This is a genomic window from Paenibacillus sp. FSL R5-0749 (assembly GCF_038595085.1).
In the GTDB taxonomy this organism is placed as follows: Bacteria; Bacillota; Bacilli; order Paenibacillales; family Paenibacillaceae; genus Paenibacillus.
Genome location: NZ_CP152005.1, coordinates 288,357 through 346,027 on the forward strand (window position 1 = coordinate 288,357; position 57,671 = coordinate 346,027).

The following is a 57,671-nucleotide window of genomic DNA, read 5'->3' on the forward strand; positions in this document are numbered from 1 at the left end:
AGGAAGCGCCATGTTTCTGGTTATACTGGTTTCCTTTCCATTGGGGATGCTGTCGGCTGTCTATCGTAACCAATGGCTTGATCACGTCATTCGTCTGTTCTCTTTTGCCGGATTATCGATGCCCAGCTTCTGGTTGGGTATGTTGCTCATGTTGGTCTTCGGCGTACAGCTGAAGCTGCTGCCGGTGATGGGCAATTCCGGATGGTACAGCCTGATTCTACCTGCATGTACACTCGCGATTCCACTTGTTGCCCAGTACAGCAGACAGATTCGTGCGATCCTGCTTGAGGAGACAAGCCAGAACTATGTGATCGGAGCCAGATCCAGAGGTGTGAAGGAATCGATCATTATTTTTCGTCATATTCTTCCCAATGCCCTGCTGCCGATCGTTACCCTTATGGGTATGACAACAGGTGCTTTGTTAGGTGGTGCAGCGATTGTGGAAAGTTTATTTGTGTGGCCGGGTGTTGGACAGATGGCTGTAGATGCGATTTTCACAAGGGATTATCCGCTGATTCAGGGATATGTCATCTGGATGGCGATCATATATGTCGCCCTGAATCTGCTGGTTGATATATGGACTCATCTTCGTGATCCCCGAATCCGACTGGATGTGGATATATAGATGAGAGCCTTCAGACTGGTATTACTGCAGAATCGCTGGTTCACCTTCCTGCTGTCTCTGACCGCCTTCTGGATTATTCTTGCCATGGTTGCACCGCTGCTTGCACCACACGACCCACTTGCAACGAACTTTGCCAAAGTGTTGCAGCCATCCAGCGCCGAGTATCCTCTTGGAACCGATCAACTGGGCCGCTGTGTATTATCTCGTCTTCTGTACGGTGCACGTACCTCGCTGCTGCTCACCTTTATGATGATTGGCATCGTGTTTGTGTTAGGTGTAACGATTGGAGTCATCGCCGGTTTCGCTCGGGGGGTGACGGATATGGTGCTCATGCGCCTGTCTGATACATTAATGGCATTTCCGGGGCTTATTTTTGCGATCGCTGTGGTGGGGATGCTTGGGCCGGGATTGTTCAATACGGTTCTGGCACTGTCGGTTGTCTGGTGGGCGAAGTATGCAAGGATGGCCAGAAGCCTGGTGATTTCCCTTCAGCAAAAGGAGTATGTCGCTGCCGCTGCTTTCAGCGGAGCACGTAAAATACAGATCATCGGCAGGACGATCCTGCCCAATATGATGTCTCCAATCATCGTCATGGCGATGATGGATGTGGGAGGCATGATGCTGTCCATCTCGGGGTTGTCCTTTCTTGGGCTTGGCGCGCAGCCACCGAACCCCGAGTGGGGGGCCATGTTAAATGAAGGCAGAAGATATCTGCAGACTGCACCATGGCTGTTGGTTTATCCAGGTCTGGCGATATTCAGCACCGTCATTATTTTTAATTTACTGGGAGACAGTCTGCGAGATGTGCTTGATCCCAAGAAAAATACTGCTTAACTGGAGGAACCAGAATGAAGAGGAATTTTCAAAAATCAATGTTGCTCACCCTCATATCCATGTTGGTTGTGTTCTTGCTTGCAGCTTGTGGCACCGCCAATAATCCATCGACCTCGTCTGGTGCAATGGAGAAGTCGGCGGGTACGGACAAGGGTTCGACAAGTACACCAACTCATTTGAATGTGGCTCTGTTCTGGCTTGGCAGCAGTCTGGACCCGGCAGAAGAATGGAATGGCTGGACGCTGACGCGTGCAGCGATTGGGGAGACACTGATCCAGTTTGACGAGAATATGAAGCTGGTCCCTAAAATTGCAGATTCTTGGGAACGAGTGGATGACATGACTTGGCACTTTCATATTCGAGAAGGTGTAACTTTTCATAACGGAAATAAGGTAACTGCCGACGCGGTGAAAAAATCGATAGAACGTTCCATCGCGTTAAATGAAAGAGGACAAGCAACTGTGCCCGTAGCCTCAATGACTGCTGAAGGACAAGATCTGACGATTAGAACGAAAGAGCCTTATGCGTCCCTGCTTGGTAATATTGCCGAGCCACTGTTTGTCATTGTGGATACGAGTGCAGATACATCCAAATTCAAGATCAAGCCTATCGCCACGGGGCCATTTATGGTGACAGGTTATACGCCGGATCAGGAGATCCAGGTGAAAAAGTATGACGGGTACTGGGGCGGTGCGGCAGATGTAGACACATTGACGTTGAAATATATTAAGGATGATAGCACACGTGCCCTTGCCCTGCAGTCTGGAGAGATTGATGTAGCCAGTAACGTGGGACGTAGCAATTTGACGTTATTCCAGGACAAGAGTCAATACACCATTGATGAAATTCCTAGCCTGCGTACCCAGTTTGTATGGTTTAACACAACCAAACCGCTACTGAGTGATCCGGAGGTTCGCCGAGCGATTTCTTATGGTGTAGACCGGGAGATGTATGCCAATACGCTGGTGGGAGGTCAGGCGGCTAAAGGTCCATTTACCTCGGCGCTGCCTTTTGGATATGACAAGATCAAAGGGTATGGTTACGAACCGGAGAAAGCCAAACAGTTGCTGGATGGGGCTGGCTACAGGGATGCAGATGGCGATGGCATTCGTGAAAAAGATGGCAAGAAGCTGTCGCTACAGCTGATTCTGAACTCCGCTTACGAGTCTGATTCGATTGTGGCTGCTGCAATGCAGTCCCAGCTTAAAGAGATTGGCGTTCAAGTGGAGATGACCTCCTATGAGGATCTAACCGATCATCAGAAGAGCGGAAATTACGACCTCGCTTTGACCAGTATTAATACAGGCATCACGGGTGACCCGCAGTATATTCTGGATTTCTACTTCATGACGGGTGCGGAATGGAATGTGGGCGGATATAGCAATCCGAAGCTGGATGAGGTAATTACTCGTCTTCATTCCGAGTTTGACGTGGAGAAAAGGTATGCCCTTGCAGCAGAGGCACAGCAGATGATTCTGGATGATGCAGCCTATATGTTTTTGACCTATACCCCGATTAATATTGTAAGTAAAAGTACCGTGCAAGGCGCGACGATGTATCCCATCGACTTCTACCTGCTGGATCGTAATATTAAGGTTGGGCAGTAATGGAGCCCTTGCTTAGTGTCAATCATCTGTCCATAACCTACAAGGGGGATTCTCTGGCTCTACGGGACCTGTCCTTCTCCATGAATAAGGGAGAGATTATCGGGATTGTAGGTGAAAGTGGTAGCGGAAAGTCGACCCTTATTCGGGCTTTGCTTGGCTTGTTACCTGAAGGTGGTCAATACACCGGGGGAGTGATCTCTTTTCAGGATAAAGTGCTATTGCGTGATTCACAGTCTGATTGGGGCGGAGTACGCGGAAAGCGGATTGCTATGGTGTTTCAGGACAGTGGTTCCTATCTTAATCCCATTCGCAGCATCGGCAGTCAGTATATTGAAGCGATTCGAACTCATTTTACCTTGTCCAAAAAAGCAGCTTATACTCTGGCTGAGAGTATGCTCGCGGACATGGGACTGGATGATCCCGAACGGATTATGCGTTCCTACCCTTCGCAGCTTAGTGGAGGCATGAAACAGCGCACAGCGATTGCCATGGCGGTTACGATGGAACCAGAGCTTCTGCTTGCGGACGAGCCGACGAGTTCGCTGGATGTGACGACACAGAATGAAGTGATGAACCGATTGAGCGAACTTCGTTCCCGTCAAGGGACAGGCATGATTATCGTAACACATAACATTGCCGTTGCAGCGCATATGGCAGACCGAATTGGTGTGATGCAGGACGGTATATTGGTTGAGATGGGAGATACTTTCCGCGTCATATCCGATCCTCAGCATGAATACACTCGCAAGCTGCTGAGTGCTGTACCTGAATTGGAGGGAAATGTTCATGGCTCATAAGGGGTTACCGATTCTGGAACTGAGAAATCTGTGCAAAACCTATGAGTTAAAGGGACACAGGGCAGTGGATGCACTGAAATCTGTTCATTTGCAGCTGTATCCCGGGGAATGTCTGGGGATTGTCGGGGAGAGTGGTAGCGGGAAGAGCACACTGGCGAGATGTGTAACCCATTTGGAGCGAGTGACTTCAGGGCAGATTCAATATCGTCAACAGGATATTACTCGATTGAATGGGAATGTGTTACGCCAGCAACGAAAGCAGATTCAGATGGTCTTTCAGGAGCCTTCGGCTATCTTTAATCCGCGAATGAAGATTGGAGCTTTTATTCGGGAGCCACTCATTAATTATAAAGTAATGAAGGGCCAACAAGCGGATCGGGAAGTGTTCAGGCTGTTGGAACGGGTAGGATTATCTGCCGCTACGGCGGATAAATATCCGCATGAACTGAGCGGGGGAGAGCAGCAAAGAGCAGTCATTGCTCGTGCGATTGGAGTAGAGCCGGACATCATCCTGTTCGATGAAGCCACCTCGGCACTGGATGTTTCCATTCAGCAGCAGATCCTGGATTTGTTGGTGGAGTTGAGAAAAGAAACAGGAATCTCATCTATTTTCATATCGCATGATCTTGCAGTGGTCCAGCAAGTGAGCGACCGAATTGCCGTCATGTACCAGGGTGAGGTGGTCGAAGTTGTAGAGAGTTCACAGCTGGCTAGTTCAACGAATCATCCCTATACCCAGAGCCTGATGGCCTCGGTGTTGTCCGTGAGAGAAATGAAGTATAAGATGCAGGAGCGGGACGAGGAACGGGAGCAAGAACAAGAGCAGGAGCAGGAGAAGGTGGAGGTTTTTCAGAAGGTTCTTTCAGGATAATACCAATGGCGGCTTTTCGTCATGGTCTGATTAGATTATATCAATAGAATGATGCGAAAAGGGTTACCCCAGAAGTTCACAGATGACTTTTAGGGTAACCCTTTTGTGGTATAACAGGAACGTTGTGTGTAGTTGGGACGTGATTGTTTTTTATTGGGTGATCCCGAACTAGTGTGGTACCTGGGATTGGAAATCATTCCGGCTGGACTGATCAGCATGGTAAAAGACAATATCACCATCCTTCAGAGGCCAGGTTCTGCCTTGGACGTCTGATGGCGTTTTGTTGAAACCTTCCATCTGCCACTGATTCATCAATGGTGCATGAATGTATTGCAGATGGGGTGTCTCTGTAGTTCCATTCCGCAAGCTCTCCATATTGAAGTTCACCACGATATAACCATTCTTCAGAAAAATATTCGATTTCTCATCCAGCTGATTCTGTCGGGCGAGGGGCTCCAGATCAATACCTTTTGGTACGGCATATACATCCGCAGGCAAGCTGTACTCCCCGTACCAGCGCTGGATTGCTGCATTAGCCCGGTCTACATTGACCCCGGAAGGAATGTCCGTTTTGGGTCCAATGAGTGTCCGAATTGGAGCAGACAGGATCATCCAGTCATAACGACCCACCCATGTTTTTTGATGGGAAGTCTGATCGACCAGTTGAACCATATGTTCCGCCAACGTACGCTGGTTGCGTTCTTCCGCTGACAGTTCATAAGTATACTGATAACGTGCGGTATCGCCTAACTCTGTGCCGGGAACATTCCGAAGACGTGAGTTCAGGACAACAAATCGTTTCTCCAGATCCTGTGCCGATCCAATGCGAATCAGGCGTTCCTGGCCTCGATGATAGTACAGATCTACTTCTTGCCGGGAAGAACCGTCTTTACTCACAAAAGCAAAAGTGGGTGTAATTCGAATACCATCCTGTTTGCCAAACATATTGCCCTTGGTCTTCAGATCGAACTTGAAATGGTACCCTGTCTTTACAGTTGCGTTAGCGAATCCCTGCACTGGATGGATTCCTGGTCGAATGGGTAATACAAATGGAGCCAGGTTACCCCGCGGATCACCATCGATGCTATTCATTCCAGCCCAGTAGCTAAGGCCCGTTGATTCGGGACTGCCCAGTCGCTTGCGAAATACATTTTCCCAGTTGTAATCAGAGATATCCGTGACGTGAAAATCATATAACCTTCCGATGACATCTACCGGCACGGTGTCTGCTGCAACATGATGCGCCAGATTAGTATTGGCATCCTGTTGCTCGGTAAAGTTTGCAGGCGCATTCTCTGCAATATTGCGGAATGTAATATGATATTTCCCTTCGTCTACCCACACAGGGAGATAGAATGTGGTATCCAGTTGATTGACCGGAATATCGACCCATGTCTTGGCGGGAATAAACTGACTCCGGTCTGCGTTGTAGACATCAAACGGGAATTGCACCTGTTTAATTCGAAAATATTTGGCATAGTCCCGATTCCCATAACCGGGATAACTTGCTGCATCCAAGTGCTGTCCTGATGTAGGGATTCGCACAATGAATGGACGTTCCAAAATGAGTGCGGCGCTGGTTGCGTCCGGTATCGTTTTCTGATTATGTGGCTGATCATCCGACACCCAGGCGTAGTTAACAACAGGGGTGTGAACTGTAACGGTGTTGATACCATTAATCGGCAATATTTTATTGGCACCACCGTTCACGTTACCGGGTAGCAAATCATAATAGATCTCGCCCGAACTCGTTGTGCTGGCTTTATTCAACAGGGAATTGCTGATCATGTTCCCCGGTTTGTACAAGACATCGCGACCAATCGTCGTTGGATTGGGAATGTTGGATGGCGTTGGTCCATCCTTGGTTGCTTCTACATCATTCATAATGGTTGTGTTGTTGAACTTCACCAAATCATTATTCACTTTACTTTGAGGTGTGTTTGTTTCAGCCATCCCTTTTAACCGTGATGTATCATCAGGTACACTGGGTGGAGAGTTCAAGCCTCCTGTAAGTTTGGGTGGAGCATATGAGATTGAAGTGGTTTGCCCTGGTCGTACATGGCTTTCTACGGATTCATCATTTTTAGACTCCAGTGTTGGTGGTGTGTAACCTGATGGATTCATCGTAACGGTCTCACCGGGCAAAGCGTAATTGTTCATGGTTGCTTTAGCGATCTTGTATACTTCCAAGTTATTAATTTTCCAGTAGGAGTAGTCTCTTGTGATTTGGAAGTTGTATGGCTTGGGTACCGTGTCGTTCGCAGGTACAGGTGTCCCTGGTCTACAACCATCATCATCACATTCCTCTGGTCCAGGTACTGTCCACTCTCTGTCGTACGAGATGGTGACATTACAGTTGTATGTAACTTTACCGCTCATTTTCGCCCAGGCATGTTTAAATAGATAATTGTCAGCAAAGGCATTTGTGTAGAGTGATTCGGAAGTAGGGATTCCTTTTAATACATTGAATGTCTCATTATCTCTGTTATCTGACTTAATAACTCCGTTGGCATTTGGATCGAGATCATTCATGCTCATGATGGTTCCACCTGAAGGTGGTCCAATCGTTGGTGTGCAACCTCCACCACCGCCCCCGTTACCGTCACCATCACCTCCAGGGCCCGGATCTTCTTCAACGCCAATGTTGGTTGTGGTAGTTAGCTCAAAATCATCCTTCTTCCACAATACGGTGATAGTTGTTGTTCCTCTGCTGACGGCTTGAACTAATCCGGAGTTACTAACCGTAGCGACACCAGGATTGGAAGATTCCCAAGTCGTTGTACCACCGCTGCCGGTATTCACATTGGTCTCTGCTCCAAAGTTTCCATCTCCATTTTTGGTTTTGACGGTTGCATTCAATTGTTTGGACTGGTTCAAGCTAAGTTGACCTCCAGCGGAGAGGTTGATCTCTTTGGTTATTTCAGCTAAAGCACTCCAGTATATATCGGTATTAAATACATAGTCAGCAGAGTATTTAGGTGGATTATAGGGTCTGTGACCTATTGGTTCAATAGCGCCTCCGATTTGAGTTGTGAATTTAACCGTATCTCCGTCAAATGATTCCACACTAACCAAGATTGGTTTGCCTGGTGAGTAATATTGTGTGTTATCCATATACATGGGCTTTAACGAGATGGAAGTTAATTCATTTCTAGAATATCTCTGGCCTGAACGATCAAAGTACTCAGAGGGTTTGTAGCTTGGTGCATCTAGCGGAAGGTTTACGCAAACTAATGATGAGTTTGGTTTGTTGGTATCGGGGTTATTGCTCAATGTTTGGCCGTTGCATTCTCCATCTACACTCCATCTTAAATTATCCAGCTGGTAAACATAAACACCGATATTAGACATTCCACTACCCTCAACGGGTATTACTTTTTTCTGTGACTTTGCAGGTGATGAAGGTACTATATGTGAGGCTTCTAAAACAGGTTTTGTTCCAGGCCCCCCTCCAGCCAGAACTACTGAAGGGGTTGGGAACATTAAGCAAAGTATTGTAAATCCTATCAATAACTTCTTTGATAATTTATAGGAACGCACATTGGAACACCCTTTTCATAGTTTAATTTGGAACTACAGTATAGATTGTTCCATCTTTGAGCGTCAGGCGTACTCCAGGATTTAGTGACTTGTCAAAATGTAAGAGACCATCAGCCCAATAGACAGATTTTTTTTCGATAAACACGCCTTTGGGTCCGAGTAAGTCATTTATATGTTTGAGTCCATACTCTTTAAAACCTTTGGTGCTTGGAGAAGTTAGGGCATTAATACTTGGTGAATTGATAAGACTCCCAGCTTGCAGTTGGTTCATAGAATTTTTAATACTAATATCAAACTCTGTAAAAGAATAATAAGCGCCTCTGAGTAATCTATCTTTTTCATCAACAAAAACAGGATAGTAGATACTTCTCTCAGTTTCTTTCACATATGGATTCACAATGATCCAATTCTTGACCTTTAGATCTGCATAATTCGTTACTGTAACTAATTCTTGATTACGAACTTTCGCAAAATCGCCAGTAACTTTGCTGTAATCATACGATTCGGAAAATTTTCCTGGTCCTGCTTTCTGATACTTAGGCGCAATAATACTCAAATTCGTCCCCGTCAAACCCACGGCTCGCAGCTCATTCAGCCCCTGAAAATCAGCAGGTTTTGTCTTCGCAACTGCTGCATAACGTGCGATCAATACAGCTACTTCAGCTCGTGTTGTCGTACGATCGACGCCAAATGTTTTATCGTTGGCTACACTCATCAGTCCTGTTCCCAGAGCAACGGCAACTGCATTTTTTTGAGCGCTTGCGAGTTTGCCTGTGAAATATTCCTTTGCAGGCACAACGGTGTTGGTCACATCAGAGAGTGCTTGCTCGTACTCGGGATCAACCACCGTTAGCCCTTGTGTCAGCCAAGTTGCCATCTCGCCTCGTTGAAGAGCGCCCTGTGCATCCAGTTTTCCCTTGTAACTGGAAGGGTTGATAAAGCCTTTCGCGATAGCCGTAGAGACACCACTTTTTGCCCACTCGGGTATATCTGTAAAATTGTTTGATTCTTGTGTCGATGCATTAGGCTGATCGGATAAACGGCCCAGGATACTTGCCATTTCAGCTTTGGTAACCGGTGAACTTGGTTTAAATGTCCCGTCAGCATACCCCTTGAAATAACCTTGTTCCACGGCCAAATTAATCGCTGACGATGCCCAGTGTGTAGCCGGAACGTCTTTGAATGTAGTTGTAGCTTGTGCAGCTTCTACAGGATTGCCAATGGCTCCAAAACCTACGATCCCCCCTGTTAATATAGCCAATGCCGTTGCGCCGGAAATCATCATTTTTTTCATGAATCTTACTCCTCTCCATTGTCGTTTGTTGTATTTGGTATGTACGATTTAGGTTACTAGATACTAAATTTGTGATATTAATGAATATTCTACCATGTAATACTAGGCTGTTGGTATGATTTATCAATATGTTTTCTCCCCTCCACACCACTCTTACTAATTCTCCAGACCTATATTCCCTCAAAAAAACACAAAAAAAGGCCACGAATCCGCAGATTCATAGCCTTATGCTTTAAGGTCTTTAACATATGTAGTTCCTTCATAAACCATCAATACATCAAGAATACTCGATTTCCAAACATTTGAAAAGCCCATATCTTCTTATTCAATATAAAGTCAGGCTATCGGTGTTCCATTAGGCAATGTGCTATCTGGTGTGAGCAAGACTACATCGCCTTCACCCGGCACGCCGCCCAGCACAAGTACTTCAGAGACAAAACCCGCAATCCGGCGAGGTGGGAAATTAACTACAGCAACAACTTGTTTGCCGATGATCATGTCAGGCGTATATCGTTGGGTAATCTGAGCACTGGAGCGTTTAAGACCAAGTGGTCCGAAGTCAATTGTCATTTTAATAGCGGGTATGCGAGCTTTGGGGAAGGGTTCGGCTTCCACCACTGTACCAACCCGGATGTCATGCTGCATGAACTCTTCAAAAGTAGCCATAGGGAGAGATCTCCTTTCAATTATGGGATTATTATAAATGAATAATTAACAAAAAATCCAGATTACGCGGTATCGTAACCTGGATTTCTGTTGTGCTGCTTTGCAGCAAATTAAGCGCCGTTCCAATTTTCCCCGGTGAGATATTTCTCGGTGAGGATGGATAACATCTGAATACCTACTTCATTATGTCCGCCTTCTGGAATAATGATATCGGCATACTTTTTGGATGGCTCGATAAAAGCATCGTGCATCGGTTTTACCGTTTCGAGATATTGTTTGTACACGGATTGGATCGTGCGTCCGCGCTCTTCAATGTCCCGCAGTACTCTGCGCAGGATGCGCACATCGGAGTCGGTATCAACAAATACTTTGATGTCCATCAGACTGCGAAGATGTTCGTCAATCAGCACATGCAATCCTTCTACAATGACAATATGGTTCGGTGCCAGTTCAACCGTCTCATTGGCAGCACGATTATCTATGGTGAAGTCATATACGGGAGCATACGCCGCTTGGCCTTTTTTCAACAAAGTGAGATGCTCAATCAACAGATCATTATCGAATGCAAATGGGTGATCGTAATTGGTGAGTCGGCGTTGCTCAGGTGTGAGCTGCGACTGGTCTTTGTAATAATTGTCTTGGGATATAAACGTGACTTTACCTGATCCCAGACGGTCGATGACGGAGCGAGCTACCGTCGTTTTACCGGAGCCGGTTCCTCCGGCGATACCAATAATGAGCATGGTTGTTCCATAAGCCTCCCTAAAATGGCAGCATGATGAATGGATAAAAGCGCATCAGAAATCCTTCGTTCATGGCCTTTATCCACATGTCTGTCTCTGAATACACAATTCCTTCATTGTACCATAGCAGACGGCTTTTTTCATCTTGGTGCATGGACCATGTTTTGCCTTCAGGGGCTTTATGCTTGTTCATATTCATTTTACTGCATATCTTTGGATGATACTCCCCGTGGTGACTCCCATAGGGCCAGCAGGCGCTGTCCGATGGAACTTTTTGTGAACATATTCAGGATGACATAACCAAGAACACATCCTGTTGTATTGGCTATCAAATCGTTCAGATCGGTGCTGCGACCGTTGCCTAAGGTTGCTCGGAGCAGCAACTGTGTTATTTCGATGAGGAAACTTACGCTCAATCCTGCGAATGCTGCTGTTCGTATCGAGTGAATCCAAGGCTTGATGAAAGGAAGCATGAACCCCAGTGGCATAAACAGCACAATGTTGAGGAGAAAGCTTGGTGCATCTGCAGTCAGAAGCGGAATCCATTGAATGCTTTGATACCATGGGGTCTGATTGGCATAGATTCCGATGTTCACGTCGATAGGGAAAAATACAAAGTGCATAACGCTCAACATATATATGGAAAATGTGAGCATCGACACATATTGTCTGACCGTATATCTGGTTTTGCTCACCCTGGCATGGAGCATCAGGGCGAGCAGGACCAGAACGAATAATGGACCAAGTACGATGGGAGATGAGATTGAATATTGGATGGACATGCGATGGCTCCTTCACCAGGAAATGAGATCAGGCTATTGAAGCTGAATCTTCATTTCCATTCCCTTGATGAATTGAGTGTCTTTAACCTCTTCCGTAAAATCATCCTTGATCTTGAAAGGTTTCACTATCAGATATTTTACATCCTTGGCAGTTGTGGCATATATGCGTTCCGATTTCAGTTGGTTCCCCTCGTATAGACCTTCGCCGCTGAGAGCGGTTAGCTGCCGCCCCTGATCATCATAGACGGCGAATCCGATGTGACGCAGCTGTTCTTCCTCTTTTGCCGTAAGTGTACTCTTATCGTTCAACCCAATCACGGTAGTTAAGCGGGTGGTGACAGGGGTAACCTCCGCTTCCGTAACAGCGGCTGTATACACATCGTTGGTCATGGCTGTGTTAGGCAGAACCTGATGAACGTTTTCTGTTGATTTGGCAAAAGGAACCGTCAACTCGAACTCATGATCGATGCCTTGCAACGTCAATTGAACCTTCGCCTCGAACTGATCCGGCAATTGTGCCGTTCCCTGATCGGAGGAAATGACCTGCTCAAAGAGCAGTGTATTCGGCTGCGTTTCTCCTACCGAACTATAGAACATACCGCTATCCGAGAGGGACCCGTCGACTTTGAAAAAGACATTCTCAATACCACTGCTCAGTTTCACAATGTCCTTGCCATTGTCATATTCACCCTGATTCAGATTCGGCGCAGTGAAATGAACCAGGAATGCAGCACGGGTACCATCATAAACCGTTTCAAGGACTTCCAGCTTCACATCCTGGTAAGCGACCTTGCTGTTAACAGGGGTAGTCAAGCCGTCGTTGCCCGCCGTTCGCAGACCCATATCGGCTTCGATTGAGCTGAAGAGGCTTCCTACAAGTGGGATGTTGCGCAAGGAGGCGGCCATGGCCGGTGACACAAAGCCGGATGCAAATACGGTCACGCCCAATACTCCGGCTGCGATCGTCGCAGCTGCAGCCTTGTTCCATCGCTTGTTCCGGCGACTGGAGCGCAAATTTTGTTCGGTTTTTAATGTGTTTGGGGAAGCCGGCAGAGAGTCCAGTGTGGCATCAATCCGGTTACGCACAAGTTCAGACATCAGAGGACGCTCCTTCGCTTGGTTCTTTAATTCCTGATCGATATTAAACGGGTTTGACATGTAAGTTTACCTCCCGAAAATTTTTGAATTTTTGATATAACTCCTGCCTTGCCCGAGTAAGTCTCATTTTCACTGCACTTTCGGAAATATTCAGCGCATCGGCGACTTGACGCAGGGATAGGTCCTCAAAATAATGCAAAACGACTACAATTCGTTTCGATTCCTCCAGTCGGTCTACTGCTTCTCGCATATCGACCTCATCGTAGGGACTAGAATGCTCCCGCTTTTCTGAAGGTACCTCCGCATAAGCGGTGGATAGAGAGCGGCGGGACAGGATCGTGTTGCATTCATTGATGAGGATCCGAAACAGCCAGGTTTTGAAATACCGGGGTTCCCGGAGCGTGGGCACCGATTTATATGCGTTCAGAATGGTCTCCTGAATGGCATCGGCCACGTCCTCCTCTTTTCGCAGCATGGATTTTGCTGTATTGTACAAAGCGTTCTCAATGTCTCGAATAAGCCGGATAAAGGCTTCACGATCTCCTTGGATGGCCTGGTTAACGAGATCGGTTGAATCCATGGATAACAGCTCCTTTCGTATTGGGAGGAATGAAGTCAGCACTTGGCTGGTTTTGATATGAATTAGACTGGCGGGCGGGGCATATGGTCACATTTTCTTTTTATAATTTTTAAAAAAGAGCGTTGTTATATATGACGTATCGGTTCTCTACGATCCCTTCAATGCTAAGAAAGGTTGATTTATCCTGAAGATTGCATGATTGACTTTTTCAAAAACAGCACTATAATAAACTTATATTCATAACACGGACTGTTACTGGGGAAACCAGGCATGACCGAATTCGATTGCTTAACTGTAATCGCTTTCGGTCTTTTTTTATTTTTGTTGGGGGGTGAGAACATTGAAGGTTATCAAGAAAGTAAACAATAACGTGGCCATTGCTATTAATGAACATAACGAAGAGGTATTTGTTGTAGGTAAGGGTGTAGGATTTCTGAAAACGCCTTATGAGCTGACGGAGACGGACTTGGTGGAAAAAATATTCGTAGCTCCGAAGAACATTCGGATGTATGATCTGCTGAACAGTATTCCAATTGAGGATATTTATCTCGCGGAGGAAGTCATCAAGCTGGGCAGTCAGATCCTGAATAAAACATTTAACCCGAATCTGCTTCTCACCCTGTCTGACCATATCAGTTTTGCATTAACCCGAACCAAAGAAGGCATCCGTATCAAAAATCCGCTGGAATGGGAAGTGCGGACACTCTATCCGGACGAGACCCGGGTGGGGGAGGCTGCGCTGAAGCTGATTCAGGAAAAAACGGATATCGCTCTGCCGACAGCCGAAACAACACTGATTGCTCTGCATTTTGTTAATGCCCAGGTGGGCTCTGGAGAGATGAGTGATACCACCAAGGTAACCACAGTTACGGGCGAGATCCTGTCCGTGATCAAGTATGCGCTCAAAATTGACTTTCAAGAGGATTCCATCCATTTCATGCGTTTTGCCACACATATTCGGTATTTCATTCTGAGGCAGATGAGCGGTAAATCGCTCAAAGACGAGAATGAATCGCTTTTCCTGATGGTGAAGGAGAAGTTTCCGAAGGAACTCGCTTGTGTGGAGAAGATTGCGGATTTCCTGAAAAATAACTATGGCTGGACCTGTTCGGATGATGAAAAATTATATTTGATTTTGCATATTCAACGATTGATCTCAAATGAACCAACGGAATGAACTAGTGAAGGAACTAACCGAATAATCCATATTGGACTGTTACTGATTCGATCAGGCATGACCAAGCGTAGGGAATGACGATTCCCCGGCTTGGTCATTTTTTATATATCCAATTTATTGATGTAGAGGAGAAGAGTCATGAACAACAAAGAATTGGCTAAAAACGTACTTGATCTCGTTGGCGGCGAGCAAAATATATCGGGTCTGACACACTGTGCAACCCGTTTGAGATTTGTACTGAAGGATGATCACAAAGCAGACCTCAAGGCGCTGGATCAGCTCGAAGGCGTGCTTAAGGCACAGAATTCCGGGGGGCAGATTCAGGTTGTCATCGGTGCCAGGGTAGATGCAGTCTACAGTGAAATGAAAAATCTTACCTCTGACCATATTGGCGAACTTATGGAGTCTGCAGATAGTGGACCGAAAAAGAGACGTAACCCCGTCAATGTCGTGCTTGAAACCATTGCAGGTATCTTCACGCCTGTTCTGCCAGCACTCGTTGGTTGCGGGATGATCAAATGTTTAGCCACCGTTATAACTGCCATGGGTTACTTGGAAGGCTCTGGATTCCTAACGATCATTAACATGATCGGGGACTGTATTTTCTACTTCATGCCATTCTTCCTGGCAGTTAGTGCAGCAAACCGTTTCAAAACGAATCCCTATTTGGCGGTAGCTCTCGCTGCGGGACTCATGCATCCAACCATTTTGAACGCTGCGGCTCAGATTGCTGAGACGGGTGTAAACCGTATTGATTTTCTCGGCTTGCCGATTCTGTTGATGAAATATTCCTCTTCCGTCATTCCAATCATTTTGGCGGTATGGATTATGAGTTATGTGTATCCAATCGTCAATCGAGTGATTCCCAAGTTTCTACAGGTCCTGCTTACCCCAATGATTGTTTTGTTCATTATGATTCCAGTGGAACTAATCGTGCTTGGTCCAGTAGGTTCATATATCGGTGACTGGTTGACCAATGGCATTAATTCATTGTTCTCAACCGCAGGTGTCCTTGCTGGTGCGATTCTTGGATTTTTCAAACCGATTATGGTCATGTTCGGTATGCACTATGCCATCATGCCTATTCAGGTTCAACAAGTGGCTACACTGGGTGCAACCGTGCTGTTACCAACGGCACTGGCAGCGAATTTGGCTCAGGCTGGAGCAGCCTTCGGTGTGTTTGTACTGACAAAGAGCAAAACGATGAAATCAGCGGCTGCTTCGAGTGGATTCACCGCGTTGTTCGGGATCACCGAGCCGGCGATCTATGGTGTAACACTCAAATATAAACGTCCTTTTTTCGCAGGTTGTCTTGCAGGTGGATTAGTCGGTGGATTCTACAGCTTGGTGCATACCACAGCGAACGCTATTTCACTTCCAGGTGTATTGGCAATTGGTACGTATTCATCTGATCGTTACATGTATGTTGTTATTGGTTGTATTGCCGCCGTTGTACTCGGTTTTGTCTTCACGCTGATGGCAGGCATCAAGGAAGATGCAGAAGGAGCCAAGTTGAAGCAGCAAACCACTGGTGGAGTAAATAGCAATCCAACCGTTGCTGCCACAGAGGTAACTCCAGCATCCGCATCAACACAGACATCCACATCTGCTGACATGCTTATCGTTAGTCCGATGACAGGGGAGATCAAACCGATCTCTGAAGTGGAAGATCAGGCATTTGCCCAAGAGTTAATGGGTAAAGGTATTGCGATTGTTCCGACAGATGGCAAGGTATATGCTCCATTTGACGGAGTAGTCGAGGCCCTTTATCGTACCAAACATGCCATCGGATTGAAGGCGGCGAATGGTGTCGAGATCCTCATTCATATCGGGGTAGACACCGTCAGCCTCAAAGGCAAATATTTTACCGCCCATATCGAACAGGGACAGACCATCAAGGCTGGCGATTTATTGGTAGAGTTTGATCCAGAGGGCATTACGACAGCAGGTTATAACACCATTACATCCATTGTGGTGACCAACATGCAACAGTATGGGGACGTGCTGACTACAGCGACCAGCGGCCCGATCCGGGAGAGTGAGGCGCTGATCAAGCTAATCCCCTAGAACGTTAAATAAACCATTTAAACAACACGTAATAACAGGAGGAAACTAAAATGACTCATTCTAATTTTCCAAAAGATTTTTTGTGGGGCGGGGCGCTTTCTGCCTGTCAGGCTGAAGGTGCTTATAATGTTGATGGCAAGAGCCTAACCATTCCAGAAGTGATGAAGTTTAATGAGAAGAACGACCGCAAGGTGACCAAGCAGATCAGGGTGAATTGGGAGATGATTGAAGAGGCCAGGAATGACCCGGATACGATTAAATATCCAAAGCGCCGGGGGATTGATTTCTATCATTCTTTCCGTGAAGATATCGCCTTGTTCGCCGAGATGGGCTTCAAAGTATTCCGTTATTCCATTTCATGGGCCAGAGTATTTCCAGGTGGCGACGATGCTGCTCCGAATGAAAAGGCACTGGAGTTCTATGATCAGGTTATTGATGAATGTCTAAAACAGGGCATGGAGCCCCTGATTACCATCAGCCACTTTGATACACCGATTGTACTGATGGACAAGTTCGGAGGATGGTACAACCGCAAGTTGATTGATCTATATGTAAACTATTGTGATGTGCTGTTCAAGCGCTACAAGGGCAAAGTGAAATATTGGGTGACGTTCAACGAGATCAACATGAGCGTGAAGGCATCGGCCAAGACGCTGGGAATCATTGATTATGATGCGCCGAATTATGAGGAAATGCTGTTCCAAGGGCTGCACCATCAATTTGTAGCAGCGTCCAGAGCAACCAAGATGGCTCATGAGATTGATCCGAATAACCAGATCGGAAGTATGGTGGCTTATTTTACAACGTACCCGTACACATGCAAGCCGGAGGATGCACTTCAGATGCAGCAGGATGATCAGATGAAAAATCAATTCTATCTGGATGTGCTCAATAAAGGCGAGTATCCTTATTATAGTAAAACGTATTTCAAAAATAAGCAGATCCAGTTGAACATCGAGGACGGTGATCTGGATAATATTCGCGCACATACAGCTGACTTCGTGGGGATGTCGTATTACAACTCCATGATATCCAGTAGTGATACCGAACAACTTGAATTAACAGCCGGGAACGTACACAGTGTCTACAAAAACCCGCATTTGCCTGCAAACGAGTGGGGTTGGCAGATTGATCCCATTGGCCTGCGGTATACGTTGAATCTCGTCTATGATCGATATCAAAAACCGGTCTTCATTCTGGAGAACAGCTCAGGCTTCTACGACAAGCTGAATGAGGACGGAACGATCAACGACCCCTACCGAATTGATTTTCTGAGCAAACATATTGAACAGATGGGACTCGCCATTGCGGATGGGGTCGAAGTATTGGGTTACACGATGTGGGGACCCATTGACATGATCAGTTCAGGGACTTCCGAGATGAGCAAACGGTACGGATTTATCTACGTGGATCAGGATGATTACGGTAATGGTACGCTGCAAAGATATCGGAAGGATTCGTTCTTCTGGTATCAGAATGTGATCCGTACCAACGGAGCAGAACTGTAACAGGTCATGAATATTCTGGGCCGAATCAAAAAAATTCCCGGCGGCTTGCTGATTGTTCCCATGCTTGCCGCCGCGGTCGTCAACACGGTGTTTCCATCGTTGTTTCAGATCGGAGATCCAACGACAGCACTATTCACATCGAAAGGTACCATGGTGCTGATTGGCATGATTTTGCTCGTGTCCGGAACACAGCTCAATCTGTCACAGCTTCTGGTGACCTTGAAAAGAGCAGGGGTACTTTGTATTTCACGTATTCTTATCAGCTGTCTGTTCGGCTGGGCGTTTGTACACTTTTTTGGCATTAGTGGGGTTGGAGGCGTGTCTGCGGTAGCTTTCATTGCTGTTCTGACCAGTTGTAATCCGGGTTTATATCTGGCCTTGATGAATACGTATGGAGATGATGTGGATCGTGCCGCGTTTGGCATTCTGAATCTGATTGCCGTACCGGTTATTCCGGTTATGATATTGAATTCGGCAAGTGGGGTCGGTATCGATTACCTCAGTGTCCTTGCTACCCTGGTGCCTTTCTTCATCGGCATATTGCTTGGCAATCTGGACAGTAATATACAGAAGATGTTCGCTCCGGGAACACTGATTCTGCTGCCTTTCCTGGGCACAAGCTTTGGGTCCAATATTGATCTGCGCATTGCATTTCAATCCAGTCTATCCGGTTTGCTGGTCACGGTGTTATTTTTGCTGATCTGCATGCTGCCGCTCATTGGAATCGATCGTGCGTTATTAAGGCGGCCCGGTTATGCAGCAGCTGCGACATGTTCGGTTGCTGGATTGTCTAGAGTGGTACCTTCAATGGCTGCCGGGTTCAATCCGGCATATGCGCCCTATGTGGACACAGCCATCGCTCAGATTGCGTTTGCCGTGATCCTGACATCGGTGACCGTGCCTTATATCGTGAAGCGACTGGCTACAGGAACAGTGACGGAAGCTTCGACAAAAGCAAATCATTAAAAAACAGCATGTGTTCTGTCAGGTCATGACGGATCACATGCTGTTTTGCTTTTACATCTATATGATCTCCTGGGGGGAGGAGAGGGATCGATCGGTTTATTTTACAGACCCAGCAATTGTTTAACACTTTCAGCTACTGCTTTGCTAGATTGCGGATTCTGTCCTGTGACCACGCGGCCATCTGTTGTGACATAAGAGCTGAAGGCAGCAGCTTTATCGTACTGTGCGGCACGTTCTCTCAAAGCATCTTCCAGCAGGAAAGGAACATATTCGGTTTGTTGTGCCAATGCTTCCTCTTCATTCGTGAAGCCGGAGACGGTTTTGTCTTTGATCAAGAGCAAGCCGTTGGACAACTTCACGTTCAGCAGGGCTGTAACCCCGTGGCACACACCGGACACAACGCCACCTTTTTCATAGATTTCACGAGAAAGCTCTTGAAGTTCCGCATTGTCCGGGAAATCCCACATTGTACCGTGACCCCCTGTGAAGTAGATCGCATCATAATCACTTGCATTCACTTCGCCAGGTTTCAACGTGTTCTTCAATTGGTTCATGAATGTTTCGTTCTCGAAATAGGCTTTGGTGCTCTCATCCAGGGAGTCACCGAGACTTTTCGGATCAAGAGGTACGTTACCCCCTTTAGGGCTAACCAGATCGATCTGAACATTGTCATTATGGTCAAACTCTTCAATAAAGTGAGTTGCTTCGCTCAGCCACAAGCCGGTAGGTTCGTCCTTCGTTGCGTATTTATCTACGTTTGTTAGTACAACCAGTATCTTTTTCATATAAAAACCTCCCGTAAAGTGTATAACATCATTTATATTAAATATCACAAAATTAAATTGTGTAAAATATATTATTAAACATAACATAATCATGTTCTAAAGTAAAATCATGAACGTATCTTCGATCTCCATTGTTACTTTCAAGCGTAGGCGTAAAGAACAATCTAGTCGTAGTTAATATGCTCTCAAGAATGCACGTTTACTTATAATGTTCTTTTTAATTTACTCAATTTGTAAGCGGAGGTAGGCATGTGTAAGGGTTATCAAAATTAATTCAAATTTGATGATAATTTGATTGAACAACTAGTTCTTTTGATTTAGAATGGCGGAAGATACCAACAAAAAACTGGTACATATTACATAGGGACTCGGAGGAACACAAATGAAACGTTCAGGTAAATTTTTCGCTTCAACAGCAGTTGCTGTTGTCGCTGCAGTCTCCATCGTCTCTTCAGCCTCGGCAAGCACAATCTCTAATTCGAATATCTCTAGTATTTCTATGGCTAATATTCAAAGTATGGATATCGAAACTGCTTTGATGTTGGTTCAACAAGAACGCACCAAATTATTGGATGCCCAATTGCAGACACAAATTCAGGAAGTACAGAACCGTAACAATTATATTGCAGATTTGAATGCACAATTGTCGATAGCTCAACAAAACGGGGATGAAGCAGCTATTCAGAAGCTGAAAGGCCAAATTGATGCTGCAAGCAATTCCCAACAGATGGACATGCTTCGTCTGCAGTCCCTGTCCAACAAGCGTAATGAAGCATTTGACGTAATGACTAACTTTATCAAAAAAATGCAGGATTCAAGATCATCCATCATCGGTAACATGCGTTAAGAACGGATGATTAACTGCAACAATACAAAAAGAGCGGAGCCGGAATTTTAATTCCGAAACTTCGCTCTTTTTGTGTTTTTTATTTGTTTTATCTCTCTGAAATCCGGGTTTGGCCTGTACTATAAATCTTCTGCCAGGTTACCCCGACCAGTCACGACGCCGAGTGAACAGATCCTTCAGCTCGTCCGTCGACAGTTCCGTAATCCAGTTCTCGGAGCTTGTGATGATGTTATCGCTAAGTTGTTGTTTGCTCTCCAACATCTCGTCGATCCGCTCCTCCAATGTACCGAGAGAGATGAACTTATGCACCTGTACATCTTTGGTCTGACCCATCCGATAAGCCCGGTCGGTGGCTTGATTCTCCACAGCAGGGTTCCACCAGCGGTCAAAGTGGAAGACATGATTGGCTGCGGTCAGATTCAATCCCACGCCGCCTGCCTTGATGGACAGAATGAAGACGGACGGCTGCTTGTCCTCAGGCAGTGTTCGGGATTGGAATTCCTCAATCATGCGGTCCCTTGCCGTCTTAGAGGTGCCCCCGTGCAGATACAGCACAGGTTCCTGCAACTCCTGACGCAGTACCTGTTGCAGCATCTGTCCCATACCGATGTATTGGGTGAAGATCAGGCATCGCTCGCCCTCATCCCGCAATTCACGGACAAGCTCCATCAGTCGTTCCAGCTTCGCGGAACGGCTGATCAGCATCGCCATATCCTGCGGGCTGTACACATCATAAGAAGATGTTAATGTGCCGTCCTCGGGCAGTTCCTCCGGCAAAGCTTCTTTTGTCAGCAGCAGAGGGTGGTCACACAATTGTTTAAGCTGAGTTAGTGCCGACAGAATCGCACCTTTGCGTTTGATACCTTCCAGCTCTTTCATTTTATCCATCAGGGCTTGCACGGACTGGTCATATAATGCACTCTGCTCACCCGTAAGGTGAATGTATGTCTTCATCTCGTTTTTGTCTGGCAGATCAAGCTGGATATTCGGATCTTTTTTCTTGCGGCGCAGCATGAACGGTTTCACGAGCTGTTGAAGATCTTGCATCCGCTGCTCATCCTTGTCTTTCTCGATGGCACTGATAAAGCGAGTCTGGAATGCTCGGGCACTGCCCAGATATCCTGGATTCGTAAAATCATAGATTGACCACAGCTCGGACAACCGATTCTCGATTGGTGTGCCTGTCATGGCAATGCGGTGTTTTGCCGGGAAGCTGCGGACGGCCAGGGACTGTTTGGTCTGGGCGTTTTTGATATTCTGCGCTTCATCGAGGCAGATGCATGACCACGTATATGTCTGCAACATTTCCTGATCGAGTGTAGCCGTAGCAAAGGACGTGATGATAATGTCCACTTGTTCCGTTTGCTCCCGGAATTCTTCCCCGCTTAATCGGCGTGCTCCGTAATGCAGGCTGACATGAATGGAGGGTGCGAAGCGGCTAATCTCCTTTTGCCAGTTGCCCAATACAGAAGTTGGACAGATCAGAAGTGCCGGAGCCTGTCCCGGCTTACGTGGTTCATGTTCTTTGATGTGTAATAGATACGTAATGAACTGTATGGTTTTCCCGAGACCCATATCATCGGCAAGACATGCCCCAAGGCCGAATCTGCGCAGGAAACCAAGCCATGCAAAACCTTCCTTCTGATACGATCGCAGCTCGGCATGAAGCCCTGTAGGAATGGGCAGGGAAGGCGCACCGCCTTGTCCGCCTCCCAGTTGTGCAATGACCCGATTCAGGTGCTCATTCAGTTCTACTTCCAGCCGAATGTTCTGATCATCCTGTGGTTGCTGCTCTTCCTCGGCTTGTTGTCCTTCCTTCCATTTCTGGTTGCGATATTCCCGCTGTTCATTGTGCAGCAGATGCAGGTGCAGAATATCCTGAAATGAGAGTCCTTGTTCCCGATCTACACCGCCCATGGCACGACGTATCTGTTCCAGCAGGTCGGGGTCGAGAGGAACCCATTCTCCACGGAAGCGAACCAATCGTTCATTACGGGCCACAAGATCGGCGAACTCATCTTCGCTGAGATCCGTATCACCAATCGCAATGCGCCAGTCAAAATGAATAATTGAGTCCAGTCCGAAGAAGGACTGTCCCCGCTCACTGCCTTCCTCTGGCTTCACCTTGGCGCGCAGCTTAGGTTTCTTCTTCCGGGCTGCTTCCCACCAACCCGGGAGCAAGACTTGCCAACCTGCTGCCAGCAACCTGCCGCTATCCTGTGTAAGGAACTGCCAGGCTTCCTGATCTTCCAAAGGATCACTCAGCACATCCCGTCTGCCGCTAATAGAGCTTGCAAGACGTGGCAGATGTGCACGAAGCTGATCCAGCCATCCGGCGGAGCGATCCAGAATGAACGGTGTCCATACCTCTGGCCATTCGCCTTCAAGTCTGCCGCGTGAATCCAGCATGACGGGCACCAAGATGGCGGCATCCAGCTTGTTCTGCAACACCAGTCGCAGCCGCCAAGCTGGCTCATCCTCGTCCGGCTCCTGCAATTGCAGCATAGGTCTGAATGGTGCGGCATCCGCTTTCCAGCCAATGGATACAAGCCAGGACTGAGCGTCCATTCCGGCTGTCTTGGGTAGAGTACCGCGCTCTGGGAACAACTGCGGAAATTCACGCCGCAGATCGGTCGCAGCTTCCTCCGAACTGTACCAGCGTTGGAATACGAAGGCAGAGTAAGCCGCCCCGAGCCCTTCCGCGTAGCTCTCGTCCGTCTGTTGAATCGCTTTGGTAAGCGATGCCCGATCCTGCTTTTTCAAGCTGTCCGGGTCCCAGGTCCACTGAAGTTGTCCTGCGCGATAGGCCTCAAAGCTGGGTACGTATTTGCGTTTCTCAACAGATGCTGCGAGTGCAGGAGCCAGTCGAATCAGATGTTCCGCTTGCTCGTCCCACTTCCATTCAATATGAAGCAGCGTGTGCATCTCGGCAAAGAAGGGAATGACTTCTTCTGCAGGCAGAACAACCAACTCAATCTCCTCGATCTGCCGAACTTCCAGTTCGGTACCGTAGAAGGAAGGTGCATGCCAAGCGAACAATCGCTGCTTAAGCGACTGTCCCGATACAAAGTGGTGTGTGTTGAGTGCTCCGTAAAACAAAGCATCGCCATATCCGGTTAAAGCGACGTGAACCTCAATCGTTTCAGTGTATGGATGAATTAAGCTCATGAGATCAGTTTACCTTTCCGAAGCTCTTCCTGCAGGGCGCGCAGCCGACTGTTACGAACGGCGAGTGTGGTGATGAATTGCTCCCAGTGCGCTTCTTGCTTCAACTTTTTATAGATTTTGGACAGGCGTTTCAGCAGCTTCACCGCGGCCTTGTATCCGTCCCTGTTCTTATGTCCGATATAACGCTCCACCGCCTGATGATAGAAGGGCAGCAACAGTTCAGGTGCATCTTTTTCAATCGGTTGCAGCACCGCTACGCGGAATTCGAGAGGTTCTGTCCCTGTACTTAGCTGAAAATCAATCCACCTGCGCCACTGACCACGAGAATGCATGGCATCCTCATAGGCTGGGCGAGAGTGGGGGAGCATGCTGACAAGTGTGTCCCACATGCGGTTCTCTGTATCCGGCAGATGTTGAATGGCCGTGTCCCACAGATGCATGTAATCATTCAAAGGTGTGTTACGCCGATTCGCCAGCAGGGGACCAAGTTGTACCAACCAATCTCCGAGCCGCTTCCATTCAGCTGCATCTGTGAGCACGTGGAGAAAATGCAACAGATGTTCTGGCGGGATACCATAGGCCGAGCTTCCATGGATGAGTCGCTGCCATGCCTGATCGTCTTGCCCTACATGGAAATACATCCAGCTCTGCGCGAGTACGAGTGGTAAAGGCAGGGATACGGCTTTGCTTGGTCTATCACTACTACTTCCATTACTCTGAGCGCTGCCCAAGACACTCCCACCTGACTGGGAAGGTGCTGAAGTCGCTGTTAGATTGCGCTCTATATCATTTAAGATGGTCTGTTCCGACACTAACATGTCCCGCGACCCTTGAAGCTCAGGTACGATCCAGTTCAACCACAGTTGTCGATAGATCGGAGTGAAGAACATCATGCTTGCTGTCTCAGGCATCATCTGTTTACGTAAATAAGCTGAGGTTTCAGACAATCTGTTCCAAAGTTGCTCAAGCTTGTTTCCCTTTAGACCGGACAAGTCTAGCGGATGGCTAAAGATCCGTTCAATGTCTTTCAGAAGTGCATCAACCGCGAGCTGGGCAGGGTAGCTCATGTACACGGGGGTATGCGTAATTGAGTTACGAGCCGGCGGTACGCAGAATCGTATGAGGTGCAGCTGCACATGTAGTTCAAAAAGTTGGTCCATCGCAGCGGTCAGCCTTGGCTTAATGGCATATAACTCGTCCGTTGCTTCCTGCACGTAGGATGTGCTTGCTGTGCCGGTACCCAGCCGTCTCAGACAGGAGTGGAATAGCTCATGCCATTCCGAGATTTCGAGAGCGGCAAGCTCTGTTGCACGCTCCTTGATCTGACTGTATTGGTTGTCCTGAATGTCCATATCCTGTTGTTCATCAGCTTCGGCGTAGCTGGATCGTCCTGCGGACATGGCCCCGACGGGTTTAGTCGTTTGTTTAAGCGCAGTACTGGAGTGTGCATTCACAATCGCATGTACAGGTCGCTCCAGTTGCTCGGCATAACTCATCAAGACTGCCGTCATGTGTTTGCATACGGAACTCACCGGGCAGGTACAATGACTGGTAGACAGGGATTGCATGCTCAGGGTGACCTCATATTCTTCCGATCCTTGTACAACGGCCGAGATCCCTTGTTGTTCGGAATAGGTTAATGGTCCGACACGTTTCTGTTTATAATATTGGAATCCGCGCATGATCGTCAGGTTATTAAAATGCTCTGCAACCTGCCTGATCAACTGTTGCCACTGCGCATCATCCATCCTCATGTTATTCGGTATGTTCATCATTCCATCTCCTGGGGTAAACATAGGTTCAGTAATCACCACGTCGATGACGTGATGTTGTAAAATCGTTGTATCCATCATATCAGTTATGAGCCAATCCGTGCATGGGTTATAAGAATATGAAGTTCTTTTTGGACAAACATGAATTTGGATGAATACGCAGGTGCCGTGAGCGAGTGGCATGCATGATTGCCTCATATTGTGTATGCTTATCGTATGTATTCCTTTCAGGAACGATGCAGGCCGGGGAAACGGTCATATTACAAACAACAGGAGAGAGCATATGAAAATACTGACGTTAAACACACACGCTTGGGCGGAAGAGGATCAACTGAACAAGATCGGTCAGCTGGCTGATTTTATAAATACACATCAATTTGATGTAATCTCCATGCAGGAGGTTAACCAGTCCATGCAGGAAGCGGCGCTTTCTGAAGAAGAACTGAGGCGGTATTATGCGACTGAATCGGATGCTGTGATTAAAAAAGACAACTACGCCTACGTCCTGCTTCAGCAGCTGACAGAGCAATATTACTGGACGTGGATTCCCGCACATGTCGGGTTCCAAAAATACGATGAAGGACTGGCGATCCTTAGCCGGACGCCGATCACACAGGCTTTTGGAGAATACGTGTCCCACATGCGTGATTATAACAATTACCGGACCCGTAAGATTGTGGGAATCCAGACGGTCGTCCAAGGTGAAGCAACCTGGTTTGTGAACGGACACTATAACTGGTGGGATGATGCGCAGGAACCGTTCAAGGGACAGTGGGAGTTGACAGAGAGCAAGCTTGCCCCCTACATGGATCAGCCGTTATATATAATGGGTGATTTCAACAATGTCGCGGAAGTGCGTGGAGAAGGCTATGACTATATGATGAGCAAAGGCTGGAACGACCTGTACACCACAGCATTGCAAAAGGATGAAGGAGCAACCGTGGTGAAGGCCATTGCCGGCTGGGCAGACAACAAACGCGATTTGCGAATCGACTATATCTTCTCCAATCGTCCCATTCAGGCCAAGTCTTCCACTGTGGTTTTGAACGGTAAAAACGGGCCGGTCGTGTCCGACCATTTTGGCGTTGCTGTAGAGATCTAACAGCCATGCGGCTATAAATGGGATATCCTCTCAATTAAAGAAACAAAGCCTCCGCTGACTTCCTGTTAAGGGAAGTGTAGCCGGAGTCTTTGTTGCATTCAAACATCATTTCCTATGTACATGTAGTATGGTTGTTCTTCATTTTGTTGCGGGACTGGCCTACTATTCTAACGCCAGCATCTGATGTACGAACTTTTTCAGATTCTCGCTTGTCTCGCTAAGCTGTTCAATGCTTTCCATAAACTCGCTAACGAGCTTGGCTTGATCTACTGTTGCGGTTGTAATCTGACCGATCTCCTGCTCCATATGTTTCATGGAATCCTGTACACTACCGAGAGAGGTTTCGATATCAGCCGCTGCTTGTTTCGTATGATCGGACAGTTTGCGTACTTCACTGGCAACCACACCGAATCCGGCTCCCTGATCGCCCACACGAGCTGCCTCGATCATGGCGTTCAGTCCAAGCAGATTGGTTTGTTCCGATACTTCACGAATGACGTTTGTTACTTTAGACACACTAACCGAGTTCTCTGAAGCTTTTTTGGAGTTGCGCAGAATCTCCTCTGAGGTTGCAGAGAGTTCTTCCGAATGTGCCGCAATCTGCTGAATGCCACCGACAAGCGCATGAATAGTTGTTTCATTTTCACGGATCAGCGTCTCCAGTGTCATATGACTATCCAATGCGTAGTTCACACCCAATATGCCCACGACCTGATCGTTTTCCTTGATGGGAATAAGGATGGCGTCAAAAGGTCTGCCTTGCAGATCACCAGGCATGCGTGCCACGGTACGCGTATCCTTGTTGGTGAGCATTTTGAAATCTTTGTAATCGTCATGCAGCTCATCTCCGACCTTCACGCCAATCTCCAGACTTTTTGCTTCGGAAAAATACAAAACTTTCTCATGATCATTAATGGATATGGATATGTCGTCACGGAACATTTGGCTAACAAAAGGCATAGCATTTACCAGAGATTCAAGAGTATTCAATGTGCATCTTTCCTTCCCGATACAAAAAGTGGAATTTTTCGACCTACTATCTATATCGGTAACGGTTTCTGTTTTTTTAAACGAATGTTCAAATATAAGTTCAACGGACGAGACATAAAGTAGCGCTTCGAATTTATTTGTAAGCGTAAACAAAAATCTGTAGCCACCATAGAACATGTCAGTTATACTGGGATTATTAATTGGTGCCTGAGTAAAATAGAATATATTAACGTTCAGGGCAAGGGCGTTCCTTACGAAGGTTAAGCGCTATATCTCTAGATCCTGCCATAGCAGAATATGGGTCTGAGCTGCCCGGTTGGACGTTTTATTTCGGATAAGATTTTATTTCAATGTGAGAGGGATGTGTGCGATCAATGACAACCTATTTCAGCGAACCGCAGAGCATGTATTACCGATTTGGAGAAGATCAGGATCAGGTGTTGAAAGTGCTGGCCGAGAGGTATATTGGGGCCAATGCGCAGGCTGATTTTGTATATCGGGTATTCCAGAAGTCTGGTATTTTGCAAAATGAGAAAGGGCTTTATGATCTGAATTTAGGTAAACGCTTTCCTGACGCTCCCAAAGATCATATATCTTACGCAGCTGCGCTGGTCTGGGGGGATGAGGATCGGAATCTGGATGTGTTGGTTCGCTGTTATGGACCTGTTCGCTTTTATTTTAATGAGCAGTTGGTTTATCGCTCTACCGTAATGGATGAGATCAGTCCTGATGCAACGGTGAAGCTCAGCATCGATATCAAGCCCGGTTGGAACACCATTTGGCTGGAAATGAAAAATACCCCTGCCGGCTTCGGTTGCCAGTTCGGCTCAGATGAAGGTAAAGTGCGTATTCTGAACGTATTTGCGCCGTTTCAGGAGAGACAGGGACAAGCGGGTTGGGTGTTCTCCCAACCAAACCTTGCTGCGAGTAAGCAACCAGACCTGCTTGGAAAAGAAGCAGATTACAGTTTGAAGTGGCTGCCTGAGACAGGCTGGTCTAATGAAGAGATAACCAAGCCGGCTCTCGAACGAATATACGGACATCTCCCTGGACGGCATGTGTATGCTTGGACGCATCTGAACAATACCGATTCAACCGGGAGTCAGGTACGATTGTCAGGTCAATCCTCCGGTTCTTTAAGCATATGGATTAGCGGCAAACCTGTGGCACAAGTGAAGGAGGCAGGTCCGTTTGAGGTGGAGGTAGCAGCCTCTTTTGGGCGGAGTGACCTGCTCGTCCGAAGTGAATGCAATGATGCGGCAGGACCGTGGCATTTTAATTTGAATGCAACCGTTTCGGGTAAGCCACTTTCATTGGAACTTCCTCAGCGTGTCCACGGTGCTTCCGGAGAGTCCTGGTTATATGTCGGTCCCTTTGAGTCGGAGATTGAACCGGATGTGCAGGATCTTACCCGAACAGACCGAGTGTACCAAACGGGGCAAGAACAGACATATTGGCGTTTGGATCGACCGGATGCCTGGATTAGACCTTATTATGAAAACGCCATGTTAAGCAACAAATGGACTGTGGGTAGTGTGACCAATTATGGTCGCTGGGATTATCCATTAGGTGTCACTGTCTATGGTCTATTACGGACGGGGCGTTATTTGCAGAGACCGGATATTACACGTTATGCGGCGGAGCATGTGCAGGCATGTACCCAGATGTATGAGTACTCATTATGGGATCGGGAGCAGTATGGTTTCCCGGCAGTCAATCAACAATTGGTCATGCTGAAAATGCTGGATAACTGCGGTTCTTTTGGTTCGGCCATGATGGAAGCGTATTCAGAGTGTCATGAACCGACGTTTCTTCCGATTGCTGAACGGATTGCAGATTTTATGCTCTCCCGCCTGGAACGGCAGGAAGATGGGGCATTTTATCGCACATGTGTAGGGGAGTATGCTGAGAATACCATGTGGGCAGATGATCTATATATGAGCACGCCGTTTCTCGTTCGTTATGCACGGGTGACAGGCAACTCCGCCGCATTGGATGAAGCCGCCAGACAATTTTCACTGTATCGGAAGTATCTGTTCATGCCTGAGTTCAAGATCATGTCCCATGTGTATGATTTCAAATACGGACAGGCCACGCAGATTCCATGGGGACGGGGCAATGGCTGGACATTATTCTCCTTGACGGAGGTATTGGAAGCTTTGCCGGCAGAGCATCCCGAGCGCCCGACTCTAATTAATTTCTTCAACGAATTGTGTGAAGGATATGCGGCGCTTCAAGGGGAAAGTGGGTTGTGGCATCAGGTGTTGAACGAACCGCAGACGTATGAAGAAGCCTCCTGCACGGCGATGTTTGCCTATGGTTTTGCGAGAGGGGTACGTTTTGGCTGGTTCAAAGACCCTGAAGTTTACGTCACGGCCGCCGAACGGGCCTGGAAGGGACTCATCTGTAAAGCGATTGATCGTCAAGGTAATGTCCATGGCGTGTGCAGTGGATCACGATATGCATTTACGGCAGAGTATTACGATCAGGACTTGCGTACCGTCACCAATGACAATCACGGAATAGGCATTATGATGCTGGCAGGAACCGAGGTGGCCAAAATGAAGAAACATCTGGCCGAACACATGGTGTCTTCACCTGCAGTCTCACATTCCTGACACACCATATCTGAGACGGGAACACGACCGCCGGGAATGTTATTCCCGGTGGTTTGTGATTCTTTCAACTCCTTACTTTTTTGACAGGAAAGCTTACTTTTGTTTATGTCATGTCCAGCAATGGACCGATACAATAGGTTTTGTAAGCGATTCCACAGAAGTGAAAAGGGGAGGAAATTCATTCATGATGATCACGAAAAAGTGGGTAACCCTGTTCTGCCTGTCCCTGTTATTGTTCGCTACAGCCTGTTCGGGAGGAGCCACGGATAAGCCAGCTTCTTCTGGCGAAGCAAGTGAAAGTGAAGGAGACTCTTCAGGCAAGATTGAACTGCGCATGACCTGGTGGGGATCACAGACCAGACATGATCTGACGACCAAAGTCATTCAACTATTTGAAGAAAAACATCCGGGAATCACCATTAAACCTGAATACTCCGGTTGGGATGGTTATTTTGACAAATTAACGACACAGGTAGCCGGTTCAAATGCACCGGATATCATCCAGATGGATTACGCATTTCTGACTGACTTTGCCCGGCGTGGTGCCTTGCTTGATCTGACCCCATTTGCAGAGAGCAAAGAGCTGCGAACAGAGGATCATGATCAGAGCATGATTACAGCCGGATCCATTGACGATAAATTATATGCAATTACCCTCGGAGTAAACGCACCAGGTGTCATCTATGACGCCACCGTATTTCAGGAATTAGGGATTGAAGAACCGCAAGAGAGCTGGACATGGAAGGATTTTGGGGATATTGCGACCAAGATTGCCGCAGCCAAAGGTGATGGGTTCTATGGATCTGCAGACATTTCCGGTACAACCAACATGTTTGAAGTATTTATCCGACAATCCGGAAAAGGTTTGTTCGACGGTGGCACAATGACCGCTACCAGCGAGGAGCTCCAGCAGTGGTTCGATATGTGGGGCGCACTGCGCGAGAATGGTGGAGTGACCACAGCGGAGATCACGGCATCCACAACCAATGCACTGGAGACCCGCCCGATCTCACTGGGTACAGCTGCCATGGATTTTGCATGGTCCAATCAATTGCTGACATTCCAGCAGGTGAACAAAAACCAGGATCATAAGCTTGGGATACAAGTACTCCCGCATGGTGTCAACGAGCAGCAAATTGGCGAATACCTGAAACCAGGCCAGTTCCTCTCTGGTTATGGCAAAACCAAACATCCGAAGGAAGTTGCCATGTTCATTGATTTCATGGTCAATGATCCAGAAGCAACCGCTATTCTTGGTTCTGAACGTGGTGTGCCGGTTAACTCAAGCATTCGTGAGCAGATGCAGCCAACGCTGCCGGAAGCGGAGCAAGTCATTTTCCAATTTATCGATACCGTATCGAAGCATTCCAGTGAGATCGATCCACCATACCCGCAAGGATTTGCTGAAGTGGACACAAGTTTCAAGAGCGCAAGCGAGCAGATTGCCTTCGGTCAAGGCGATACTCCAGATGTCATTGCCCAGTTTATTGAAGGAGCCAAGGCTACACTTGGATCAAGTCAATAACGATTGGAACTGTCTCAGACTTCTAATACTGCGGGGAGGTTGCGAAGATGAACACATCACAGGTCAGTCAAGCCCGAATCGAGCGTGTAGCTGCCCGGCGGGTCAAACGGAGATATGCGCATAATGGAGCCGCGCTTCTGTTCCTCGCCCCATGGCTTGTGGGATTGTTATTTCTCACCTTGGGTCCAATGTTGGTATCGTTATACATCTCATTCACTGATTACAGTATCCTGGCCGCCCCTTCTTGGGTCGGTCTGGATAACTACACCACGATGTTTACATCGGATAAACTGTTTACCCAGTCGCTCAAAGTCACCTTCACGTATGTCGCTGTATCGGTACCGGTCAAGCTGATCTTTGCCCTGCTGGTAGCCATGCTGCTCAATAAAGGGATTCGAGGACTTGGTATTTACCGGACCGTGTATTACATTCCGACATTGCTTGGAGGCAGCGTTGCGATTGCAATGCTGTGGCGTAAAATGCTGGGCGGTGACGGGCTGCTCAATAGTGTGCTTGCCATGGTGGGCATTAAGGCGCCCGATTGGGTTGCTAATCCGAAGTATGCCCTGTACTCCATCGTGCTTTTATCGGTATGGCAGTTTGGATCATCCATGATTATTTTCCTGGCAGGCTTGAAGCAGATTCCACCTGAATATGATGAAGCCTCAGCGGTAGATGGAGCAGGTCCTCTGCGGAGATTCTTCTATATCACGTTGCCGATTCTGTCACCCGTCATTTTTTTCAATCTCGTGATGCAACTGATTACGTCCTTTCAATCGTTCACACAGGCTTTTGTTATCAGTAATGGTAGCGGAGGACCAGTGAATTCAACCTTAATGTACTCTCTGTATCTGTACAAAAAAGGATTCTCTTTCTTTCAGATGGGCTATGCTTCCGCGATGGCCTGGGTGCTGGTCATCCTGATTGGCGTATTTACATTGCTCGTATTCCGCAGCAGCAAGCTGTGGGTGCACTATGAGGATGGTGGGAAATCATGATTGGACAACGAAACTCTAAAACATGGGTCGTCAGCAAACATATGTTGATCTCAGGCATCGCCTTTGTCATGCTCTACCCGATCCTCTGGATGTTGGGCAGTTCATTCAAACCGGGACATATGATCTTTACAGAGACCTGGTTCTGGCCACAGGAATGGAATTGGCAAAATTACATGAATGGCTGGTCTGGAATTCAGGGCAACCCGTTCTCCCGGTTCCTGACCAACTCTGTCATCCTGTCGCTTGGTGCCGTGCTGGGCAATGTCATCTCCTGCTCTATGGCGGCATATGCCTTCGCCCGACTGAATTTTCGCTTCAAAGCCATCTGTTTCGGCCTGATGCTCATGACGATTATGCTGCCCCATCATGTAACGCTGATCCCGCAGTATATTCTCTTCAACCACCTGGAGTGGGTGAATACGTATCTGCCGCTTGTGGTGCCAAAATGGCTCGCGACCGACGCCTTTTTCATTTTTCTCATGGTACAGTTCTTCCGGGGATTGCCCAAAGAGTTGGATGAGGCGGCTACCATTGATGGTTGCGGTCCTGTGAAAATTTACACCAAAATCATCATTCCACTTGCGTTTCCAGCACTGGTTACCACGATGATCTTTACGTTCTTGTGGACATGGGACGATTTCTTCAGTCAGTTGATCTACTTGAGTGACGTTAGCAAATACACCGTGCCGCTAGGTCTGCGTCTGTTCCTTGATTCGAGTTCTCAATCCGATTGGGGTCCGATGTTTGCCATGTCGGTGTTGTCGTTGGTGCCATGTTTCATTGTATTTATCGTGTGTCAAAAGTACTTCGTGGAAGGAATCGCGACCTCTGGGCTCAAAGGGTAATTCCAAGACGAAACGAGTTGATTTTTCCATGGGGAAAGGCAGATGGTCTTCATTCATTAATCAAAAGCTGCAACAAAGCAAGCTCTCCACGTTGATGGTGACTTGCTTTATTGCGTTTAACCTGTTGCTCGTCTCGGTTGTTGTCTGGTTGGCATATCAGTCTTTCTCCGCGGTCACATTTGCCGAGATTAGCAAAGCACGTCTGGCTCTTCTGAACGAGAGCACACGTCGGGGATTTGATTTCATTACAGGGATAACAGGAACCGCCTATGGTTTGGCAAGCAATCGGGAACTGTCCCATCTGCTCGAAACGGCCGATACGGGCAGACTTGCACAGATTCACCAGCGGAGAGAGGTCTCTCGAATCCTGGATCATACCATGGTCGTGAGTGACGGCATTACTTCCATTGAACTGTATACGGATGTCTTTAATGAGGTGACAGTGACGATGGCTGATCGCATATTTCCGGTGGACACCATCGCACATGACTCTTGGTTTGCTACGCTGGAAAAGGCTGATGCGGCATGGGTGCCGCTGCGTGAGAACGAGTCGGGCCAATCCCTGGTCGGATACGCCCAACGGATTTTCGACAGTCATGGCGGAACGGTTGCTTATGTGCTCATTCGGCTGAGTAGAGCGGACATTGTACGCAGGTTCGCTGATGTACCCATGGTGCTTGATGGAAAAGTCCTGTTGGTAGATACGGCTGGTAATGTCGTAATGGAGATGGGGAAAGCTGATCCAGCAGAGGAGAATGTACAATCCGATCATGCTGAAGGTGATGCATTGGACGAACAGGAACGATCGAATAGGAGTAATGAAGTGAGTACAGCTCCAGAAATGGATGATGCCGTAAACGCATCTTCTTCTATTATAGATAGTGCATGGATTCAGGAGCATGTCCAGCCTGGCGCAGACGGATATGAAGTCGTTTCCGGCCAATCCGGAGGTGCGCAATTGGTACTCTACTCCAGACCAGCCATGCTCCAGTGGCGCCTCGTACAGACTATTCCGGTGTACACACTGCTATCTCCGGTCAGACATGCGGGCTGGCAGATTCTCGGTATCGCCATACTGGGACTGTTATGTTCCGCTGTGCTTGCGTACCTGTTCGTGAGGCAGATCATCCGGCCTCTGCGACAATTGATCAAGCGAATGAGACAACTGGAGAAAGGGGACTTCGATACCCGGGTGCACCTTTCGTTTACGGAGGAATACGCCCACTTGGCTTATGGCTTTAATCATATGGCTTCACAACTCACAACGCTGATGGAACAGGTGAAGGAGGAGAGCCGGGCCAAGCGTGAAGCCCAAACGGGCTTGCTTGAGGCCCAGATCAAACCCCATTTTTTATACAACACCCTCGACATGATCCACTGGCGCGCACTCGATTATGAAGCCAAGGATATCAGCCGCATGATTGTGCAGCTTAGCAAGCTGTTACGGATTGGACTGAGTGGAGGAAGATTGTTTATTCGGGTTCGAGATGAGTTGGAGCATGCCCGTTGCTACGTTAATATACAGTCAGAGCGGTTACCGTTCTCCATTCATTATCAGGAGCAGATCGATCCACGTATTCGCGGTTGTTACATTCCCAAGATTATCTTGCAGCCCTTTATCGAAAACGCTGTTATGCACGGGCACCCTGAAGAGGGTACACTTCGAATTCAAGTGTATATGCACGAAGAGGTTGGCCCGCATGAGGATATCGTCATTCGTATTACGGATAATGGACAAGGTTTGCCGGAGGGATGGGAACTCGAAGAGACATGTGGCATCGGTGTACGGAATGTGCATCAACGGATTCAGTTGTATTGTGGAAAGAGGTATGGCGTTCAACTGAGCAATAGAGATTCAGGTGGCGTGGAAGTGACCATTACGCTGCCGCGTATTGAGACCGACGAGCAATTAAATCTATGGCTGGACGGTGAAAAATGATGAAGACCATTATGCTTGTTGATGACGATCCTCATATTGTAAAGGCATTAACCGATCATATCGATTGGTCTTCACTGGGCCTCGGCATTGCAGGTACGGCTTCCAATGGCTTGGATGCGCTGGAACTGTTCCACCGTATGAATCCCGATGTCGTTATGACTGACGTCTATCTACCGGGCATGACGGGGCTTGAGATCACCCAGACGTTGCGACGTGATCATCCCTACCTGCCGATTATCATTCTTAGTGGATATGACGAATTCGAGAACGCCAGGGCAGCCATGCGCTGGGGGGTGAATCACTTTTTGCTGAAGCCGGCTGAGGTTGAGGAGATTGAGTCTGTGCTGCGAGAGGTACTACTGGAACAAGATGTGCGAGAGCGGCATGAGCGGCTGGAGCGGACGTATAAGCAGGAGGTTGGACGGGTACTTCCGTATTTGCGCAAACAGTTTCTTCACGAACTGCTGACTACGCGATATCGGGCAGATGAACTGCCTAAAGAACGCATGGACTATATAGGCATTCATATGTCCTCACAGACACGTGCGATTAGTCTGCAGCTGAATCGCCCCGTATTTCTGACACGGATGAAAGAACGAGATTGGCAGCTTCTCCGCTATGGGGCGGCTGATATTATTCAGGAGACGGTGAAGGATCAGGCAGCGCGCATGAATGGTCAGGTAGAGATTGTTGATTATTCGGATCAGGTATTTGTGTTACTTCTATTAGGTGATAAAGATATATTGGAGGAATGCCTGCCACTCATAGAGCGGATGATTGATCAGATCTTTACGTATCTGAAAATTGAAGTGAGTGCTGGAATCGGAAGATCCAAAAGTCACCCATGTGAGGCAATAGATTCTTATCTCGAGAGCAGAGAGGCAGTGGAAACAGCAGAATTTCAAGGTGGAAGTCGTATCTACCACTACGAGGCATCTGAGGATACAGAAGCAAGTGTGACTGATTATTCATTATTGCTTCGTCAATGGAATGAGGCTTGGGCGAATATTCGACCTGATCTGGCGGAAGAGCTATGGCAGGACATTCACCTTTTGCTGAAAGAAGGTAACTGTGTTGGGATACAGGATGTACAGGTGGTGGCCGTCAGTCTGTTTGACACGTTGATTCATAGCTGGAACCGACTTCATCCCATGTTAACGCCACCGCTGGCGATGAGTGATTTTTTGCGTGAAATTCAATCGAAGTATGCGTTGCATGATCTGGTAAGCTGGATGGACCGTATTATCTGCAACTGGCTGGAACAGATACGCAAGGAGATGGGCGAGAAAAAAAGCAATAAACTCATCGAGCAGGTGAAACAGTATGTGGAGCTTCATTACGCTGAAGAAATTAGTTTTGAAGCGATAGCCAAGGGACTATTCGTACACCCGAAGTATCTGAGTCAACTGTTCAAAAGGGTGACAGGTGAGAATTTCGTGAGTTATTTGAACGGGTACCGAATTCAGAGGGCGCTGGAACTGTTGCAGTCGGGACATTACATGGTATATGAGGTGAGCGAGATGACGGGTTTCCGTAATGCGACGTATTTCAGCCAGGTATTCAAAATGCTTACGGGCAAGAGTCCGTCTGAGGTGGAGTAGAGCCATAAGGGTAAAGTATTTTAACAAAGTGAAGAGGCGGAATGGTTCTTATGATTATCGATCAACAGGAATATTACATTAAAGGCTTATCTTACTCAATTCGATCCGCAGATGAAACAGATGCTGAGGCCTTGTCTTCACTTCGTGTACAAATGGACGGGGAAACCGAGAACATGGATAGGGAAGAGGGCGAAGCGTATATCGACGCAGCCGGGTTTAGGCGGATCATCCATTTGGATACTGATAAGTCACGGAATCTGTTCCTTGTTGCTGTAGTAGCGGGCGAAATTGTGGGGTATTCCCGATGTGAAGGCAGAGAGTTGAAGCGCTTTTGGCATAAGGTTGAGTTCGGCGTGTGTGTAGCCAAAGCGTACTGGGGACATGGGATTGGCAAGAACTTGTTAGCACAGTCGATTGAATGGGCAGACCAGACAGGGGTAGAGAAGATGACGTTAAACGTAGTGGCATCCAACGAAAAGGCAATTGAGTTATACCAAAAGAGTGGCTTCGAGATCGAAGGTATTTTGAAAAAGGATCGGCGACACGTTAATGGAAAGTATCACGACACGATAGTGATGGGCAGGTTCAAAGACTAATAGTAAAAAAGTGAAGATCACAATTCTATCTTATATACAACCCATGGAGTTCAATTATTAGATTCGGTATCCACATAATAGATAGCAGTGTTATAGAATAGAGATATTGTGTTTCGTATTTTATATAACGAATGTAATGATGCTGGTTGATTAGTTCATAACCTATATTGAGAGAGATTCGACCGGTGAGCGTATATAGGATATAGTAAGAGGATATTGCCATAGGAAAAAGAGATTAATAAAAGATTGAATTAGGTTTAACCATTCGTTTGCTGATGGGATATTTTACAAGTAGTAATTGTGTTGTGTATATGATATATTCTATTTCCGGCCAAAAAAAACGAGAACAAAGTGTCGCAGGCAAATCAAATAAGCTTCGAAAGAAACTTGAAAAAAAGGCTTGCTAAGTTGGTTCGGAAGTGTTATGATATAAAAGTTGCTGAGGAGAACAACGCTCGGTAACGAAACAAGTTTGATCTTTGAAAACTGAACAACGAGTGAGTAAACATTCTGCTTGCAGAATGAACGCGAAAGTTGAAACAAGCCTTGGCTTGAATCGACTGGAGCACAATTGAGATTTTTAATCTCGTCAGATTCAAAATGAGCTTATCGCTCTTTTCAATACTTTATTGGAGAGTTTGATCCTGGCTCAGGACGAACGCTGGCGGCATGCCTAATACATGCAAGTCGAGCGGAGTTGATAAGAAGCTTGCTTCTTTGAGACTTAGCGGCGGACGGGTGAGTAACACGTAGGCAACCTGCCCTCAAGTTTGGGACAACTACCGGAAACGGTAGCTAATACCGAATAGTTGTTTTCTTCGCCTGAAGGAAACTGGAAAGACGGAGCAATCTGTCACTTGGGGATGGGCCTGCGGCGCATTAGCTAGTTGGTGGGGTAACGGCTCACCAAGGCGACGATGCGTAGCCGACCTGAGAGGGTGATCGGCCACACTGGGACTGAGACACGGCCCAGACTCCTACGGGAGGCAGCAGTAGGGAATCTTCCGCAATGGGCGAAAGCCTGACGGAGCAATGCCGCGTGAGTGATGAAGGTTTTCGGATCGTAAAGCTCTGTTGCCAGGGAAGAACGCTTGGGAGAGTAACTGCTCTCAAGGTGACGGTACCTGAGAAGAAAGCCCCGGCTAACTACGTGCCAGCAGCCGCGGTAATACGTAGGGGGCAAGCGTTGTCCGGAATTATTGGGCGTAAAGCGCGCGCAGGCGGTCATTTAAGTCTGGTGTTTAATCCCGGGGCTCAACCCCGGATCGCACTGGAAACTGGGTGACTTGAGTGCAGAAGAGGAGAGTGGAATTCCACGTGTAGCGGTGAAATGCGTAGATATGTGGAGGAACACCAGTGGCGAAGGCGACTCTCTGGGCTGTAACTGACGCTGAGGCGCGAAAGCGTGGGGAGCAAACAGGATTAGATACCCTGGTAGTCCACGCCGTAAACGATGAGTGCTAGGTGTTAGGGGTTTCGATACCCTTGGTGCCGAAGTTAACACATTAAGCACTCCGCCTGGGGAGTACGGTCGCAAGACTGAAACTCAAAGGAATTGACGGGGACCCGCACAAGCAGTGGAGTATGTGGTTTAATTCGAAGCAACGCGAAGAACCTTACCAGGTCTTGACATCAGCATGACCGGGCTAGAGATAGTCCTTTCCTTCGGGACATGCTAGACAGGTGGTGCATGGTTGTCGTCAGCTCGTGTCGTGAGATGTTGGGTTAAGTCCCGCAACGAGCGCAACCCTTGATCTTAGTTGCCAGCATTTCGGATGGGCACTCTAAGGTGACTGCCGGTGACAAACCGGAGGAAGGTGGGGATGACGTCAAATCATCATGCCCCTTATGACCTGGGCTACACACGTACTACAATGGCCGGTACAACGGGCTGTGAAGCCGCGAGGTGGAACGAATCCTAAAAAGCCGGTCTCAGTTCGGATTGCAGGCTGCAACTCGCCTGCATGAAGTCGGAATTGCTAGTAATCGCGGATCAGCATGCCGCGGTGAATACGTTCCCGGGTCTTGTACACACCGCCCGTCACACCACGAGAGTTTATAACACCCGAAGTCGGTGGGGTAACCGCAAGGAGCCAGCCGCCGAAGGTGGGATAGATGATTGGGGTGAAGTCGTAACAAGGTAGCCGTATCGGAAGGTGCGGCTGGATCACCTCCTTTCTATGGAGAATCGTTTCCCGAGCGGAAACATTCAAATACAAAATCTAGCCAGGTCGGCTAGTTACTCACTCGTTGCTCAGTTTTGAGAGCTCAAACTCTCAAACAGCTTGCTTTTGCATGGAGCTTGTTCTTTGAAAACTAGATATCGAAACGAAACAAACGCGAATTAGAACATTCCTTTTTAGCTGAACTTGTGTTAAACAAGTTTCAATAAAAACGGTAGATTGCATAAGCGAGTGATCGAAATGGAACGACTTTTGGCTTTGGACGCAGTCCAAAACAAGCGGAGTGACAGCTCGAACACGAGCGATATGGTTAAGCTACTAAGAGCACACGGAGGATGCCTAGGCGCTAGGAGCCGATGAAGGACGTGGCGAACAACGAAACTGCCTCGGGGAGCTGTAAGCAAGCTTTGATCCGGGGGTGTCCGAATGGGGAAACCCAGCTGGGGTAATTTCCAGTTACTCATAACTGAATACATAGGTTGTGTAGAGGCATACCAGGGGAACTGAAACATCTAAGTACCCTGAGGAAGAGAAAACAATAGTGATTCCGTCAGTAGCGGCGAGCGAACGCGGAGAAGCCCAAACCAGAGAGCTTGCTCTTTGGGGTTGTGGGACGTCTCACATGGAGTTACAAAGGAACCGGTTAAGCGAAGAGGTCTGGAAAGGCCCGCCAAAGAAGGTAAAAGCCCTGTAATTGAAAGTCTGTTCCCTCCGAGACGGATCCCGAGTAGTGCGGGGCACGTGAAACCCCGTATGAATCCGGCAGGACCATCTGCCAAGGCTAAATACTTCCTAGCGACCGATAGTGAAGCAGTACCGTGAGGGAAAGGTGAAAAGCACCCCGGAAGGGGAGTGAAATAGAACCTGAAACCGTGTGCTTACAAAAAGTCAGAGCCCGTTTTAGGGGTGATGGCGTGCCTTTTGTAGAATGAACCGGCGAGTTACGTTCCCGTGCAAGGTTAAGGTGAAGAGCCGGAGCCGCAGCGAAAGCGAGTCTGAATAGGGCGACATAGTACGTGGACGTAGACCCGAAACCGGGTGATCTACCCCTGTCCAGGGTGAAGGTGCGGTAACACGCACTGGAGGCCCGAACCCACGCACGTTGAAAAGTGCGGGGATGAGGTGGGGGTAGCGGAGAAATTCCAATCGAACTCGGAGATAGCTGGTTCTCCCCGAAATAGCTTTAGGGCTAGCCTCGGAAAACAGAGTCGTGGAGGTAGAGCACTGATTGGGTGCGGGGCCCGCAAGGGTTACCAAGCTCAGTCAAACTCCGAATGCCATAGACTTACTTCCGGGAGTCAGACAGTGAGTGCTAAGATCCATTGTCAAAAGGGAAACAGCCCAGACCATCAGCTAAGGTCCCCAAGTGTGTGTTAAGTGGGAAAGGATGTGGAGTTGCACAGACAACCAGGATGTTGGCTTAGAAGCAGCCACCATTGAAAGAGTGCGTAATAGCTCACTGGTCGAGTGACTCTGCGCCGAAAATGTAACGGGGCTAAACACACCACCGAAGCTATGGCTTGATGCTTGCATCAGGGGTAGGGGAGCGTTGTATAAGGGTTGAAGGTGTACCGTAAGGAGCGCTGGACATTATACAAGTGAGAATGCCGGTATGAGTAACGAAAAGATCAGTGAGAATCTGATCCGCCGAAAGCCTAAGGGTTCCTGAGGAAGGCTCGTCCGCTCAGGGTAAGTCGGGACCTAAGGCGAGGCCGAAAGGCGTAGTCGAAGGACAACAGGTCGAAATTCCTGTACCACCGTAAGCCGTTATGAGCAATGGGGGGACGCAGTAGGGTAGTGACGCGGACTGATGGATGTCCGTCTAAGCAGTAAGGCTGATGTGTAGGCAAATCCGCACATCGTAAGGCTGAGCTGTGATGGGGAGCGAAAATTGTAGTAGCGAAGGTCATGATCTCACACTGCCAAGAAAAGCCTCTAGCCAGGTGAAGGTGCCCGTACCGCAAACCGACACAGGTAGGCGAGAAGAGTATTCTAAGGCGCGCGGAAGAACTCTCGTTAAGGAACTCGGCAAAATGACCCCGTAACTTCGGGAGAAGGGGTGCCCCGGTAGTGTGAATAGCACGAGGGGGCCGCAGTGAAAAGGCCCAAGCGACTGTTTAGCAAAAACACAGGTCTGTGCGAAGCCGTAAGGCGAAGTATACGGGCTGACGCCTGCCCGGTGCTGGAAGGTTAAGGGGAGTGGTTAGGAGCAATCCGAAGCTGTGAACCGAAGCCCCAGTAAACGGCGGCCGTAACTATAACGGTCCTAAGGTAGCGAAATTCCTTGTCAGGTAAATTCTGACCCGCACGAATGGCGTAACGACTTGGGCGCTGTCTCAACGAGAGATCCGGTGAAATTTTAATACCTGTGAAGATGCAGGTTACCCGCGACAAGACGGAAAGACCCCATGGAGCTTTACTGCAGCTTGATATTGAATTTGGGTACGATCTGTACAGGATAGGTGGGAGCCTTTGAAACGTGAGCGCCAGCTTGCGTGGAGGCAACGTTGGGATACCACCCTGATCGTATCTAGGTTCTAACCTGGTACCGTAATCCGGTGCGGGGACAGTGTCAGGTGGGCAGTTTGACTGGGGCGGTCGCCTCCTAAAGAGTAACGGAGGCGCCCAAAGGTTCCCTCAGAATGGTTGGAAATCATTCGAAGAGTGCAAAGGCATAAGGGAGCTTGACTGCGAGACCTACAAGTCGAGCAGGGACGAAAGTCGGGCTTAGTGATCCGGTGGTACCGCATGGAAGGGCCATCGCTCAACGGATAAAAGCTACCCTGGGGATAACAGGCTTATCTCCCCCAAGAGTCCACATCGACGGGGAGGTTTGGCACCTCGATGTCGGCTCATCGCATCCTGGGGCTGAAGTAGGTCCCAAGGGTTGGGCTGTTCGCCCATTAAAGCGGTACGCGAGCTGGGTTCAGAACGTCGTGAGACAGTTCGGTCCCTATCTGTCGTGGGCGTAGGAAATTTGAGAGGAGCTGTCCTTAGTACGAGAGGACCGGGATGGACGTACCGCTGGTGTACCAGTTGTTCCGCCAGGAGCACCGCTGGGTAGCTATGTACGGACGGGATAAACGCTGAAAGCATCTAAGCGTGAAGCCCCCCTCAAGATGAGATTTCCCAGTATGTAAGACCCCTTGAAGACGACGAGGTAGATAGGCTGGGGGTGGAAGTGCAGCAATGCATGGAGCTGACCAGTACTAATCGGTCGAGGGCTTATCCAATAGCAAGTTGTAATTCGCATGTTTCGTTTCGAATCTAGTTTTCAGAGAACGATCTCTGAAATGTAAGCTATGCGTTTGGTGGCGATGGCGGAGGGGTTCCACACGTACCCATCCCGAACACGACCGTTAAGCCCTCTAGCGCCGATGGTACTTGGACCGCAGGGTCCTGGGAGAGTAGGACGCCGCCAAGCGAAACCCCACTGGGGTATTTTTTTTCGAAAATTGATAAGGGCCCTTAGCTCAGTTGGTTAGAGCGCACCTCTGATAAGGGTGAGGCCGGTGGTTCGAGTCCACCAGGGCCCATAGCAAGACCACAACAAGAAATACAACAGAGTATGGGGCCATAGCTCAGCTGGGAGAGCGCCTGCCTTGCAAGCAGGAGGTCAGCGGTTCGATCCCGCTTGGCTCCACCATTCCCTGATAGCTCAGTTGGTAGAGCACTCGACTGTTAATCGAGTTGTCACAGGTTCGAGTCCTGTTCGGGGAGCCATTAAGGCCCGTTGGTCAAGGGGTTAAGACACCTCCCTTTCACGGAGGTAACAGGGGTTCGAATCCCCTACGGGTCATAGCAATACCTATTGCTTTAACAAGGGATGAGAATCCCAAAGGTTCGTCGGAGGATATGCCTCGTGAGCAGCTGCTTCGCAGTCTCGAACGAAGTGAGAGTATCCCCTACGGGTCATATTATGGAGGCTTAGCTCAGCTGGGAGAGCATCTGCCTTACAAGCAGAGGGTCGGGGGTTCGATCCCCTCAGCCTCCACCATATTATCTTTTTAACGACGCGGGGTGGAGCAGCCCGGTAGCTCGTCGGGCTCATAACCCGAAGGCCGCAGGTTCAAATCCTGCCCCCGCAATTCACTTTCCTTGAGAAAGTATTATGGAACCGTGGTGTAGTTGGCCTAACATGCCTGCCTGTCACGCAGGAGATCGCGGGTTCGAATCCCGTCGGTTCCGCCATTTTATATATTCTTCAGGGATGAGAATCCGTTTTTGGGTTCGTCGGAGCATTCACTTCGAGAGCATAAGCTTCGCAGTCTCGAACGAAGTGAGAGTATCCCGTCGGTTCCGCCATTTTAATTTTATAAGGCTCGGTAGCTCAGTCGGTAGAGCAGAGGACTGAAAATCCTCGTGTCGGCGGTTCGATTCCGTCCCGAGCCACCATTTTTCACACCATGTAATACGCCGGTGTAGCTCAACTGGTAGAGCAACTGACTTGTAATCAGTAGGTTGGGGGTTCAAGTCCTCTCGCCGGCACCATGTAATCCTGGAGGATTAGCGAAGTGGCCAAACGCATCAGACTGTAAATCTGCTCCCGTACGGGTTCGGTGGTTCGAATCCATCATCCTCCACCAGTTTTTCTATGAGTCATTAGCTCAGTTGGTAGAGCACCTGACTTTTAATCAGGGTGTCGAAGGTTCGAGCCCTTCATGACTCACCATTATATGCGCGTGTGGCGGAATTGGCAGACGCACTAGACTTAGGATCTAGCGTCTTTGACGTGGGGGTTCAAGTCCCTCCACGCGCATTCTTTATTTGCGGAAGTGGCTCAGCGGTAGAGCATCGCCTTGCCAAGGCGAGGGTCGCGGGTTCGATTCCCGTCTTCCGCTCCAATATTTGCGCCCTTAGCTCAGCTGGATAGAGCGTTTGACTACGAATCAAAAGGCCGGGAGTTCGAATCTCTCAGGGCGCGCCATTATAACTTCATATTTTGCCGGCGTGGCGGAATGGCAGACGCGCTCGACTCAAAATCGAGTGGGAAACCGTGGAGGTTCGAGTCCTCTCGCCGGTATAGATAACGGGATGTAGCTCAGCTTGGTAGAGCACCTGGTTTGGGACCAGGGGGTCGCATGTTCAAATCGTGTCATCCCGATTTTTTTATTTGCGGGTGTAGTTCAATGGTAGAACTTTAGCCTTCCAAGCTAATAGCGTGGGTTCGATTCCCATCACCCGCTTACATATTGAAAAGAAAGAGATGGTCAACACCATTTCTTTCTTTTTTTGCATTTATAGGCATATGGATCATGATTGTATGCCAAGATTACAGATGATATGGCCAACTAGCATGTACGAGCATGTATTCAACCTCATAATACATTCCCCACTTTTTTAGACTTGTTCTTAGTAATTCTTGAAGTGTTCCAATGAAGAGGTTTAGTGCATCTTCGAACACTTGAATATTTTTTCTGTATCACATTTATAAAAACGCTTACAAAAATAGCTTGCGTAAATCATTAACCTGTAATACCATATCAATTAAGCGCTTAACCTTTAGGGGTAAGGCGCTTAAACTTAACTTAGATTAAGCGCTTAACCCGTAAAGGAAAGGAAGGCGATCAAATTCATGAATACAATTAGATTAACGATGGCTCAGGCACTGCTTCGATATCTGGATCAGCAATATATCTCGGTTGACGGGGTGGAAACCAAGTTTGTGAAGGGAATCATCGGTATTTTTGGACATGGCAACGTAACAGGCATTGGAGAAGCGCTGGAGCGCAGTCCGGGAAGCCTGAGGTATATGCAAGGCAAGAACGAACAAGGTATGGTGCATACGGCAGTAGCCTATGCCAAGCAGAAGAACCGTAGACAGATCTATGCATGTACAACATCCATTGGACCTGGTGCTTTAAATATGATTACAGCGGCAGCTACCGCAACGGTGAACCGGATTCCGGTTTTATTGCTGCCTGGAGATAACTTTGCTACGCGGGAACCGGACCCGGTACTTCAGCAGTTGGAAGTGAGCAGTGATTACACGATCTCAGCCACTGATCCATTCAAAGCCGTAAGCAAGTATTGGGATCGTATTGTTCGTCCCGAACAGTTAATGATTGCTGCTACACAGGCCATGCGTGTACTAACTGATCCAGCAGAGACAGGAGCGGTAACACTCGCACTGCCGCAGGACGTACAGGCAGAAGCGTACGATTACCCGGAATCATTCTTTGCACGCAAAGTGCATTATCTGGACCGTCGCCCCCCGGTACAAGCAGCCATTGAACGGGCAACGGAGCAGATTGCCCGTGGCAGAAAGCCGCTTCTCGTTGCAGGCGGCGGTGTGTTGTACTCTGAGGCGTCCGTTCAACTCGTGGAGTTCGCCGAGGCATTTGGCATTCCGATCGCCGAGACGCAGGCGGGCAAGAGCGCAGTCTCTTGGGACCACCCACTGAATGTGGGGGCCATCGGGGTTACCGGCTCTCTGGCAGCTAACAGGCTGGCGAGAGAAGCGGATGTGGTGATCGGCGTCGGAACTCGTTTCTCCGATTTTACGACGGCGTCCCGCTCTGCTTTTCAGCATCCGGAAGCTTCATTCATCAACATCAACCTGAACGGTATGGACGCCGCCAAGTTAGGCGGAGAAGCCATTCTGGCAGATGCACGCGAAGGATTGCATGCTTTACAGAAGGAATTGCAGGAAAGACAATACCGTAGTGCATATGGCGCATCCGAAATCGCTGATCTCCGTACTGAGTGGAATGCAGAAGTAGATCGGCTGTATGGAGCACAGCATGAAGCAGGGCTGGCACAGACCACGGCAGTTGGCATAGTTAATCGGACCATTGATCCATCTTCCGTTATTGTGTGTGCGGCAGGCAGTCTACCAGGAGACCTTCATCGTCTGTGGCGTGCGGCTGAACCAAAGACGTATCACATGGAGTATGGATTCTCCTGCATGGGGTACGAGGTGAGTGGTGCGTTCGGAGCAGCACTTGCCGAGCCAGATCGTGAAGTGTACGCCATGGTCGGTGATGGCAGTTATCTGATGTTGCATTCAGAGTTTGTGACCAGCTTGCAGGAACAGAAGAAGATGACCGTTCTATTATTCAACAACAATGGTTTCCAGTGTATTCATAATTTGCAGCGGGAACATGGTAGTGATGGTTTCGGCAATGAGTTCCGTTATAGGGAATCCGAGAGTGGACGACTAACGGGGGATTACATGCCAATAGACTTTGCTGCACATGCCCGAAGCATGGGAGCCAAATCCTATAGAGCGGAGACAGCAGAACAGCTGGAACAGGCACTTCGAGATGCGAAGAACGAAACGGTGAGTACGTTGATTGAGATTCCGGTCGTGCCTGGAACCAATGCAAGTGGATACGAGTCTTGGTGGAATGTAGGAGTGCCAGAAGTATCTGCCGAAGAAAAGGTAGTTCATGCTCATCATACTATGCAAGCCAACCGAGCCAAAGCAAGACTTATTTAATCGGATTTAATAGAGCATTTTTCTAAAATAAAGCATTATTTGTACTCCTCACGGTATAAATCGGTGGACGTATTTATCTATATATTGAAACTAAGAGCACTGCATTCCAAGTGAACCATACATGCTGAACGACAAAGGAGACGTGGAGCAATGAGCAAGCTGCCATTCCAGCTTGGGATACATCCGATCAATTGGGTCGGTGAAGATGTGAAAGAGCATGGTGATACGACAACGTGTGCGCAGATTCTGGATGACATTCAGCGCCTTGGGCTGACAGGTACAGAGATGGGACGTAAATATCCAACTGATCCCGCTATACTGCGTGAGGAATTGAGCAAAAGGAATATCAAGCTGGTCTCTCAGTGGAAATCCGTACTGTTCTCCGACCCGGCATATCGTCAGTCAGAGCTGGACAGTTATCGCAGACATGCGGAATTTCTTCAATCTATGGGCAGTAAGGTGATCAGTACGGCAGAGGTAGGTGGGTCACTTCATTTTGATCCAAGACGAACTCCGCATGAAAAAGAAGTGCTTAGACTCAGCGAATCGGAATGGCATATCCTTGCTGAAGGGTTGAACGAGGCAGGAGCTATCGCCCATGAACACGGGTTGAAGCTTACGTACCATCATCATGGAGGCACAGTGGTCGAACAACCGGATGAGATTGATCGACTGATGGAGTTGACGGACCCTTCTCTCGTATATCTACTCTATGATACAGGTCATGCCTACTATGGCGGGGCCAATCCGCTGGAGCTGCTGCGCAAACATTATGATCGGATTGCCTATATCCATCTGAAAGATATCCGCCCTCATGTGCTGGATGAAGCACGCGCGGAGCAGTCTGACTTTGTCGGTTGTATTCGCAGAGGCGTGTTCACCGTACCAGGGGATGGATGCATTGATTTTGCACCAATTCTGCACGAACTGATCACACGAGGGTACGATGGTTGGGCGATGCTTGAAGGAGAGCAGGACCCTGCAATTCATAACCCGTATGAGTACGCCAAGCGATCTTTGAGCTATATGGAGTCCTTATACCAACACAGCTAATACAGAAGTAGCGATGGGGAGAGGACCATACTCATGAAGTGAAAAGGAAAAAGGCAGCAAGAGTATAACGTTACAATTGGAAAATAAACCTGACCTATTCTAGACGTTTACGAGTCCTCACCAATGGAATGAGTAACGAGTCTAGATATCCATATGCAACAAGTAATATCCCACCACAGAAAGGGGCTCACATGCAATGACTTACGTATCCTTTCCGGTATCCAGGAAGAAGGATTTCACCGCGATTGGCCGTTTGTGCATCGACTTGAACGCCAATGAGATCAATCGCCCGATGGAAGAGACGATGACGTTCACGAAGTATGTTGGCGGATCGCCGGCCAATATTACGATAGGCATGTCTAGACTGGGTATGGAGACGGCTTTTATCGGTAAGATCGCGAATGACCAGATGGGTCGATTCATCCATAGCTATCTGGAAAAGAACGGCATTGACACATCAAACGTGGTCACAGATGACACCGGAGCGGTGACAGGGCTTGCTTTTACCGAGATCAAAAGCCCAACCGATTGCAGTATTTTAATGTACCGGGACAATGTAGCGGATCTGTTATTACGGGCGCAAGAGGTGCAGGAACAGTTAATTGCTGACTCTAAAGTGCTGCTAATCTCAGGCACGGCCCTCGCGCAGAGCCCATCCCGTGAAGCCGTATTACAGGCACTAACGTATGCGAAAAAACATGGAACCGTTATTGTGTTTGATCTGGACTATCGCCCATACACCTGGACATCGGACGAAGAGACAGCGGTCTATTATAACCTTGCAGCCGAGAAATGCGATATCATCCTGGGCACACGCGAAGAGTTCGACATGATGGAGACATTTGACCATAATCCGGATCATAGTGATCAGGTGACTGCACAGAAATGGTTTGATTTCTCAGCGAAGATCGTTGTCATTAAACACGGTAAGGAGGGGTCCATTGCTTATACGCGTGAAGGGCTTTCCCACCGTGCGGACAGCTATCCGGCAAAAGTAGTCAAAACGTTCGGGGCAGGCGACTCCTACGCAGCCGGGTTCCTGTATGGGTTGATGCAGGGCTGGACGATTGAGCGCAGTATGGCGTACGGCAGCGGCGCAGCAAGTATCGTTATTTCGAGCCATAGCTGTTCGGATGCGATGCCAACGGTAGAACAGGTGAATGATTACATCGAACGTTGCAATCGGGGCGAGATTACCGCGCTCTGAAGCAGATTGCAATACTTTGAATAACACGCTCATACAGATCAACATCACTAATATCAGTTGAACATAAGGGATCACACATAAGCGAAGGGAGACAGGGCTATGGGAAAAGGGATTTCTGAAGCGTCTACAACAGCGACAATGGTACAAAACTGGATTGGGGGTGCCTGGGTGACCCCAGCGGCAACCCGTACCGAGCCGGTTGTGAATCCGGCTACAGAAGAGGTCATTGCACATGTGCCACTGTCTGAACAAGCGGACGTAGATCTGGCTGTACAGACGGCACGGGAAGCGTTCAAGTCATGGAGCGGCACACCGGTTCCACGCCGTGCACGTATTCTGTTCCGATACCAGCAGTTGCTGGTCGAACACTGGGAAGAGCTCGCCCGCCTGGTAACGCTGGAGAACGGCAAAAGCTACGCCGAAGCGTATGGTGAGGTACTGCGTGGCATTGAGTGTGTCGAGTTCGCGGCAGGTGCCCCGAATCTGATGATGGGTAAACAACTGCCTGATATCGCGACAGGACTGGAGTCAGGCATGTATCGTTACCCAATCGGAGTTATTGGGGGAATTACCCCGTTCAACTTCCCGATGATGGTGCCGTGCTGGATGTTCCCGCTGGCTATTGCATGCGGTAACACCTTTGTCCTGAAACCGTCCGAGCGTACACCGCTCCTTGCAGGCCGCCTGGCAGAGCTGTTCAAGGAAGCAGGGCTTCCGGATGGCGTGCTCAACATTGTACACGGTGCACATGATGTCGTGAACGGTCTGCTGGAACATAAGGATGTTCAAGCGATCTCCTTTGTCGGATCACAACCTGTAGCTGAATACGTCTATACCACTGCATCCAAGCATGGCAAACGGGTACAGGCACTCGCGGGTGCCAAAAACCACTCCATCGTTATGCCGGACGCCGATCTGGATCTAACGGTAAAAGAAATTACGAGTGCAGCCTTTGGCTCAGCAGGGGAACGCTGTATGGCATGTTCAGTTGTTGTGGCTGTGGGTGATGTGGCTGATGAACTGGTACAAAAACTGGTGGAAGCAGCAGATCGTATTACCATTGGTAATGGTATGGATGAGGGCGTGTTCCTCGGTCCTGTTATCCGTGGACCACATAAAGAGCGTACACTCGGTTACATTGAATCCGGAGAGCAGGAAGGTGCGGCATTAATTCGGGATGGACGTAAGGATCAGGCGACAGATGGTTCGGGTTATTTTGTAGGGCCAACGGTATTCGACCAAGTGGAGAGTAATATGAAAATCTGGCAGGATGAGATCTTTGCTCCAGTGCTTTCGGTGGCAAGAGTATCTACCCTGGAGGAAGCCGTTGAGCTGGCAAACCGTTCCGATTTTGCTAATGGTGCGTGTCTGTTCACCCGCAGCGGGGCAAGTATGCGTCAATTCCGTGAGACAATTGATGCGGGCATGTTGGGTATTAACCTAGGCGTACCTGCACCAATGGCATTTTTCCCGTTTTCCGGTTGGAAAAAGTCCTTCTATGGTGATCTGCATGCCAATGGTACGGATGGTGTTGAATTCTACACTCGCAAGAAGATGGTAACGGCGCGCTGGTAACAACCAGAGCATAACTCGGGCTAAGGGGAACGCTCAGCCCATATGGACGCACATAGGGAGGATAACGGAATGGGCAAGGACAAAGTGAGAATTGGCATCATCGGTGCTGGACGGATCGGCAAAATTCATGCAGACAATCTCCTGCGTAACCCGCATGCCGAGATTGTGGGAATCAGTGACTTGTTTGCAGGTCCTGAATTGGAGGCATGGGCCTCCACACGTGGCATCCCTGTTGTAACAACGGATAGCAGTCAGTTGATCTCGATGCCTAATGTAGACGCGGTGCTGATCTGTTCTTCAACAGATACACATGTGCCGCTGATCGAACAGGCCGCCAAGGCAGGCAAACATATCTTTTGCGAGAAGCCAGTCAGTATGAATCTGGCACAGACCCAAGCGGCTGTAGCAGCGGTTCAGAAGGCGGGCGTGAAGCTGCAAATCGGGTTTAACCGCCGTTTCGATCACAACTTCAGACGGGTACGTACTCATGTGCAGGATGGTACGATTGGTGATCCGCATATTATCAAAATTACGTCTCGCGACCCGTCTCCACCACCTGCGGAGTATATCCGGGTGTCTGGCGGGATCTTCATGGACATGATGATCCACGATTTTGATATGGCCCGTTATCTGTCAGGAAGTGAAGTGGAAGAAGTCTACGCTCAGGGCAATGTGTTGATCAATCCGGTCTTTGCAGAACATGGCGATGTGGATACGGCAATTGTAACGATGACGTTTGCCAACGGGGCGATTGGTGTTATTGATAACAGCCGTCAGGCTGTATACGGGTATGACCAGCGTGTAGAAGTATTTGGTTCAATGGGCAGCGCCGCAGCGGCGAATGACCATCCGAATACGGCTGAGATCAGTACAGCGGCCGGGCTAATGCGCGACAAACCGTTACACTTTTTCCTGGAACGTTACAATGAAGCGTATGTGCAGGAGACAGCTCTCTTTATCGATGCGATCATCCACGATACACCCGTTATCGTAGATGGCCACGATGCAGTACAGGCAGAGCGAATTGCGCTGGCAGCAAAAATGTCCATGGAGCGGGGAAGACCTGTGAAGCTGAGTGAAGTCCCTGGGTTGTCCCTGGAATCGCAAACGGCAACGCCATAAGTGGATGATTAAAGTCACTTTTTCTGGATAGAGCGCATGAATAAGTCCAAGTTTTGTTTTTTTATAAGGTTCAGATTGTTGTGGATGACTACAGAAAGGAGTGGATAGCAAGATGTCAGAACGTATTGTGAAACCCGTGGTCAACCCGGAGGGAGACGGTACACTTATCAACGTAACACCGGAGTCGGCCGGGTGGGAATATGTTGGATTTCAGGTAGCGAAGTTGGCAGAAGGGGAGACGCTAACCCGTGAGAGCGGTGATCAGGAACTCTGTGTGGTGCTTCTCAGTGGTTTCGCCAATGTAAGTACCCGCGAGCATACATGGGATAATATCGGAAAAAGAATGAGTGTTTTCGAGAAAATTCCGCCGTATTCAGTCTACGTCTCAACTTCCGATCAAGTGCAGATCACAGCACGTACCGAACTGGAAATCGCTATATGTGTTGCACCCGGTAAAGGCACGTACCCGGCTCGTCTTATTGCACCTGAAGATGTAGGGGTAGAGGCGAGAGGGTATGGCAATCTGGAACGCCAGATTCATAACATTTTGCCGGAACAAAAGGAAGCGGACAGTCTGCTCGTTGTTGAGGTGTTCACACCAGATGGGCATTGGTCTAGTTATCCGCCACATAAGCATGATCGGGACGCACTTCCGGATGAATCTTTGCTGGAAGAGACGTATTATTTCCGTGTACAGCCTGAGCAGGGGTTTGCCATTCAGCGCATATACACGGATGATCGCTCTGTAGATGAGACGTTGGCAGTGAAGAATGGCGAAGTGGTGCTTGTTCCAGACGGATATCATCCGGTAGGTGCCCCTCCGGGGTATGAGGTCTACTATCTGAACGTTATGGCTGGCCCAACTCGGACTTGGAAATTCCATAACGACCCTGACCATGAGTGGTTGATGAAAAAGTAAAACAGTTCATGCTACGCAGATTGTGCTCACTTCAGGTTGCGTATGCAGACTTCCCCCTGCATAATGAGAAGAGAACAATGATGTATGCGAATCAATTTCATAACTCACTAAAAATGGATTTCTGTAACTTAGCCTTGATTGAAGCAGCTAAAGGTATCATGAAATTGACTCATGTATAACGCAATTTATATATAGCAAAAATGGGGAAAAAACAATGAAAGCAACCATATACGATATAGCACGCGAGGCGGGGGTATCCATTGCAACCGTCTCGCAGGTCATTAATGGCAAAGGCAAGATCAGCGAGAAACGGCGCGCGGAGATTATGGAGATCATGGAACGCCTTCACTATCAACCCAGCGCAATCGCAGCTGCACTTACAGGCAAGCAGACGTATACATTGGGGCTGCTCGTACCGGACATCTCAAATCCGTATTTTGCAGAACTCGCCAGAGCGGTGGAGGATCGTAGCCGTCAATTGGGCTACAGCGTGGTCATCTGCAGTACGGATAATAAGGACGAGCGGGTAGAGCGTTACCTGAACCTGCTCCAGCAAAAAAGGGTCGATGGCATGATGATCGGAACCGGGATCGATAATGCCGAAATTTTATCTCCCCTCCTGCAACAATCGATACCTGTTGCTCTGATTGCCCGTCATATGCCATCCCTGTCCGTACATACGGTCACCATTGACGACATACTCGGCGGGGCACTCGCAGCGGAGCATCTGCTTGAACTTGGGCACACCCGTGTAGCGGTATTGTCGGAACCGTCCAAAGTCAGCAGCAGTCAGGAACGTGTACGCGGATTCCGTGAAGCATTGATTAAGGCAGGTTATACGTTGGAACCGACTCAGATCCGAGAATCCGCAGCTGACTTGAGTTCGGCCAAAAAAGAGGCGCTACTGCTGCTCCGTGAGGACGATCACCCAACAGGTTTGTTCTGTTGTAATGACATTCAGGCCATCGGTGCTCTTCAGGCAGCCAAAGAGCTGGGGCTACGTGTGCCAGAGGATGTGTCGATTATCGGGTTTGATAACACCATTCTAGCCTCGGTAACCAGTCCACCGCTTACGACTGTAGCCCAACCAATTGAAGAACTGGGGCATCGCGCTGTAGACCTGTTGATAGAAGAGTTAAAGGATGAGCGTAAAGAACCGCAGAAGATTGTGCTGAAGCCTGAGCTGGTTATCAGAGACTCGGCAGGCCGCGTATTGCGCTGATAAAATTAGGTTGTTTCGATGTAACCTAACAAGGCGTCAGTCCAAGTTGATATGCGTCATATCCCTGTGTGGAGATCCGGATATCGTTTGACCTCACATTCTGAACATGTACGGTAACAAAATAACAGATAAGCCGCGCTCGCCCTATGGGTGAACGCGGCTTATTGACGTACATTTTAAATTATTATTTTAGCTACTAGTGGTATTGAGAGAATAACATAGTATAACAAAACATTATCGATTGCATAGCAGCAGTAAATAAGAATAACTATGGAAGAGAAGAAGTATGATGATATACTGGAAAGTATCATTAATTACCATTTTATATATGTTTTGTGGTGTGTGGAGGGAGAGTTATGATTAAAAGAATTAAGATAATTATGGGTGTCGCTGCAATTATTGTTGTTGCAGCTATTGCGGCGCGTATGTATACCTCTGGTCAATATGCGATGTACATCCCCAGTAAACATACGACGTTTCGAGCTGAGGTGACAGATCATATGAGCATGCTGGATCGCTTGGATCGACTGACCATTAGAAAAGTTTCAAGTGCAGATCCGAATAATGATGAGGATGAAGTGACGATCACAGATCCCAACGAGATTAGGGGTATGCTGAAGTTGTTAAAGGATGTTGAACTTAAAAAGGTTCGGGAATTGCACGTTTCCGAAAGGAATCCGCATTACTACGAGTGGCGAGTTACCATTAACAAAGAAGGTCGCTTTACGGATCGATTCGGACTGACCTTCTATAATGAACATTCCCTCTCAATCTACAGCGAGGCGAAAACAAGAGATAATCTGAAAGAATACGAGATTACTAATGAGTTTAGCCTGAATGAGATGGAACGCCTATTTGAAAAACTGAAGGAGGAGCAAACAAGACCGTGACCAACTATCATGTCCGTCCGATTGAGGAAGAAGATATCCCTTTTCTGTGGGAGATGTTATACGCATCCCTGCATACACGAGAAAATGATGAACCTCTCCCAATCGAAAGTGTTCATACACCTGAACTGTCCAAATACGTTGAAGAATGGGGAAGGGAAGGAGACTTCGGATATATTGCAGTTGACCAACATAACCGAAGATTAGGTTCAATAACATTACGATTCTATACGGATCAGAATGCGGGATACGGTTATGTGAATGCAGCTACGCCAGAGATGGGGATGGCTGTAACACAAGATGCACGTGGAAAAGGAGTAGGTACCTTACTGCTTCAGAGCGCATTAGATGAGGTGGAACGGAGGGGAATTGAAGCAATCTCCCTCAGTGTTGATCCCGATAACCAAGCGATTCGCTTGTATAGGCGGTTAGGGTTTGTGGAGAAAGGCCTCTGTGGTACATCGGTAACGATGGTACGAGTGAGTACTTCGAAATCTTAAAGGATAAGCGATCGTTCTATAAAGTAAGAAAACAAGGGTAAGCAAAGTATTCCTGCATAATAAAGGCGCTTCCTCATGGGAAACGCCCTTTTTTTCACGTGAAGCACGTACATATTACATATTCTCTTTGAACTCACGTTGTAATACCTCAATTTATTTCAACAAAAATGCCAAAGCTTCGTCATACGTTTCCCATTGGAATTCCGTCTGATGGGCTGATTCCTTGGAAATCCGATTCAATTGCATTTTGGCGATCGCACCACCTACGGCTACACTGGCTCGCTGCATACCCCAATCTAGCAGTAATTTCTGATGCTCCACAATTTTTTCTTTGGTATCCTGAGGAAATGCCTTCATCGTTCTCATGTCCACGAGCACATCAAACGAATTTCCCAATTGCGCCGCTATTCTCTGAATTTCTTTATTCGCTTGTTCGACATGTTCAGGAGTAACAATACCTTCCCAGATAATTTCAATAATAGGTTTAGTTGAATCCAAACGTCTAACAGACATGTAGGCAACTCCTCGATTATAAAATAATATGTAATATATGAGACTATAAGCCTATTAATTATACCCTTTTATAACGAGAATGAAAACTGAAATCATAATATAGTGGTTCTTATGGACTACTTTTTCCTAGCGAAGTTAAATTCAGGGATTGTTCTCATATTGTCATTGGCAGGAGATTGAATAGCTAAAAGCCATCCAGAGGATAAACTCCGGATGGCTTCAATAATTGTAACATGATAAAGTGAAAATCCTGCGTCAGTTAGAAGCCAATCTTCAAACTGTTACCTTCCGTTGCTACACCTTTGGATAGGGAAATGCTTAGCTTTTGTTCTGCCGAGAAACCGAGTGTCTCCCCATCATGCAGTGTGACGTCGTTTTCAACCACATACGTTGTGGTCATGAACATCATCTCAAATACATCGCTTAAGGCTTCAGACGATTGTATAATCTCCATCTCTTCTTTTCCAAAGTTACGTAGTCCGTAAGTATAAGCTGAAGCGCCTTCGGCATTTTGAAATAATCCGATGAAAATCCAGAGCGAGACGGGCAACTCATCATGTTTGATCCCACGGCTGGTTTCGACATACTGACTGGCTTCCACGACAAGGGGGGCCATGTATATTGCCAGCGCGTGATCCAACTGTAACAAGGCACTCGCTGTTTGAGTGAACAGAACATGTCCTTCAATTGCATTGGTTGCATTCAGGACCGATACAATAATCTGAGACTGGTGCCGTGAGGTAACTTGCTCCGCTTCTCGCCAAAGGATGTTTAGCCTGGCATTCTCCTCAACTTCACGATCTGGTACAGGCGCGGCAATATGAGCGCATACCACCTGCATTCCATTCACTTCGAAAAAAAGATTGCCCTCCTCCGGTCGTTCCTCAATCTCAATATTCCATTCGTCCCTCATATTTCTGATGAAGAGGTCAAAATCACAATCGTCACGCTCCAGCAGGACAAAACCCACGATGGTCTCACTGTAATTCGTGGATTCGACAGCACCACTTGCAGGCACCTTTTCCTTTTTGCGTCGCCGAAGCTTATCAAACAATCCCATGACATGTTCTCCTTCCGATCCCAGATTGATTCTGGTCATTGTACACTG

At 48.1% G+C, this 57,671-nt stretch carries 41 protein-coding genes, 17 tRNA genes and 3 rRNA genes (1 of these 61 only partly in view); 47 read left to right on the forward strand and 14 right to left on the reverse strand.

The annotated features are described in order from the left end of the window. The 5 genes in view from nikB to MKY85_RS01320 are tightly spaced (at most 14 nt apart) and all read left to right on the forward strand, a layout consistent with a single transcriptional unit that may run on beyond the window. Nucleotides 1–625 carry the 3' portion of a nickel ABC transporter permease gene (nikB, locus tag MKY85_RS01300; RefSeq protein WP_339239095.1) on the forward strand. The gene continues 314 nt to the left of window position 1, outside the view, so only the last 625 of its 939 coding nucleotides appear in the window; the start codon falls outside the window, past its left edge; its stop codon occupies nt 623–625. Then, nucleotides 626–1,459 (forward strand): nickel transporter permease, encoded by an 834-nt coding sequence (nikC, locus tag MKY85_RS01305; RefSeq protein WP_339239096.1) that lies wholly within the window; start codon nt 626–628, stop codon nt 1,457–1,459. 14 nt (nt 1,460–1,473) lie between these two features. Then, nucleotides 1,474–3,066: an ABC transporter substrate-binding protein gene (locus MKY85_RS01310; RefSeq protein ID WP_339239098.1), complete on the forward strand. Its 1,593-nt coding sequence runs from the start codon at nt 1,474–1,476 to the stop codon at nt 3,064–3,066. After that, a complete protein-coding gene (locus MKY85_RS01315; RefSeq protein ID WP_339239099.1) occupies nt 3,066–3,863 on the forward strand; it encodes an ABC transporter ATP-binding protein in 798 nt (265 codons plus the stop codon). Before MKY85_RS01310 ends, MKY85_RS01315 begins: the two co-directional genes overlap by 1 nt. After that, complete coding sequence (locus MKY85_RS01320; protein WP_342571600.1) at nt 3,853–4,734, forward strand: dipeptide/oligopeptide/nickel ABC transporter ATP-binding protein; 882 nt, start codon at nt 3,853–3,855, stop codon at nt 4,732–4,734. Before MKY85_RS01315 ends, MKY85_RS01320 begins: the two co-directional genes overlap by 11 nt. Nucleotides 4,735–4,902: 168 nt before the next feature. Here the strand turns inward: MKY85_RS01320 and MKY85_RS01325 are convergent, their stop codons facing one another. The 8 genes from MKY85_RS01325 to MKY85_RS01360 all read right to left on the reverse strand — a co-directional run bounded on the left by MKY85_RS01325 (nt 4,903) and on the right by MKY85_RS01360 (nt 13,437). Beyond that, a complete protein-coding gene (locus MKY85_RS01325; RefSeq protein ID WP_342571601.1) occupies nt 4,903–7,848 on the reverse strand; it encodes a DUF5704 domain-containing protein in 2,946 nt (981 codons plus the stop codon). A 448-nt stretch (nt 7,849–8,296) separates the two neighbouring features. After that, nucleotides 8,297–9,568, reverse strand: coding sequence for an S-layer homology domain-containing protein (locus tag MKY85_RS01330; protein ID WP_342571602.1), 1,272 nt, complete (start codon nt 9,566–9,568; stop codon nt 8,297–8,299). 336 nt (nt 9,569–9,904) lie between these two features. Further along, on the reverse strand, nt 9,905–10,234 hold the full coding sequence (gene csaA / locus MKY85_RS01335) for a chaperone CsaA (protein WP_339239103.1): 330 nt from the start codon (nt 10,232–10,234) through the stop codon (nt 9,905–9,907). Nucleotides 10,235–10,344: 110 nt separating this feature from the next. Then, on the reverse strand, nt 10,345–10,977 hold the full coding sequence (gene udk, locus MKY85_RS01340) for a uridine kinase (protein WP_017691162.1): 633 nt from the start codon (nt 10,975–10,977) through the stop codon (nt 10,345–10,347). A gap of 19 nt (nt 10,978–10,996) precedes the next feature. Next, entirely contained in the window at nt 10,997–11,170 is a 174-nt protein-coding gene (locus MKY85_RS01345) for a hypothetical protein (protein ID WP_339239104.1), read from the reverse strand. 7 nt (nt 11,171–11,177) lie between these two features. Then, nucleotides 11,178–11,759 carry a VanZ family protein gene (locus tag MKY85_RS01350; RefSeq protein ID WP_339239105.1) on the reverse strand — a complete coding sequence of 194 codons (582 nt, stop codon included), beginning with the start codon at nt 11,757–11,759 and terminating at the stop codon, nt 11,178–11,180. A gap of 33 nt (nt 11,760–11,792) precedes the next feature. Continuing rightward, entirely contained in the window at nt 11,793–12,917 is a 1,125-nt protein-coding gene (locus tag MKY85_RS01355; RefSeq protein ID WP_339239106.1) for a DUF4179 domain-containing protein, read from the reverse strand. Next, nucleotides 12,901–13,437 carry a sigma-70 family RNA polymerase sigma factor gene (locus MKY85_RS01360; protein ID WP_339239107.1) on the reverse strand — a complete coding sequence of 179 codons (537 nt, stop codon included), beginning with the start codon at nt 13,435–13,437 and terminating at the stop codon, nt 12,901–12,903. Before MKY85_RS01360 ends, MKY85_RS01355 begins: the two co-directional genes overlap by 17 nt. A gap of 331 nt (nt 13,438–13,768) precedes the next feature. Between MKY85_RS01360 and MKY85_RS01365 the strand changes: the two genes are divergently transcribed. From MKY85_RS01365 to MKY85_RS01380, 4 genes are all read left to right on the forward strand, one after another. Next, the gene (locus MKY85_RS01365) at nt 13,769–14,614 is read left to right on the forward strand and encodes a PRD domain-containing protein (RefSeq protein ID WP_311768645.1); all 846 of its coding nucleotides are present in this window, start codon (nt 13,769–13,771) and stop codon (nt 14,612–14,614) included. 138 nt (nt 14,615–14,752) lie between these two features. Further along, nucleotides 14,753–16,681: a beta-glucoside-specific PTS transporter subunit IIABC gene (locus MKY85_RS01370; RefSeq protein WP_339239109.1), complete on the forward strand. Its 1,929-nt coding sequence runs from the start codon at nt 14,753–14,755 to the stop codon at nt 16,679–16,681. A gap of 50 nt (nt 16,682–16,731) precedes the next feature. Continuing rightward, a complete protein-coding gene (locus MKY85_RS01375) occupies nt 16,732–18,189 on the forward strand; it encodes a family 1 glycosylhydrolase (protein ID WP_339239110.1) in 1,458 nt (485 codons plus the stop codon). A 6-nt stretch (nt 18,190–18,195) separates the two neighbouring features. After that, a complete protein-coding gene (locus tag MKY85_RS01380) occupies nt 18,196–19,155 on the forward strand; it encodes a 2-keto-3-deoxygluconate permease (protein WP_342571603.1) in 960 nt (319 codons plus the stop codon). A gap of 101 nt (nt 19,156–19,256) precedes the next feature. Here MKY85_RS01380 and MKY85_RS01385 read toward each other — a convergent pair whose 3' ends face one another. Further along, nucleotides 19,257–19,940 carry a type 1 glutamine amidotransferase domain-containing protein gene (locus tag MKY85_RS01385; protein ID WP_339239112.1) on the reverse strand — a complete coding sequence of 228 codons (684 nt, stop codon included), beginning with the start codon at nt 19,938–19,940 and terminating at the stop codon, nt 19,257–19,259. 382 nt (nt 19,941–20,322) lie between these two features. Here MKY85_RS01385 and MKY85_RS01390 point away from each other — a divergent pair, with 382 nt between their 5' ends. Then, nucleotides 20,323–20,787 (forward strand): hypothetical protein, encoded by a 465-nt coding sequence (locus MKY85_RS01390; RefSeq protein WP_339239113.1) that lies wholly within the window; start codon nt 20,323–20,325, stop codon nt 20,785–20,787. 138 nt (nt 20,788–20,925) lie between these two features. On the opposite strand, the gene MKY85_RS01395 is transcribed toward MKY85_RS01390, so the two are convergent. Together MKY85_RS01395 and MKY85_RS01400 are read right to left on the reverse strand one after the other, a co-directional pair. Further along, nucleotides 20,926–23,946 carry a DEAD/DEAH box helicase gene (locus MKY85_RS01395; protein WP_339242868.1) on the reverse strand — a complete coding sequence of 1,007 codons (3,021 nt, stop codon included), beginning with the start codon at nt 23,944–23,946 and terminating at the stop codon, nt 20,926–20,928. A gap of 5 nt (nt 23,947–23,951) precedes the next feature. Further along, nucleotides 23,952–25,730: an SWIM zinc finger family protein gene (locus tag MKY85_RS01400; RefSeq protein WP_342571604.1), complete on the reverse strand. Its 1,779-nt coding sequence runs from the start codon at nt 25,728–25,730 to the stop codon at nt 23,952–23,954. 280 nt (nt 25,731–26,010) lie between these two features. Between MKY85_RS01400 and MKY85_RS01405 the strand changes: the two genes are divergently transcribed. Next, entirely contained in the window at nt 26,011–26,829 is an 819-nt protein-coding gene (locus MKY85_RS01405; protein ID WP_339239115.1) for an endonuclease/exonuclease/phosphatase family protein, read from the forward strand. Between the two features lie 162 nt (nt 26,830–26,991). On the opposite strand, the gene MKY85_RS01410 is transcribed toward MKY85_RS01405, so the two are convergent. Further along, the gene (locus MKY85_RS01410; RefSeq protein WP_339239116.1) at nt 26,992–27,819 is read right to left on the reverse strand and encodes a methyl-accepting chemotaxis protein; all 828 of its coding nucleotides are present in this window, start codon (nt 27,817–27,819) and stop codon (nt 26,992–26,994) included. Nucleotides 27,820–28,193: 374 nt separating this feature from the next. Here MKY85_RS01410 and MKY85_RS01415 point away from each other — a divergent pair, with 374 nt between their 5' ends. From MKY85_RS01415 to MKY85_RS01590, 36 genes are all read left to right on the forward strand, one after another. Continuing rightward, nucleotides 28,194–30,437, forward strand: coding sequence for a glycoside hydrolase family 88 protein (locus MKY85_RS01415; protein WP_339239117.1), 2,244 nt, complete (start codon nt 28,194–28,196; stop codon nt 30,435–30,437). A gap of 184 nt (nt 30,438–30,621) precedes the next feature. Then, nucleotides 30,622–31,962: an ABC transporter substrate-binding protein gene (locus tag MKY85_RS01420; RefSeq protein ID WP_339239118.1), complete on the forward strand. Its 1,341-nt coding sequence runs from the start codon at nt 30,622–30,624 to the stop codon at nt 31,960–31,962. A 47-nt stretch (nt 31,963–32,009) separates the two neighbouring features. Continuing rightward, the gene (locus MKY85_RS01425) at nt 32,010–32,960 is read left to right on the forward strand and encodes a sugar ABC transporter permease (RefSeq protein WP_339239119.1); all 951 of its coding nucleotides are present in this window, start codon (nt 32,010–32,012) and stop codon (nt 32,958–32,960) included. Beyond that, nucleotides 32,957–33,805: a carbohydrate ABC transporter permease gene (locus MKY85_RS01430; RefSeq protein ID WP_339239120.1), complete on the forward strand. Its 849-nt coding sequence runs from the start codon at nt 32,957–32,959 to the stop codon at nt 33,803–33,805. Before MKY85_RS01425 ends, MKY85_RS01430 begins: the two co-directional genes overlap by 4 nt. Nucleotides 33,806–33,833: 28 nt before the next feature. Further along, the gene (locus MKY85_RS01435) at nt 33,834–35,744 is read left to right on the forward strand and encodes a sensor histidine kinase (protein WP_342571605.1); all 1,911 of its coding nucleotides are present in this window, start codon (nt 33,834–33,836) and stop codon (nt 35,742–35,744) included. Then, nucleotides 35,741–37,345 carry a response regulator gene (locus MKY85_RS01440; protein ID WP_342571606.1) on the forward strand — a complete coding sequence of 535 codons (1,605 nt, stop codon included), beginning with the start codon at nt 35,741–35,743 and terminating at the stop codon, nt 37,343–37,345. Before MKY85_RS01435 ends, MKY85_RS01440 begins: the two co-directional genes overlap by 4 nt. A 50-nt stretch (nt 37,346–37,395) precedes the next feature. Continuing rightward, complete coding sequence (locus MKY85_RS01445; protein WP_342571607.1) at nt 37,396–37,941, forward strand: GNAT family N-acetyltransferase; 546 nt, start codon at nt 37,396–37,398, stop codon at nt 37,939–37,941. A gap of 626 nt (nt 37,942–38,567) precedes the next feature. Then, a 16S ribosomal RNA gene (locus tag MKY85_RS01450) occupies nt 38,568–40,119 on the forward strand. Between the two features lie 313 nt (nt 40,120–40,432). Next, a 23S ribosomal RNA gene (locus MKY85_RS01455) occupies nt 40,433–43,357 on the forward strand. Nucleotides 43,358–43,431: 74 nt separating this feature from the next. Continuing rightward, nucleotides 43,432–43,548, forward strand: a 5S ribosomal RNA gene (gene rrf / locus MKY85_RS01460). Together the 16S, 23S and 5S rRNA genes with 17 tRNA genes alongside form the textbook arrangement of a ribosomal RNA operon. 38 nt (nt 43,549–43,586) lie before the next feature. Continuing rightward, nucleotides 43,587–43,660: transfer RNA gene (locus tag MKY85_RS01465), tRNA-Ile, on the forward strand. Nucleotides 43,661–43,694: 34 nt separating this feature from the next. Further along, nucleotides 43,695–43,770: transfer RNA gene (locus MKY85_RS01470), tRNA-Ala, on the forward strand. A 1-nt stretch (nt 43,771) separates the two neighbouring features. Then, nucleotides 43,772–43,847 (forward strand) — tRNA-Asn (locus MKY85_RS01475). Nucleotides 43,848–43,851: 4 nt separating this feature from the next. Then, nucleotides 43,852–43,923, forward strand: a tRNA-Glu gene (locus MKY85_RS01480). A gap of 122 nt (nt 43,924–44,045) precedes the next feature. After that, nucleotides 44,046–44,121 (forward strand) — tRNA-Val (locus tag MKY85_RS01485). Nucleotides 44,122–44,138: 17 nt separating this feature from the next. Beyond that, a tRNA-Met gene (locus MKY85_RS01490) sits at nt 44,139–44,212 on the forward strand. 25 nt (nt 44,213–44,237) lie between these two features. Continuing rightward, nucleotides 44,238–44,315: transfer RNA gene (locus MKY85_RS01495), tRNA-Asp, on the forward strand. A 128-nt stretch (nt 44,316–44,443) separates the two neighbouring features. Beyond that, nucleotides 44,444–44,519, forward strand: a tRNA-Phe gene (locus MKY85_RS01500). 20 nt (nt 44,520–44,539) lie between these two features. After that, nucleotides 44,540–44,615 (forward strand) — tRNA-Thr (locus tag MKY85_RS01505). 9 nt (nt 44,616–44,624) lie between these two features. Continuing rightward, nucleotides 44,625–44,710, forward strand: a tRNA-Tyr gene (locus MKY85_RS01510). A 10-nt stretch (nt 44,711–44,720) separates the two neighbouring features. Then, nucleotides 44,721–44,796: transfer RNA gene (locus tag MKY85_RS01515), tRNA-Lys, on the forward strand. A gap of 6 nt (nt 44,797–44,802) precedes the next feature. Further along, a tRNA-Leu gene (locus MKY85_RS01520) sits at nt 44,803–44,883 on the forward strand. Nucleotides 44,884–44,893: 10 nt separating this feature from the next. Beyond that, nucleotides 44,894–44,968, forward strand: a tRNA-Gly gene (locus MKY85_RS01525). A gap of 6 nt (nt 44,969–44,974) precedes the next feature. Further along, nucleotides 44,975–45,051, forward strand: a tRNA-Arg gene (locus tag MKY85_RS01530). Between the two features lie 17 nt (nt 45,052–45,068). Continuing rightward, nucleotides 45,069–45,147: transfer RNA gene (locus MKY85_RS01535), tRNA-Leu, on the forward strand. Nucleotides 45,148–45,154: 7 nt separating this feature from the next. Further along, nucleotides 45,155–45,228 (forward strand) — tRNA-Pro (locus tag MKY85_RS01540). Between the two features lie 11 nt (nt 45,229–45,239). Continuing rightward, nucleotides 45,240–45,310, forward strand: a tRNA-Gly gene (locus MKY85_RS01545). A 389-nt stretch (nt 45,311–45,699) separates the two neighbouring features. Next, on the forward strand, nt 45,700–47,565 hold the full coding sequence (gene iolD / locus MKY85_RS01550; RefSeq protein ID WP_342571608.1) for a 3D-(3,5/4)-trihydroxycyclohexane-1,2-dione acylhydrolase (decyclizing): 1,866 nt from the start codon (nt 45,700–45,702) through the stop codon (nt 47,563–47,565). 150 nt (nt 47,566–47,715) lie between these two features. Beyond that, on the forward strand, nt 47,716–48,618 hold the full coding sequence (gene iolE, locus MKY85_RS01555; RefSeq protein ID WP_342571609.1) for a myo-inosose-2 dehydratase: 903 nt from the start codon (nt 47,716–47,718) through the stop codon (nt 48,616–48,618). Between the two features lie 196 nt (nt 48,619–48,814). Beyond that, on the forward strand, nt 48,815–49,825 hold the full coding sequence (gene iolC / locus MKY85_RS01560) for a 5-dehydro-2-deoxygluconokinase (RefSeq protein ID WP_339258375.1): 1,011 nt from the start codon (nt 48,815–48,817) through the stop codon (nt 49,823–49,825). Between the two features lie 99 nt (nt 49,826–49,924). Then, entirely contained in the window at nt 49,925–51,400 is a 1,476-nt protein-coding gene (locus MKY85_RS01565) for a CoA-acylating methylmalonate-semialdehyde dehydrogenase (protein WP_339239128.1), read from the forward strand. A 69-nt stretch (nt 51,401–51,469) separates the two neighbouring features. Beyond that, entirely contained in the window at nt 51,470–52,522 is a 1,053-nt protein-coding gene (iolG, locus tag MKY85_RS01570; protein ID WP_342571610.1) for an inositol 2-dehydrogenase, read from the forward strand. Nucleotides 52,523–52,634: 112 nt separating this feature from the next. Then, nucleotides 52,635–53,441 (forward strand): 5-deoxy-glucuronate isomerase, encoded by an 807-nt coding sequence (gene iolB, locus MKY85_RS01575; protein ID WP_074093115.1) that lies wholly within the window; start codon nt 52,635–52,637, stop codon nt 53,439–53,441. Nucleotides 53,442–53,655: 214 nt separating this feature from the next. Further along, the gene (locus tag MKY85_RS01580; RefSeq protein ID WP_339239131.1) at nt 53,656–54,663 is read left to right on the forward strand and encodes a LacI family DNA-binding transcriptional regulator; all 1,008 of its coding nucleotides are present in this window, start codon (nt 53,656–53,658) and stop codon (nt 54,661–54,663) included. A gap of 356 nt (nt 54,664–55,019) precedes the next feature. Continuing rightward, the gene (locus MKY85_RS01585; RefSeq protein ID WP_342571611.1) at nt 55,020–55,553 is read left to right on the forward strand and encodes a hypothetical protein; all 534 of its coding nucleotides are present in this window, start codon (nt 55,020–55,022) and stop codon (nt 55,551–55,553) included. Then, nucleotides 55,550–56,050 (forward strand): GNAT family N-acetyltransferase, encoded by a 501-nt coding sequence (locus MKY85_RS01590; protein WP_342571612.1) that lies wholly within the window; start codon nt 55,550–55,552, stop codon nt 56,048–56,050. The genes MKY85_RS01585 and MKY85_RS01590 overlap by 4 nt, the downstream gene beginning before the upstream one ends. Nucleotides 56,051–56,203: 153 nt before the next feature. Here MKY85_RS01590 and MKY85_RS01595 read toward each other — a convergent pair whose 3' ends face one another. Continuing rightward, nucleotides 56,204–56,563 carry a hypothetical protein gene (locus tag MKY85_RS01595; RefSeq protein ID WP_342571613.1) on the reverse strand — a complete coding sequence of 120 codons (360 nt, stop codon included), beginning with the start codon at nt 56,561–56,563 and terminating at the stop codon, nt 56,204–56,206. A 259-nt stretch (nt 56,564–56,822) separates the two neighbouring features. After that, nucleotides 56,823–57,623, reverse strand: a complete 801-nt coding sequence (locus tag MKY85_RS01600) for a DUF4261 domain-containing protein (protein WP_342571614.1) — start codon at nt 57,621–57,623, stop codon at nt 56,823–56,825. Between the last annotated feature and the right edge of the window lie 48 nt (nt 57,624–57,671).

What these genes read in the sequence shown, in the direction of transcription:
- MKY85_RS01345 (WP_339239104.1), bottom strand. Translation starts at nt 11,170, where the DNA reads ATGAACAAGCATAAAGCCCCTGAAGGCAAAACATGGTCCATGCACCAA.
- MKY85_RS01370 (WP_339239109.1), top strand. Translation starts at nt 14,753, where the DNA reads ATGAACAACAAAGAATTGGCTAAAAACGTACTTGATCTCGTTGGCGGC.
- MKY85_RS01580 (WP_339239131.1), top strand. Translation starts at nt 53,656, where the DNA reads ATGAAAGCAACCATATACGATATAGCACGCGAGGCGGGGGTATCCATT.
- udk (WP_017691162.1), bottom strand. Translation starts at nt 10,977, where the DNA reads ATGCTCATTATTGGTATCGCCGGAGGAACCGGCTCCGGTAAAACGACG.
- MKY85_RS01360 (WP_339239107.1), bottom strand. Translation starts at nt 13,437, where the DNA reads ATGGATTCAACCGATCTCGTTAACCAGGCCATCCAAGGAGATCGTGAA.
- MKY85_RS01375 (WP_339239110.1), top strand. Translation starts at nt 16,732, where the DNA reads ATGACTCATTCTAATTTTCCAAAAGATTTTTTGTGGGGCGGGGCGCTT.
- MKY85_RS01595 (WP_342571613.1), bottom strand. Translation starts at nt 56,563, where the DNA reads ATGTCTGTTAGACGTTTGGATTCAACTAAACCTATTATTGAAATTATC.
- MKY85_RS01440 (WP_342571606.1), top strand. Translation starts at nt 35,741, where the DNA reads ATGATGAAGACCATTATGCTTGTTGATGACGATCCTCATATTGTAAAG.
- MKY85_RS01585 (WP_342571611.1), top strand. Translation starts at nt 55,020, where the DNA reads ATGATTAAAAGAATTAAGATAATTATGGGTGTCGCTGCAATTATTGTT.
- nikC (WP_339239096.1), top strand. Translation starts at nt 626, where the DNA reads ATGAGAGCCTTCAGACTGGTATTACTGCAGAATCGCTGGTTCACCTTC.
- MKY85_RS01350 (WP_339239105.1), bottom strand. Translation starts at nt 11,759, where the DNA reads ATGTCCATCCAATATTCAATCTCATCTCCCATCGTACTTGGTCCATTA.
- MKY85_RS01400 (WP_342571604.1), bottom strand. Translation starts at nt 25,730, where the DNA reads ATGATGAACATACCGAATAACATGAGGATGGATGATGCGCAGTGGCAA.
- MKY85_RS01600 (WP_342571614.1), bottom strand. Translation starts at nt 57,623, where the DNA reads ATGGGATTGTTTGATAAGCTTCGGCGACGCAAAAAGGAAAAGGTGCCT.
- MKY85_RS01425 (WP_339239119.1), top strand. Translation starts at nt 32,010, where the DNA reads ATGAACACATCACAGGTCAGTCAAGCCCGAATCGAGCGTGTAGCTGCC.
- MKY85_RS01325 (WP_342571601.1), bottom strand. Translation starts at nt 7,848, where the DNA reads ATGGATAACACACAATATTACTCACCAGGCAAACCAATCTTGGTTAGT.
- iolD (WP_342571608.1), top strand. Translation starts at nt 45,700, where the DNA reads ATGAATACAATTAGATTAACGATGGCTCAGGCACTGCTTCGATATCTG.
- MKY85_RS01310 (WP_339239098.1), top strand. Translation starts at nt 1,474, where the DNA reads ATGAAGAGGAATTTTCAAAAATCAATGTTGCTCACCCTCATATCCATG.
- MKY85_RS01330 (WP_342571602.1), bottom strand. Translation starts at nt 9,568, where the DNA reads ATGAAAAAAATGATGATTTCCGGCGCAACGGCATTGGCTATATTAACA.
- MKY85_RS01435 (WP_342571605.1), top strand. Translation starts at nt 33,834, where the DNA reads ATGGGGAAAGGCAGATGGTCTTCATTCATTAATCAAAAGCTGCAACAA.
- MKY85_RS01315 (WP_339239099.1), top strand. Translation starts at nt 3,066, where the DNA reads ATGGAGCCCTTGCTTAGTGTCAATCATCTGTCCATAACCTACAAGGGG.
- iolE (WP_342571609.1), top strand. Translation starts at nt 47,716, where the DNA reads ATGAGCAAGCTGCCATTCCAGCTTGGGATACATCCGATCAATTGGGTC.
- csaA (WP_339239103.1), bottom strand. Translation starts at nt 10,234, where the DNA reads ATGGCTACTTTTGAAGAGTTCATGCAGCATGACATCCGGGTTGGTACA.
- MKY85_RS01380 (WP_342571603.1), top strand. Translation starts at nt 18,196, where the DNA reads ATGAATATTCTGGGCCGAATCAAAAAAATTCCCGGCGGCTTGCTGATT.
- iolB (WP_074093115.1), top strand. Translation starts at nt 52,635, where the DNA reads ATGTCAGAACGTATTGTGAAACCCGTGGTCAACCCGGAGGGAGACGGT.
- MKY85_RS01405 (WP_339239115.1), top strand. Translation starts at nt 26,011, where the DNA reads ATGAAAATACTGACGTTAAACACACACGCTTGGGCGGAAGAGGATCAA.
- MKY85_RS01385 (WP_339239112.1), bottom strand. Translation starts at nt 19,940, where the DNA reads ATGAAAAAGATACTGGTTGTACTAACAAACGTAGATAAATACGCAACG.
- MKY85_RS01415 (WP_339239117.1), top strand. Translation starts at nt 28,194, where the DNA reads ATGACAACCTATTTCAGCGAACCGCAGAGCATGTATTACCGATTTGGA.
- iolC (WP_339258375.1), top strand. Translation starts at nt 48,815, where the DNA reads ATGACTTACGTATCCTTTCCGGTATCCAGGAAGAAGGATTTCACCGCG.
- MKY85_RS01565 (WP_339239128.1), top strand. Translation starts at nt 49,925, where the DNA reads ATGGGAAAAGGGATTTCTGAAGCGTCTACAACAGCGACAATGGTACAA.
- MKY85_RS01355 (WP_339239106.1), bottom strand. Translation starts at nt 12,917, where the DNA reads ATGTCAAACCCGTTTAATATCGATCAGGAATTAAAGAACCAAGCGAAG.
- iolG (WP_342571610.1), top strand. Translation starts at nt 51,470, where the DNA reads ATGGGCAAGGACAAAGTGAGAATTGGCATCATCGGTGCTGGACGGATC.
- MKY85_RS01320 (WP_342571600.1), top strand. Translation starts at nt 3,853, where the DNA reads ATGGCTCATAAGGGGTTACCGATTCTGGAACTGAGAAATCTGTGCAAA.
- MKY85_RS01430 (WP_339239120.1), top strand. Translation starts at nt 32,957, where the DNA reads ATGATTGGACAACGAAACTCTAAAACATGGGTCGTCAGCAAACATATG.
- MKY85_RS01445 (WP_342571607.1), top strand. Translation starts at nt 37,396, where the DNA reads ATGATTATCGATCAACAGGAATATTACATTAAAGGCTTATCTTACTCA.
- MKY85_RS01390 (WP_339239113.1), top strand. Translation starts at nt 20,323, where the DNA reads ATGAAACGTTCAGGTAAATTTTTCGCTTCAACAGCAGTTGCTGTTGTC.
- MKY85_RS01420 (WP_339239118.1), top strand. Translation starts at nt 30,622, where the DNA reads ATGATGATCACGAAAAAGTGGGTAACCCTGTTCTGCCTGTCCCTGTTA.